This window comes from Streptomyces chattanoogensis (assembly GCF_001294335.1).
GTDB lineage: Bacteria > Actinomycetota > Actinomycetes > Streptomycetales > Streptomycetaceae > Streptomyces > Streptomyces chattanoogensis.
On the sequence record NZ_LGKG01000151.1, the window covers coordinates 57,089 to 106,311 of the forward strand.

Sequence of the window (49,223 nt, forward strand, 5' to 3'; positions counted from 1 at the left end):
GCGCTGGGTGTGCCAGGAGAGGGGATGGGCCTTCACACCGGCGGCGAGGGCCGCGGCGGCGAGGTCGGTGTCGGAGATGTTGGCGTGGGGGACGTCAGCGCCGGAGGCATCGGTGAGGGGGGTGTCCGTCGGGCCCTCGAAGGTGAGCGTCAGGTGCAGCCCCGCCGCCGCTCCGTGCACCACCGCGCCCGGCAGATACCTACGGATCGCGGCGATCATCGCGTCCCGGCGGCGGCGGTGGCGTGTGCGCAGCAGTCGTAGACGGCGTTCCAGTTCGCCCGATTCCATCAGGCCGGCCAGTACGTACTGCGGCAGTGCGGCGTTGCCGAGGTCGGCGAAGCGTTTGGCGTTGACGAAGGCGTCCAGGAAGCGCGGCGGCGGGAGAAGCCATCCGACCCGTAGGGCGGGCGCGAGCAGTTTGGAGACGCTGCCCGCGTAGCAGACGTGCTCGGCGAGCATGGCGCGCAGGGCGGGCACCGGTGGGCGGTCGTAGCGGTGCTCGGCGTCGTAGTCGTCCTCGATGATCAGGCCGTCCTCCGTGGCGGCCCAGTGCAGAAGCTCGCGGCGTCGGCGGCCGCCCAGGACCACCCCGGTCGGAAACTGGTGCGCCGGCGTGAGCATGACCGCACGGGCGCCGCTCGCACGGAGCGCATCCACGCGGATGCCCTGATCGTCGACCGGGACCGGTGGTGTCGCCAGCCCCCAGTACCGCAGATGCTGGCGCGCCCCGAGCGATCCGGGATCCTCCACGGCGATCGCGGAGATGCCGTCGCGTTGCGGGACGTCGCGATGCGGGACGTCCCGTTGTGGGACGTCCCGTTGCAGGACTTGGGCGATCAGGCCGAGTGCCTGTGCGGTTCCGGCGACGATCAGGACCTCGTCCGGGTCCGCCCTGATGCCGCGGTTACGGGCCAGCCAGTTGACGACGGCGCGGCGCAGGGCCGGTGCGCCGCGGGGATCGCCGTAACCGAGGTCGGACGCCGGGGCGTCCCGGAGGACGGCGCGTTCGGCGCGCAGCCATGCCGCACGCGGGAACGCCGCCAGGTCGGGCACGCCGGGCGAGAGGTCGATACGGGCCGGTGCGGTGCGCAGGGCGTCGAAGACGTCCGGGCCGGGAGGGGCGAGGAAGGGTGCGGTGGGGGGCGGCGCCGGCGGTGGGTCGGCGGGTACGGGCGCGGGCGCCGCGAGAGGCGCGGCGACGACGATCGTGCCGGCCCGCCCCCGGCCCACGACCTGCCCGTCCTCGGTCAGCCGCTGATACGCCTCGGTCACCACGCCACGCGAAACCCGCAGGTCAGCGGCGAGCACCCGGGTGGCGGGCAGCTTGCTCCCCACCGGCAGACGGCCGTCGGAGATCGCCAGCCGCAGCTGCCGGACCAGCCAGTCGGAGCGTCCGCCGGCGGGCGCGTCGCCGATGTTCAGCTGGAGGAAGTCGGCCCCGGGGGAGGCGGAGCCCGGCGCGCGTAGGGACCGGTCGGCGGGGTCGTCCGGGGTCCTGTTCACGAGGCCGTGAGGGGGGCGGAGGGGGTGGGGGCAGCCGGTGCGGCGGGGGCGGCCGGGGCGGCGGCGGTAACCGGGGCACCCGAGGCCACCGCGACCAGTTCCGGCAGCTTCCGCGCCGTCTCCGCGTCCGCCGGCATACACGCGAACAGCTTGACGCCGGGTGCGTCCAGCGCCGCCAGCTTCACATAGTCGAAGGTCAGCGCCCCGGCGGCGGGGTGGGTGAACTCCCGGCGGCTGCTGCCGAAGTCGGCGAGGTCATGCGCCTCCCACCAGGTGCGGAACTCCGGGCTCCGCTGCCGTAGTTCGTCCGTCAGCCACTCGAAGCGGGGCATGCCGAACTGCCCGCGGGTGTCCGCCCGGAACTGGGCCACCAGGTCCCGGGCCTGCCCCTGCCAGTCGACGAGCAGGGTGCGCAGGGCCGGATCGGTGAACACCAGCCAGAGCAGATTCCGTTCGGCCGGATCCAGCTGCGCCGGGTCGCCGATCAGCCCGGCCTCGGCGCGGTTCCAGCCGACCAGGTCCCAGTTGGCGTCCAGGAGGTAGGCGGGGTGCGGTTCGAGCGCGTCGACCAGGCGTTGCAGGGCGGGTCCCGGCCCGCCGCCCGGCGGCTGCTCCGGGGGCTGCTCGTCGGCCAGCGCGAACAGATGGCGGCGCTCCACGGAGCTGAGCATCAGGGCGCGGGCCAGACTGGTGAGCACCTGACGGCTCACGGTGATGTCCCGCGCCTGCTCCAGCCACGTGTACCAGGTCACGCTCACCCCGGAGAGCTGCGCAACCTCTTCGCGCCGCAGTCCCGGCGTACGCCTGCGGGGGCCCGCGGGAATGCCCGCCTCGCGGGGGGTGATCCGTTCCCGGCGCGACCGCAGAAATTCCGCCAGGCGGCGCCGTCGCTCCAGGTCAGCCATCACACTCACAGGGGGCGCAGTTGACGTAGATACACGTAAGACACACACGTACACCTACACACACACGTACACCTACGTACACACACGTGCACGTAGCTACACGCAGCTACACGTAGGCACATGTAGGTGCACGTCGGTTGACGTAGGGGGTAGCCGGAACACCAGCATAATCGGTCTCTGTATCTCCGTCCGGGCCTCAACAACGCTTACGGCATGACCCGGACCACCCCATCGGACACCCCCTCGCAACGGACCGCGAGTCCGCACACCGCCCCACTGCAACCCCCGGGACAACGGGCCGCGGAACCGGCCGCATCCCCCTGGCCGGCCCTGGCCGTCGTTCTGGTCGGGGCCTTCATGGCGGTCCTCGACACCTTCATCGTGCTCGTCGCCGCGCCCGCCATCCAGGCCGATCTGCACGCCTCCGCCGCCGATATCCAGCTGATCATGGCCGGTTATCAACTCACCTACGCCATCGCCCTGATCACCGGCGCCCGGCTCGGCGACCGCTACGGCCGTCGGAGGCTGTTCCTGACCGGTATGGGCCTGTTCACCCTGGCCTCCGTGGGCTGTGCCATCGCCCCCGACCCCGGCAGCCTGATCGTCGCGCGACTGGCGCAGGGGCTGACCGCGGCCGCGATGTTCCCGCAGGTCTTCGCGATGATCCAGGTGCTGGTCCCGGCAGAGAAGCGGCCGAAGGCGTTCGGTGCGCTCGGCGCCGTCATCGGCATGGCCACCGTGGTCGGCCAGTTGCTCGGCGGCGTACTGCTCTCCACCGGATTCGCCACCCTCTCCGCCGACCTCTTCGGGTCCTCCTGGCGGTCGGTCTTCTGGGTCAACGTCCCCATCGGGCTGGCCACTCTGGCCCTCGCCCTGCTGCGCGTGCCGGAGTCGCGCGCGCCGGAGGCCCGGCGCCTCGACCTGCCGGGCGCCCTCGTACTGACCGTGGCGCTCTTCCTCCTGGTCGTGCCGCTGGTCGAGGGGCGCTCGTACGGATGGCCGCTGTGGACCTGGCTCAGCCTGGCCGGCAGCGCGCTCGCCTTCGCCGCATTCGCCCTGGTGGAACGGCGGGTGGCCGCATCGGGCGGCGCTCCCCTCGTCCACCTGGGGCTGCTCCGCACGCGTCCCTTCGCCGTGGGCATCACCCTGGTCGTCATTGCCTACGCGGGCATCAACTCCTTCTTCCTCATCCTCTCGCTCACCCTTCAGGACGGCCTGGGGATGGATGCGCTCGGCGCCGGGCTGGTCTATACGCCGCTCGCCGTCGCGTTCTTCGTGGCCAGCGTGAGCGCCGGACGGCTGGCCCGGTTCGGGCGCCGGGTGCTGCAGGCGGGCGCACTGGTCAGCGGTCTGGGATACGCCACCGCGATCGTGCTGGTCGGCAACGCCGGTACGAGCCTGACGGCGTGGGCGCTGACGCCGCCGCTGGTGCTGGTCGGCGTGGGCAACGGGCTGCTGGTCACACCGCTGCTGAACGCCGTCCTGGCCCATGTCAGGCCTCAGGAGATCGGCATGGCCTCCGGTGTGCTCTCCACCTGCCAGCAGGTGGGCGGCGCGGTCGGCGTGGCCATCATCGGCGTCCTCTACTACGGCTCGCTGGGCAACGCCGCACACCACGACACCGGCGCCTACGGGCACGCGCTGACCAGCGCCGTCATCTTCAACCTGGCGCTGGCGGTGGCGATTTCAGCTCTGCTGCCCCTGCTGCCGTCCCCGCCCAAGGCTGCCGCGGCGCGCTCCAACGCGCCCGCCCAGAACTCCAACGCCTCACCTACATCGGGAACTTAACAGCCAGTCACCGAAAACCTCTTGGCAACTGGCCGCCGTTCACTTAACTTGGAATGGACGTTCCAAGATTCGCGGAACGCGCAACGCGCAACGGGCAACGCAGGACGTGGCGCGCGGCTCACGGCTCACGGCTCGCATCACGTAGGGAGGCTCCATGTCGCCGGACATCAAGCACTTCAACCCCGATGTCGTACTCGACGACGCGGTACGCGTCTTCTGGCGCCAGGGCATGCCCGCCACCGGGATACAGGCCCTGGTTTCCGCGACCGGCCTGAGCCGCTCCAGCCTCTACGCCACCTTCGGCAACAAGGACGGTCTCTACGCCGCCGCCCTGGGCCGCTATATAGAGCAGCACTCCACACCCGCCTTCGCCGCGCTCTCCGCCGCCCCCACGGGGCTGACCGCGATCGAGGACTTCTTCACGGGCCTGATCGGGGTGCGCTGTTCCGGCCCGGTCGCCGGGTGGGGCTGCATGGTCACCAATGCCCACGCCGGGCCGGAGAGCGCCGATCCCGCGATACGTGAACTGCTCGACGCGCACCACCAGACCCTTCAGTCGGCGATGCGCTCCGCGCTGCACACGGCCGCCGGGCTCGGCCAGCTCGCCGCGTCCGTCGACCTGGACGCCGCGGCGGCCGTGCTCGCGACCCTGGCGTACGGCGTCAATCTGCGCTCCCGCGCGGGCGCCGCCGCCGACACGCTGCGGGAGGCCGTGGCGGGCGCCCTGGTCCCCCTTCGCGCCCACCCCGCACCCGCCCCCACACCCCAGGAGGTACCGCCGCAATGAGCCTCAACGACGAACTCGCCGCTTTCTACCGGTCCCGGTCCCACGAGATCCCGGCCGCCGCACACGAGGTCATGAAGCGCGCCGACCGCGACTTTGCCGCCTCCGGCCAGGCCGGCCGGGCGCTGAACGTCGGCGGCACGGCCCCCCGCTTCAGTCTCCCCGCCGCGGACGGCACGACGGTGACCCTGGATGCCCTGCTGGCCGACGGCCCCGTCGTCCTCACCTTCTACCGCGGCGCCTGGTGCCCCTTCTTCAACCTCGCCCTCCGCGCCCTCCAGCAGCGGCTCGGCGAGATCACCGCCCGCGGCGCCCGGCTGGTGGCCGTATCACCGCAGATCCCCGACGAGTCCCTCTCCCTCACCGAGAAGCATGAGCTCGGCTTCCCCGTCCTCAGCGACCTCGGCTGCGACACCGCCAAGCAGTACGGCCTCAGCTTCGACCTGCCCGAGGAGCTGGCGGCCGTCTACGAGTCGCTCGGGTTCGACCTCCAGCGCGTGAACGGCGGCCATCCGCACACGCTCCCCATACCCGCCACCTACGTCATCGACCGCGATGCCACCGTCCGCTGGGCCTTCGTCGACACCGACTACAAGACCCGCGCCGAACCCTCCGATCTCCTGGCAGCCCTCGACGATCTGACCTGACCGGAGCCGATTGCGCCCCGACGATAGGCCGGAGATCAGCAGAGCGCTATGGTCGGATTCCAGGAACGTAACGGGGAAGGCAGCCGCCGATGGCGCAGGATGAGGCCGTGATCGGCTGTACGGGAGTGTTGTTGATCGGCACTCGCGGGGTTGCCGGCCCCGGTGAGGTTCTGGTGTCGGTCAGGGGTGGGTCCGAGGCCTTTGTCGCCTGGTCGGCCGAGCCCCTTCCGGTGGGCGCGACGGTGCTCGTGATCGAGTCCCGTGGCGCGCGCCAGGTCGACGTCATTGAGTGGGCTGATCCGTTGGAGGCGTTGACCGGCGATCCCGGCGACGCCGGTTGAGGAGACGAAGGATGTTCGGTTACCGCGTTCCGGCCCCCGATCAAGCCATGCTGATCTCGGGAGGCAAGCGTGGTCAGGGGGGCGCGCCCTTCCGGGTGGTGACCGGCCACGGCAAGTTCGTGCTGCCGGTTTTCCGTAAGGTCCGCTTCCTGACGCTGGCGATGTGCGAGGCCGAGGTCGCCGAGAAGTGCGTCACCCGGCAGGGCATCGCCCTCACGGTGCGTGCCGTGATCGCGTTCAAGGTCGGCAATGACACCGAGAGCGTGGTCAACGCCGGCCAGCGCTTCCTGTCCGACCAGGACCAGATGGCGGTGCTGACCGGCCGGATCTTCGCCGGTCATCTGCGGTCCATCATCGGTTCGATGACGGTCGAGGAGATCGTCACGGAGCGGCAGAAGCTGGCCACCGAGGTGCTGGAGACGTCCAAGACGGAGATGGCGAAGATCGGCCTGATCGTCGACTCGCTGCAGATCCAGTCGATCGACGACGGTGACACCGGCTACATCGCTGCGATGTCGGCCCCGCACAAGGCCGCCATCCAGCAGAAGGCGCAGATCTCCCAGGCCAAGGCCACCCAGGCGTCGGTCGAGGCACAGCAGGAGGCCGCGCGTAATCAGGCCGAGTACCAGCGGCGGACGGCCATCGTCCAGGCCGAGTACAACGCCGAGGTCGAACGCGCCCAGGCCCAGGCCGCGCAGGCCGGTCCGCTGGCGCAGGCGCATGCGCAGCAGGAGGTGCTGGCCGCCCAGACCGAGCTCGCCGAGCGCGCCGCCAAGCTGCGTCAGCAGCAACTGGTCGCCGAGGTCGTCAAGCCCGCCGAGGCGGAGGCCGAGCGCATCCGGCTGCTGGCCCTGGCCGAGGCCGAGCGGATGAAGATCCAGGCCGAGGCGGCGGCCTCGTACGACCGCGTCGCGCTGGACCGGATGGTGATCGACCAGCTCCCGCAGATCGTCAAGGAGGCGTCGGCGGGCCTCCAGGGCGCCAATGTCAACGTCCTCAACGGCGCCGACGGCCTGGGCGAGATCGCCGCCGGCCTGGTCGGCCAGGGCCTGACCATCCTCGACTCGGTCCGCCGCAACCTCGGCGCCCCGGACGACACCAACGACAAGAACGGCAGCACCGGCACCACCGGCGACCGGCCCGGCGGCCGGGTCGAGATCGAGTAGCCAGGCGCATCGGCCGACCACGCACACCGGCCGGCCGCCCGCAACGAGCGACCGAGTGCGGGGGCGGGCCTACGCCCCCCGTCCCCGCTGCCGGTCCTCGTGTGCGTGCTTTTCCCGGGCGTAGGCCACCAGGTGGTTGAGTACGGCGACGGTGGCGGCGATGTCGGCGTCGTCGAAACCGGCCAGGGCGTCGCGGAAGTTGGCCTGACTGATGCGGTTGAGGCGCTCCAGGGTGGCCCTGCCGTGCGGGGTGATCGCCACCTTGCGGGCGCGCCGGTCGAGCTCGTCCGGGGTGCGTTCGACCAGGTCCTGGGATTCCAACTGGCCGATCTGACGCGTGACATGGGGCGGTTCGACCAACAGCTGGGCGGCCAGATCGCCGACCCTGCTCACACCTCCGCTGTCCTCCAGCGCCATCAGCAGCCAGAGATCGGATCTGGCCGCCGTCACCCCCGCCTCGGCCACATGGCGCTCATGCGCCCGGGAGCGGGTGAGCAGGTAGGCGAGCGTCGCCAGCACTTTCTGCAGCGCGGCGGTCGGGTCCTGCCCACCGCCCCGGCCGTCGGCCCGGTCGCGGTCCAGCCCGTCGGCCCGGTCGCGCTCCGGCTCGTCGGCCTGTTCGTCGGCCTGCTCATCGGCCTGGTCTCGTGCGGGGTCCGGCATGGGGGTGACTGTAGCCGCAGGTCGGACGGTCCGTAGCCGTCGTCCGCGATCGCGCGGCGAATCGGCCCGGTGGCGTTCCGTACCCGACGGCGTCCGGTTTGAGCCAACCTCGTACGGATCGTGATCAACCCTTCCCTCCCCTGTTCGACGGGGGTTACCGTGAGTCCGCTTAATTACTTAACTTCGGTAATTAAGTTGCGAGTGTCGGCACATGCACCACCGCGGCAATGGCGCCGCATCCCGATTGTGGAAGGACAGCCGCATGACGACCGCACAACGACCTCAAGAAGCGACCGTGGCGCACCCGGACTCCTTGGCCATCCCGGCCGCGCGGGCCGCCGGCTGCCCCTTCGACCCCGCTCCCGGCGTGGACCGGGCCCGGCGCGAGGAGCCCGTCACCCGGGCCACCCTCTGGGACGACTCCCCCGTCTGGCTGGTCACCCGCCACGAGGACGTCCGCACCGTACTCGGCGACCCCCGCTTCAGCGCCGATGCCACCCGCCCCGGATTCCCGTTCCTGACCGCCGGCGTGCGCGAACTCGCCATCAAGTCCCCCTCCTTCATCCGCCAGGACGACCCGGAACACGCCCGGGTGCGCCGGATGCTCACCGCCGATTTCATGGTGAAGAAGGTGGCGGCGATGCGCCCCGAGGTGCAGCGCATCGCCGACGACCTGCTGGATGCGATGACCGACGGCAAGAACTCGGCCGATCTGGTCACCGAGTTCGCACTTCCGCTGCCGTCCCTGGTGATCTGTCTGCTGCTCGGCGTTCCGTACGACGACCATGCCTTCTTCCAGGAGCACAGCCAGACCCTGCTCAGCCTGCGGTCGAGCACCGAGGAGATTCGCCACTCGTCGGACGAGCTGCTCGCCTTCATGACACGGCTGGCCGAGACCAAGCGGCAGCAGCCGGACGACGGTATCTTCAGCCGGCTGGTGGCGCGCGGTGAGCTCGGCGACGCCGAAATCGCCTCTCTGGGACGGCTGTTGCTGATCGCCGGACATGAGACGACGGCCAACATGACGTCCCTCTCGACGCTCGCCCTGCTGCGCAACCCCGACCAGCTGGCCCGGCTGCGCAAGGACCCGTCGCTGGTCAAGGGCGCCGTGGAGGAGCTGCTGCGCTATCTGACGATCGTGCACATCGGCGTCCCGCGGGTCGCCACCGAGGACATGACCGTCGGCGGCCGCACGATTCCCGCGGGCGAGGGCGTGCTCTGCACGATCAACACCGCCAACCGCGATGAGGACGTCTTCCCCGCGGGCGACACCCTCGACGTCGGCCGCGACGCCCGCCGCCATGTCGCCTTCGGCTACGGCGTCCACCAGTGCCTGGGCCAGCCGCTGGCCCGGCTCGAGCTGGAGATCGCCATCGAGACGCTGCTGCGCCGCCTGCCGGATCTGCGGCTCGACGTCCCCTTCGAGGAGATCCCCTTCCGTCACGACATGGGTATCTACGGGGTCCACGCGCTGCCGGTCGCCTGGTAGCCCGCCCCACTCGCCCCAACCCCCCGTCCATCCGCACCACTTGGGAGTACGACCATGCGCATTCACGCCGACCAGGAGAAGTGCTGCGGTGCCGGAAGCTGTGTGCTGGCGGCGCCGGATGTTTTCGACCAGCGCGACGAGGACGGCATCGTCGTCGTCCTCGACGCCGAGCCACCGGCCGGGCTGCACGACGCGGTCCGTGAGGCCGTCGCCATCTGCCCCGCGGCCGCGATCTCGGTGAGCGACTGACCGTCGGCCACCGCCCGCCCCACCATGCGCCGGCCCCGCACCTTCCGCGAGGCCGGCGCCCCGGCACGTCACGCCACGGCCGCCCGCTACGGCTGCGGTACGAGCCCTTCGGCGACCAGCCCGGCCAGCACCGCCTCGCCCAGCGCATGCACCGCGGACTGCGGCCGCACCATCACCGTGAACTCCTTGATCCGCCCCGCCTCGTCGAACTGCAGCAGATCGATGCCGTGGATCTGCTTGCCGTTCACGGTGGCCCGGAAGATCAGAATCACCGACTCGGCCGCGTCACCCCCCGCCGTCTCCGCACCGCCGGCCAGCTCACCCACGTACCGGAAGTCCTCGAAGGTCCGCAGCAGCACCCCGAACAGCCCGAGCACCATCGGACGGCCTTCGAAGGGCGTGAACTTCACCGGGCTGTAGAACCGGATGTCCTCCGTGAACAGCCCTTCCAGTGCGTCGAGTCGGCGCGCCTCCACCGCCGCCCGGAAGCGGTCCGCGGTGTTCCCGTCCTCAGTCGTCGCCATGCTGCCCTCTCCTCGCCTCATGCGGCCGTCATGATCAAACCCGGAACGCTCGATATCCTCGATACGCCCACACTCAGAGCCATGATTAGTCAGATTCTTGAGTATGGGAAGGGAGCGCGGGACAGAGCGCGGAAGACGGCAGAGGAAGCAGGGGAAGAGGGGTCCGGACATGGCTCTGAAGCATGCGGTGCTGGCGGCGCTGCTCGACGGTGAGTACAGCGGCTACCAGCTGGCCAAGGCGTTCGACGTCGGCGTCGCCAACTTCTGGCATGCGCTGCCCCAGCAGCTCTACGCCGAGCTGACCCGGCTGGAGGCGGACGGGCTGGTCGCCGGCCGGCAGGTGGTCCAGGAGACCCGGCCGAACAAGCGGCTGTTCCAGGTCACCGAGGCGGGCCTGGCGGAGCTGCAACGGTTTGCGGCGGCCGCGTCCAAACCGTCGTTCATCCGGGACGATCTGCTGGTGAAGGTACAGGCGGTGGACCGGATCGAGGCCGCGCCGGTGATCGAGCAGCTGACCGAGCGGGCCCGGATCGCCGACGCCAAGGTGGAGATCTTCGGCAAGCTGCTGGCACGGCTGCGGGGCACCGCGACCGAGGAGGAGTTCCTGGCGCACGGCGCGCCGATCGGCCCGTATCTGACGTGTCTGCGCGGGCTCGGCTTCGAGCAGGAGACGCGCGACTGGTGCGAGCGGATCGCCGGCGTGCTGCGGGAGCGGGCCGCCGGCTCCCCGGAGCTCAGCCGGAGGGGACCGGCGTGAGGTGAGCACAGCGGCCCGGGCCAGGGTGGTCCTGCCGGAACCAGGCAGGCCCTGCCTACGTTCAAGAGGCACTGGTTACCGGCCCGGCGCCGACGCATTCTCGATGCCATGACCACCCACACCTCTGTCGCCGCGTACGCCGCACCCGCCCCGAAGGCTCCGCTGGAGCGGACCACCATCCCGCGCCGCGAGCTGGGTGCCCACGACATCCTGATCGATATCAAGTACGCCGGCATCTGCCACTCCGACATCCACACCGTCCGCGCCGAGTGGGGCGACGGCGGGAACTTCCCGATCGTCCCCGGCCATGAGATCGCCGGCGTGGTCGCCGGGACGGGCTCCGCGGTCACCCGCTACCAGGTGGGCGACCGGGTCGGCGTCGGCTGCTTCGTCGACTCCTGCCGCGAGTGCGAGAACTGCCGGAACGGCCTGCAGCAGTACTGCACCGGCGAGTCCGGCAACATCGGCACGTACAACGCCGTCGGCCGGGACGGACAGCCCACCTACGGTGGCTACTCCACCCACCTGGTCGTCGACGAGAACTACGCGCTGCGCATCCCCGACTCCATCCCGCTGGACGCCGCCGCCCCGCTGCTGTGCGCCGGCATCACGCTCTACTCCCCGCTCGCCCACTGGAAGGCCGGCCCCGGCAAGAAGGTCGCGGTCGTCGGTCTCGGCGGTCTCGGCCACATGGGCGTGAAGATCGCGCATGCGATGGGCGCGGAGGTCACCGTCCTCAGCCAGTCGCTGCGCAAGAAGGACGACGGGCTGCGGCTCGGCGCCGACCACTACTACGCGACGTCCGACCCGGCCACCTTCGAGGCGCTGGCGGGCTCCTTCGACCTGATCCTCAACACCGTCTCGGCCGATCTGGACATCAACGCCTACCTCGGCCTGCTGCGCACCGACGGCACCCTGGTGCAGGTGGGCGCGCCCGAGAAGCCGCTGGCGATCGCGCCGTTCGCGCTGATCCCGGGGCGCAAGTCATTCTCCGGCTCGATGATCGGCGGCATACCGGAGACCCAGGAGATGCTCGACTTCTGCGGTGAGCACGGTCTGGCCGCGGACATCGAGGTCATCAGCGCGGACAAGATCAACGAGGCGTACGAGCGGGTGCTGGCGAGCGATGTCCGCTACCGGTTCGTGATCGACACCGCCACGATCTGAGCCGCCGGAGCCGTGCCGGGGAGGGGCGCACCCCTCCCGGGCACGGGAACCCCGCCATGCAAAACTGCTGAGATGAGCGCCCGAACCGCCCCAACTGCCCCTGTCTCTCGCCGTCGTACGGCCTTCGTTGCGGCAGCCGTCGCGGGCGTACTGGCCCTGAGCGCCTGCGGTTGGGGCGGCTCCGGTGGCGACGCGAGTTCCGGGGCGGGCTTCGGCCGGAGCGCGGACCGTATCGCCACCGTCCCCCCGGCCGACCGCAAGGCGGCACCCGAGCTCTCGGGGACCACCACCCGCGGCACGCGTCTGGACGTCGCCGACTACCGGGGCAAGGTCGTCGTGCTCAACGTCTGGAGCTCGACCTGCGGCCCCTGCATCGCGGAGACGCCCGGCCTCGTCAAGGTCGCCAGGAGCAGCCGGGACAAGGGAGTTCGGTTCGTCGGCATCAACACCCGGGACGCCGAGACCTCGCAGGCCACCGCGTTCGAGGAACAGCACAAGGTGCCGTATCCGAGCCTGTCCGACCCGGCCGGCAGGCTGCTGCTCCGCTTCCCCAAGGGCAGCCTCAACCCGCAGACCATCCCGTCGACGCTCGTCCTCGACCGGCACGGGCGCCTCGCCGCCCGCACCATGGGAGCGGTCGACGAGGACACCCTGCGGAAGATGATCGCTCCCCTGGTCAAGGAGAAGTGAGCCGGTCAGGGACAGGTGAACCGGTCAGCGGGAAGCCAGGGTGCTCACCGGGGAGCTGCCGTCCGTGTCCCTCACCCGCTCCTGTGCCCGCCGCATCCCCCGTGACGGCCACCAGCTCGCCCGGCCCAGCAGCGTCAGCGCCGCCGGCAGGATCATGACCCGGATGACGAAGGCGTCCAGGAGGACCGCCACCGCGAGGCTGAAGCCGATCTGCTTCATCTCGGCGAGGTGGAGCAGCATGAAGGTGGCGAAGACCGTCACCATCACCACGGCCGCGCTGGTCACGACCTTCGCGGAGGTGACGGTGCCCTGCAGGACGGCCTGCCGGGTCGGTACGCCGCCGAGCGCGGCCTCGCGGATCCGGCTGACGACGAAGACCTGGTAGTCCATCGAGAGTCCGAAGAGGATCACGAAGAGGAAGAGCGGCACCCGGGAGCCGATGGCGCAGGTCGCCGCCGGATCGAAGCCGAACAGGGTGCTCGCGAGGCCGTGCTGGAAGAAGACCACGACCAGACCGAACGCGGCCGCGGCGGAGAGCAGGTTGAGCACGACGCCGATCAGCCCGAGGACGAGGGAGCGGAAGGCCACGGCGGTGAGCAGGAAGGTGAGCAGCAGCAGCATCCCCACCACCAGGGGGAGCTTCTCGTCCTGGTGGGCGAGGTAGTCGGTGTCGTGCGGCACGTCCCCGGTGACGGCGAACCGGGCTCCGGCCACCTTGCCCACGGTCGAGGGGAGATAGTCCTTACGGAGACGGTCGAGCGAGGCGAGCGCCTCGGGAGAGCTGAGTCTGTACGGGGCGGACAGATAAAGGGTGCTGGTACGGCGGTCCGTCGAGAACCGGACCCCCGGCGCCACGTTCTCGCCACCCTTCGCACCCTTCGCACCCGCGGCATTCGCAGTGTTCTTGGCATAGAGCGGGTCCCGCTCGGTGCGGCGCACCAACTCCCGCAGTGCGCCTTCGACTTCATCGGCCTCGCCGGGCGCGGACCGGACGACGATCTGGTGCTGGATGCGCAAGTCGGGGAAGGCCGCGGTGAGCCGGTCGTATGCCTGGAGGGCGGGGATCTCACGGGACATGCTGTCCTTGTTGAGGACCCGGAGCTGCATGCCCAGGGCGGGCGCCGCCAGACCCAGCATCAGGAGGACCGACAGGCACAGGGTGATCGCCGGGTGCTTGCTCGCCGGGCGGAGCAGCGCGCTCCAGATCCGGCCGGCCTCGGCGCCGTCCTTGGCAAGGCGCCGGGTGCCGTTCCTGGCCGCACGGCGTGCAGCGCGGCGTTCGGCGCGGCGGCCGATCGTGACCAGCAGGGCGGGCAGCGCGGTCAGCGAGCTGAGCACGGCGGCCAGCACGACGATGATGGTGCAGGTGGCCAGGGACGAGAAGATGATGTCGGTGGCCAGATAGAGGGTGGCCGTGGAGACGATCACGGCGAAGCCGGAGACGACGATCGCCCGGCCCGAGGTGGCGGCGGCCAGCTCCACCAGGGCCTCGGGCCCGAGCCGGCCGCCCGAGCGGCCCCGTTCCTCGCGTTCGCGCTTGAGGTAGAAGAGCGTGTAGTCGACGCCGACGGCCATGCCGATCAGGATGATGATGTTCATGCCCACGCCGGCGTCGGGCAGCACATGCGAGGCGATCATCGACAGGCCGACGGCGGCGGCGATCGAGGTCAGCGCGAGCAGCACCGGGACCGCCACCATCACGGCCGACCCGAAGACGGCCAGCAGCGTCAGCAGCGTGATCGGCAGGGTGATCGCTTCGGAGAGCGCCAGGTCGTCGTCGCGCTGCTGGTCCACGCCGACGCTGATGGACGGGCTGCCGGTCTCCTCGATCCGTAGCGCCTGGTGGCCGCGCTGCGCCGCCGCGGTCTGCGCGGCGAGCGGCGCGACATGCTTCTGGGCGTCCGCGTCGGCGCCGTGCAGGGTCACCTCGACCCGCAGCGTGCCGCCGTCGGCCGAACGGACCGGCGGCGCGACCCGCTTGACCTCGGGCAGCCTGCGCATCCGGTCGGTGATGTCACGTACGGCGGCATCGGCGGCGGCCCGGTCCAGCGGGCCCGAGCGGGCGGAGATCAGCACCTGCTCGACCGGTTCGTGGCCCAGATGTCCCTCGGCCGCCATCGTCTCGGCGCGGCCCGCCTCGCCGGTGCGGTAGTCGTCGGCGGTGGCCTTGTGGGTGCCCATCGCGCTCCCCACACCCAGCGACAGCACCACGAACGCCAGCCATACGGCCACTCCGCGCCAGGGATGGCGGGCGCTCCAGATCGCCATCCGTACGGTGGCCGGCCGTCTGCCGGACCGTCCCCCCGGCCGCTCGGTCGGCGGCTTGTGCACAGCCACGTTCACTTGCCCAGCTCCTTCGACATCACGTCGCGCCCCCCACTGGTACGCATGTAAGTCGAGAATTACAGGTGTCTTGGGAAGCCGTCAACCGTAAGATCGTGGCGGACAGAGCGCGGCGACCTCGCTTGACAGTCCGTCCAGACATGCGAAAACCTCCGCTGACAGGCGTCCGGAACGGCAAGAAGGTGGGCCATGAACAGCGAAGAGCTGCTGGCCCTGCTGTCCGCCGTGGGGCATGCGCAGCGTCTGCGGGTGATCGGCGAACTGGCCGAAGGCCGGCTGTATGTCAGCGAACTGGCCCGCCGGCTCGAAATGTCCCGGCCGCTCCTCTATATGCACCTGGACCGGCTGGAGAAGGCCGGTCTGGTCGTGGGCCGGCTGGAACTGTCCGAGGACGGCAAGGCGCTGAAGTACTTCGAGCTGGCCCCGTTCGAGCTGAAGCTGAACGTGGCCACCGTCCTCGCCGCCCTCCAGGAAGACCGGTCAGGACCGACCGACCCGCACGACCCGAACGACCGTAAGGGGACGCCTACATGAGCGGCAGCACCGTCATCCCGATCGCCATCCTCTTGATCGCCTTCACCTCGGTCGTGGCGATCGTGACCTCGTACTTCAAGCTGCAACGACATCGGGCCGACGCCGCCGCACTGGCGGAATACCGCGAGCTCGCCGCCCAGGTCACGGCCGGTCAGCAGGCCATAGACACGCGGCTGACGGAGCTGGGCGACCGGGTGGCGGCCGTCGAGAAGCTGCTCCGTAGCGTTGGCTAGTTTCTCCCCACGCTTCCGCTGCGCTTTGCCTGGGCCGTACGTTGTTGTCTGCGGCGCCGCGGTGTCTTCTCGCCGTTGCGCCCGGCGGCGGGCGGGGGTTGGTTGTCGGCCGCGGTGCCGGCCCTCCGGACTTCGTCCTGCGGTCCGTCCCCTCCCGACGGTGGGGGTGGAGGAGGCCAGTGGGGGCGCGCACGATCTGCCCACTGCTCGCACGGACGGGACTACGGACACCCCCACCGGTCTTCTCCCACCCCCAACGGGGAGGTGCCGGGCTGTAGCGGCGGAGCCGTGTAAGCCCGGTACCGCTGCCGAACAGCCCCGCGCAGCGGCAACCAGCCCGCCGCAGGCGCACCCTCATCGCGGCCGCCGGGCTGGGCCTCACCGCCTGCCAGGACGGCGGCGGCAGCCGGGCCCACGACAGGCCGCGGCCCTCCGCCGCATCCCGGCTCCCGGCACCGGCGCCGGGAGCCGCCTGCACTCCCGAGATGCTCCGGTTCCATGCCCGTACGGTCCGGCACCGGACCCACCGCCTGCTCCTGAGCGTCACCAACAACTCCGACAGACGGTGTGATTTCGCCGCCCAGCCGTACCCGCTCCTGCGGCTCGGCGTCCGGCAGCGGGCCGTCGCCCCGGCGATCGGGCCCAGTAACCCGGGCACCGTCGTCACCCTCGCCCCAGGCCACACCGCCTTCGCCGGGATCACCACCTCCGACGGCACCCGCGCCCGCCGGGAGCGGATCTCCCAGTTCGGCCTCGCGCTGGCCCGCCACACCGTCCCCTGCCAGGTCGGCCTGGACAGCGGCCCCGCGGTCCGCGTGGATCCGCAGACCGCCAGGGTCACCTACTGGCAGACCCGTCGCGCGGCCGCCCTGAAGTGGTGACCCCACCGAACAATCGCCCGGACACCCGGGCCCGCACTCACCCGATCGTGCCTATTTCCGATGGGCCGAAGAGGGGCCCGCTGCAGGGCCATCACCCATGATCACTCCTGTTTTGCGGCTATTGATCGCCTTTACTCCCGACTCGCATGGCTGCGCCCGCAGTCGCTGGCCCGGTAGGCTTTCCGTGTGATCTTCAAGCGCATCGGAAATGGGCGGCCGTACCCCGACCACGGCCGGGAGAGCACCCGCCAGTGGGCGGACGTCGCCCCGCGCCCGGTACGCCTCGACCAGTTGGTGACGACCAAGCAGCAGCTCGACCTCGAGACGCTGCTCGCCGAGGACTCGACGTTCTACGGCGACCTCTTCGCGCATGTCGTGAAGTGGGACGGCGACCTCTACCTCGAGGACGGGCTGCATCGCGCCGTGCGCGCCGCCCTCCAGCAGCGCCAGGTGCTGCACGCCCGGGTGCTCGAACTGGACGGCAGCCCTGCGGCGGACTGACGCCGCCCCCCCTTGCCGTAGCCCCCGGCCGTACCGTCATGCCGTACCGCAATACCGTACGACCCTGCCCTTATTGACCTGTTCGGGTTGCCTTGTACACCACCGGCTGATCGTTTAGTAGGCATGGACCGCGGCCCGCACTACGCTGCGGGCATGAGCATGCTGACGCCCCCGGGCATGGGCGGTAAGAAGTACCGCATCACGGGCGACAGGTACCCGCGGATGCGCCGTCCCCGACACCGTCGCCGGATCGTCCTCACCCTGCTGGCCGGGGCCTGCGCCCTCGGCCTGGTCGGCTGGGGTTCCCTGCAGCTCATCGATGTTTTCGGCGGCAAGGCCGGTACGGCCCAGGCCGCCCCGGGCAAGAAGAAATGCAAGCCCGAGGAGGCGGCGGAGCAGGCCCGGGCCAAGGCCGCCGCGCGGAAGGCCCTGCCCAAGCCGGGCACGCTGACCGTCAACATCCTCAACGCCACCCCGCGCAGCGGACTGGCCAAGCGCACCGCCGAGGAGCTCGAGAAGCGCGGCTTCAAGATCGGCAAGGTGGGCAATGCCCCGGCCGGCTACGACAAGCAGGTCAAGGGCACCGGGATAGTGCTGGGCCCCAGGGCCGCCGCGCAGGGCCCGCTGAAGGTGCTCGGCACCCAGCTCAAGGGCGCCGAGCAGAAGACCGACAACCGCAAGGGCACCGATATCGACCTGATCATCGGCAGCGGCTTCAAGGAGCTGACCACGGCGAAGGACGCCGAGAAGGCCGTGGCCGAGCTGGCCAGGCCGGCCCCGCGGCCCGCCCACCCCGCCACCTGCTGACGGCTCCGGCAGCACGCACTCGGGCCCCTCGCCGATCGCGGCGAGGGGCCCGAGTGGTGATCGGGGACGGCTGCTAGCCGGCCGTGCCGTACATCCGGTCGCCCGCGTCGCCCAGGCCGGGCACGATGTAGCGGTCCTCGTTGAGCCGCTCGTCGACCGCCGCGGTGACCACCGTCACCGGCGAGCCGGCCAGCTCCTTCTCCATGACCTCGACGCCCTCCGGCGCGGCCAGCAGACAGATCGCGGTGACATCGTCCGCACCGCGCTTGATCAGCTCGCGGATCGCCGCGACCAGCGTGCCGCCGGTGGCCAGCATCGGGTCGACGACATACACCTGGCGGCCCGAGAGGTCGTCGGGCATCCGCGTGGCGTAGGTGTGCGCCTCGTAGGTCTCCTCGTTGCGGACCATGCCCATGAAGCCGACCTCGGCGGTGGGCAGCAGCCGGACCATGCCCTCCAGCATGCCCAGACCGGCCCGCAGGATCGGTACGACCAGGGGGCGCGGGTGCGAGAGCCGTACGCCGGTGGTCGCCGTCACCGGGGTCTCGATGTCGACCTGTTCGGTGCGCACATCACGGGTGGCCTCATAGGCGAGCAGGGTGACCAGCTCGTCGGCGAGCCGCCGGAAGGTGGGGGAGTCGGTGCGCTTGTCGCGCAGAGTGGTGAGTTTGTGCGCCACCAGCGGGTGGTCGACGACGTGGATCCGCATGACAACGACAGTAACCGAGCCGCGGAGCCCCGACGCCCACCGTGCAGGCGCCCGGTAGCGGACCCGGGTCCGGCGGTGCACTGGCGGCGGACCCCCGGATGGGTGGATGGTGGGCAGGTGCCCGACCGTCAGCCGCCCGACGAGGTGCCCGGCGCCGGTCCCGCCCCCGGGGGCCTCGACCCCGAGAGCGAGGCGGCCCGCCGCAGGCGCCGGGCGCAGTTCCTGCGTGAGCTGCATGAGGCCAAGGCGCTGCGGGACCGCGTCCAGCCGCGCCGGGCGCGGGCCGCGCGGATGCGCCAGGCCCTGCGGATGCGCACATTCCGCTGGTAAGTGCCGCTGGTAATTGCCCGCGCTGCCTCGGCCGTCCGCGCCCTGCGCACCCGTTCGCGCTGCGGCACGTGAGCGACATCTCTCACAACCTCCGCACGACGCAGCGCCGAAGACCCCGCGCGAACGCGATGTTTCTGCCACGATTCCGAAGGGGCGGGACCCGCGGCGCGGCAGCGTCGCCCCCGCCCGGCCCGGACGTTATGACAGGTGGGAGAGGCACGGTGTATTTCGCCGCACTGCTCGCGCGCACCGAAGACGGGTGGGAAGCGAGCGATACGGAGCTCGACGAAGTGGAGACGCTGACCGATCTGGCCGACCTGGCCCGGGAGGCGGCGGTCGATGACGACACGGTGGTGGCCTTCATCGAGCAGGAGGGCACCTGGTTCGGCGTCATCAGGGTGGACGGCGAGGACGACCCGCGGGTCTTTGTCTCCAACGCCGCCGTCGCCGCCAGGAGCTCGTACGGAGCGATGCTGACCGACGAGCTCCTCGGCCGCGATGACGACGACGCGGACGACCTCGACGCGCTCAATCTGGACGGCACGGAGGACGGCGAACCGGAAACCGACGACAACGCTGACGACAACGACACCATCGACGCGGTGAACGGCTCGGAGAGCCCGGCCATCGCGCACGGCCCGCTCGGCGATTCCCGGCTCCTGGCCGACCTCGGAGTCGATGAGGAGGAGCTGCTCGCCCTGAACGGCGATGCGCTGGCCACCATCGCCGACTCCCTGGGCTGCACGGAGGTCCTGGAAGCCGTGCGGTGATCCCGGCAGGGCCCGGCGGCCGACGCCGGGCCGACGCCCCGGGTCACGTCCCCGACACTGGTGACATGACCGTCCCCCCGACCACCCCTCCATCCGACCCTCGTCCCTCCCCCGCACCCGACCCGCTGCGCGACCCCTGGATCGCCCCGATGCGGCGGGCGCTGGACGAGGCCGGCCGCGCCCCCGGGACCGGAGACGTCCCGGTGGGCGCCGTTGTGCTGTCCGCCGACGGCACCGTCCTCGGCACCGGCCACAACGAGCGCGAGGCCACCGGCGACCCGACCGCCCATGCGGAGGTCCTGGCGCTGCGGGAGGCGGCGAAGGCCGTCGGGGAATGGCGGCTGACGGGCTGCACCCTGCTCGTCACCCTCGAGCCCTGCACCATGTGCGCGGGCGCGATCGTCCTCTCCCGTGTCGACCGCGTCGTCTACGGCGCCCGCGACGCCAAGGCCGGCGCCGCCGGGTCCCTGTGGGACGTCATCCGTGACCGCCGTCTCAACCACCGCCCCGAGGTCATCACCGGCGTCCTCGAAGCCGACTGCGCCGCCCTGCTCACCGACTTCTTCCGCGCCCGCTGACCCCCGTCGGCGCCCCGGCGCCCCGGGGGCCATCAGTAATCCGATTTCGGCGCACGGCCCCCCTTGGGCTAAGCTCTCTCTCGGTAGCGTGTCCGAGCGGCCGAAGGAGCTCGCCTCGAAAGCGAGTGTGGCGCAAGTCACCGAGGGTTCAAATCCCTCCGCTACCGCTTCTGAACCGCCCCGACCTGCACAGACAGGTCGGGGCGGTTCGTTTTCGTCCGGCCCGGTCGGCCTCGTCAGTTCGTCAGATCCGTGAGGTCGGCGAGGATTTCGGATGCGGTGACCGGATCGAGGGCGCCGAAGGACAGCTCGCGGGTGTCGCTACGCCGGCCGAGTCCGGTGCCGTCGCTGAGCCGGACACCGGCGATGCGCTGCTCGGGCCAGTAGTCGGGGTGGCCGACCGCGATGCCTGGATCGAGGCTCACCACGGCGGCACGGTCTCCGGGCAGCACCCGGGAGATCCAGGACTGGATGCCGTTGTCCTCGGCGGTGCCCCGCTCCCAGCCGCGGCGTTCCATGCCGAGCACCTTGACGGTGGGCACGGTGCGGTCGGCGAAGCGCTTCAGTTCCTTCGCGGTGCGTTCGTCGTCGGTGAGCGGATACGCCGGGCGGGCGAGCTGGTCGAACGGCTGGAGGAGCTCGTAGTCGGCGAACACCTCCATCCAGGCGTCGAGGGTGCCGGCCAGGTGCAGGGGGTGGGCGATGCCGACGCGGGCGGCGTCCGTGAGGGTGAGGGTCTCGTCGTGGACGTCGGCGAGGGTGCGGTCCTCGGCCAGGCGGAAGGAGCGGCCGTCGTCGGTCACCCAGACCAGCCGGCGGGCGATGTGCCACAGCAGCGGATGGCCGACGATCAGCTCCCGGAACTCGGCGGTGGTCCAGCGGCGCTGGGTGACCATGGCCCGCTCCAGGCGGCGGATCTGGTCGGCGGCCACGGGGCGCAGGTCCTTCTTGAGGGCGGCGAAGCGTTTGTGGGCGGCCGGGGCGAGGTCCTGGTCGTCGCGTACGCCGGGCTTGGGAAGGGTCTTGAGGCGCTTGCCGGTCCCGTCGGCGACGCAGGGCCTGAGCTGTTCGTCGAAGCCGACGGTGAAGCGGCGGCGGCCGTAGTCGAGGGTCATGCTGCCGGCCTCGTCCAGATCGAGACCGGGGACGAGGCGGTCGGCCAACTCGTCCGCGGTCAGGCCGCGTTCGCGGGCGAGTTCGGAGATCTTCTGCTGGGCCCGGCGCTGGATGCCGCCGTACTTCGACTTCTGGGCGATGCCGTTCAGATGGGTCAGGGCGACGTCGGTCCCGATGGCGGTGAGCACATTCAGCCCGGCGACCGAGGCGTTGTGGCCGCCGTCACCCGGCCAGGAGCGGATGAGCGGGGTGAGTCCCCGGACCGTCTCGTCGTTGCCGAGCAGGCCGAGTGCGGTGAGGGACCAGTCGTCCGGGGACGGCGGCCTGAGGTTGAGGGCGTACGGGGGCTGGAACAGGGCCCAGCCGAGTCCGGCCAGCGATTCCGGGTCGCAGACCTCCTTGACCACCTCGAGGCCCGCGTACGGCTCGTCGGGCTCGGACATGAGCAGCATGGTGACGAGATGGCCGACCGCGGACACGGGGAGGACGTGCCGACGGTCGCGCAGGAGGACCCGGGGGAGCAGATGGAGGTCCCGGTAGCCGGCGCCGTCGCGGACGCGCGACGGGTCCACGTCCAGGGGGTCGCGGTCCAGGAAGACCTCGAGGGCGGCGGCGGCCTTGTCGCCGTAACCGCGGGCGGCACTGCGGACCGCTTCCGGGCCGCCCTGGGACACGATGAGCCGCAGCGCCGCCTCGGCCTGCCGTCGCGCCTTGCCGGCCTTGCCGAGCGCTGCGGGGACGAGGGCGCGGGCAGCGGCGGCGGCATGGCGGCGGAACCAGGCGTGGACGACCGGACGGACCTTCTTGCGCGTCGCCAGCCAGTCGGCCATCAGCGTCGCCACCTCGGCGCCGGCGAACGGCAGCAGCAGACCGCCGCAGGCCGCCGAGTCCAGCCGGGCGACATGCAGCGCGGCAGGCAGCGCGTCCACGCCGAAACGGGCCACGACCGGCCGCATCCACTGCGCGGCGTCCCACCGCGCTTCCGGCTGCCAGCCCGCCAGCAGCGGGCGTACGAGCTCCTCGGGCGCGCCCAGGAAGAGTGCCGGGTGCCTGTCGCTGCGCAGCGTCAGATTCCGGAAGCGGCCGACCTGCTTGTGCCAGTCCGTGTTCTCGTCCCACTCCGCGTAGTACGTCGTGGTCCCGGCCCACTCCTGCCGCTCGCCGGGAGCCCAGGCGACGGCCGGGTCGGCGGGCGCCACCAGACCCTTGACGACCGCGGGCTTCACCTTCGGGCGCGGTCGCGTCCACGGCGGGTCGGCCAGCAGCCGCGGCAGGGCTTCCGCCGGTGCGTCGTCGATCCACCCGGTGCCGCGCGCCGCCCGGTCGATCTCGGCCTGCGCGGCGGCCGGGAGCGTGGGGGGCACGGCGGCGGTGAGCTCCGGGTGCGCCAGCGCGTGCCGGCGCAGCAGGGCGGCGGCGTACGCGGCGACGTCCGGGCCGCCGTCGGAGGCCGCGGTGGCGAGAAGGCGCAGCGCGCGGACGGGGTACCGCTCCATCGCCTCGATCACCGCGGCGTGGGCATTGCGCCGGTCCAGCCGCGCCACCAGGAAGCCGAGGGCCTCGTCGGTGGGCAGCGCGCCGAGTGCCGCGTACAGGAGCTCGCTGCGGTAGCTCTTGGTGTCGGCGATGTCCGTCAGTGCCGGCACGATGGCGGGACCGATGCGGGCGATGGCGGTACGGACGGATTCATCCGATCCGTAGTCGTGCCAGCGGTTGTCGTGGGCGCGGAATGCGTCGAGCTGCTCCATCGAACTCAACGAGCTCAGGACCATGTCCACATATTCGTCCTGCTCGGAGCGCGCGGCGGCGGTGAACAGCTCGTCCACCCACTCCGCCTGAGTCGGCACCAGATAGCAGGCGACCGCGCGCTGGAACGGGCCGCGGCGGCGGTCCGCAAGCGCCTCGACCGCCTCCCGGTAGGTCGCCTCGCCGGCCGCGGCGAGCAGGGCGCGCACCCGCTTGGCTATGCGCTCGCCCGCGTGCCACGAGGCATACCGGAGGTCGTCGTCGCGCCGGTACCGCACCGCGTGCGGGACGTCCTTGGTGCGGTCCTGGCGCTTCACCTCGACGAACACCCCGCCGAGCTCCGCGGTCGCCTCGGCGGCGAACACCAGGCCGTGCTCCGCGGCCCAGGCATCGGCGAACAGCCCCGCCTTCTCCCGCTCCCGCCATGGCATGTCCTCCGTGACCACGGCGGCGACAACGGCCGCACCGAGCGGACTCGGCTCACCCCGTACCTGCGCCTGCGCCGCCTCGAGCAGCTCCGGATCCCCGGACAGCCCCGCCACCCAGGACAGCCGTTCCTCCGTCATGCGCCGCGCCGCGTCCACCGCACCGGCATCGACCCCGGCGGCCGGCACGGTGGGCCCGCCGCGCCAGGGGTGGAGGCCGGGCAGCCAGGCCTCGGGAACGGTGAAGGTGTTCTCGTCGGGGAGGCCGCTCTTCGTGGCCGAGGGATGGGGGGTGTGCGGGGAGCCGGGGGTGTGCGGGGTGTCCAACGCCTTGCCTCCTGGTCGTGTGCGTGTACGACACCGTAGGCGGGGGGTCTGACATCAACTCGGCGCGGCGGGCGCGGAGTTGGCTTGCCGCGGGCGGCCGGTAAACACCGCGCGGCGGCGCCCCGGATCGGGGCGCCGCCGCGGGAGAAGCACCTGGCGGGCTGGTCCGCCGTCAGGCGTTGTTGCGGCCCAGTGCGCGGCGGATGAAGTGGACGATCAGCCAGATCACCACGACGGCGATGATCAGGAACACCACGAACAGCACGATCGCGATGATGCCGAGCTTCTTGAAGAAGCCCTTCGACTTCTTCTTGATCTTCTTCTTCCACTTCGAGGTCTTCTTCTCCTTGGAGACCGTCTGGAAGTGGCCCGAGTGCGACGAGTGCGACGAGTGGTGCGAGAACGAGCTGTGGCTGCCGTGGTGCCCGAACTCCGGCGCGGACGCGGGCGCGGCGGCGACCGAGGTGCGGGACACCGCCGCGCTCTCCGCGGCCACGGCCGGGCCGGCGCTCATGGCCAGCAGGCCGAACAGCAGGGCCAGGACGGCGGCCGGCCGGCGGCGCTTCTGCGCAGGTGTACGGGTATGCGGAGTATGCGTGGTGTCGGACATGGCGGGATTCCCCCTGGGGTCGTCGTCGTGGGCGTCAGCCATTATGGGCGGCGGCGGGCACCCCCGCCGAGGTCTCCACCTCCATGAGGGAGGCGCTCTGCCGTTCCTCGTCGAAGGCCTTGCGGCCGCCCCGTAGCCCGAACAGCCGCTTGGTGGCCGCGATGTAGAGCACCGCGAGGATGTTGATCACCAGCGTGGCGATCTTGAGCCAGCTGACCTTCTCCGTCAGCTCGTAGATCTCCAGCGGCAGGAAGGCCGCCGTCGCCACCACGGTCAGGTACTCCGCCCACCGCTTGGCGCGCCACAGGCCCACGCCCTCGATGATCTCGATCAGGGCGTAGACGAGCAGCGCCCCGGCCACCAGCATCAGGGTGGAGTGCTGATAGCCGAAGGTCTTCTGGATGGTGCCGACGACCGGCGAGTGGTCCAGGTCGTAGTGGAAGTGCCGGGCCACCGGGCGGAACACGGCGATGTACTCGTCGAAGAACCGCCGGACCGCATCCTTGCGGTTGCTGAACTGCCACACCCCGACCGCGGCCAGCACGATGAAGACGCCGCGGATCGCCCGCTCGACCGCCAGGAACCGCAGGATGAACAGATCGCGCAGGACCTTGCCGCGCGGCACCAGCGGGGCCTCGGCGGCCGGGCCGGAGCCGTGCGGGGCGCCGAGGGCGAAGTCGCCGCAGCGCAGACAGCGCCATGCCTCGCCGAGGGCGGTGGCCGCGTGCAGCTTCTCGCGCAGGTCCTGCTCGTGCGGGAGGTAGGTGATGTGCCCGCGGCGCGCGCAGGTACGCCGGTCCCAGTCGATCTTCATCGTCGGTGCCCCGTGGTCCGTTCCTTGTCCCGCGCAACCCACGCCACGCCCGCGGCGCGCCGCCACGCCGGGCGTACGGGGTGAGGGACGCGGATCGCCCGGCGGGCGGTTGCACACGGGAAGGGATACGGAGAGATACGAGGAGGGAAGAGGAGGTTCCAGCAGGTTTGCGGTGATACGCGGGGAACCGGGGGGGAACGGCGGGACTGACAGCCGGTCAGGGGAAGCGGCTGCATCGGGGGGACAGCCGCTCCCCCCGTTGGGGCCGGACCCCACAGCCCGCGCCGCAGTCAGGGGGAACCGCGCGGCGCGGACCCCGCAGAGGGGTCCCGACCCGGCCCCGCGGGTTCCTGCCAGATCCGCCGGGCCACCCCCATCCTGCCTCCGCACTCCGCCCCGGCCACCGGGCAAACGGCCTCCATCGGCGGGTCTTTGGTCCTTAAAAGCCAGATCAGCAACGCCCCGACCGCGACACGCCCGCGCGCCGAGCGCTCCCTCCCGGCTGCCCGGCTCGAACACCTGTGGTTACACTCACCCGACTGCACCCGCCCCGGGAGCGCCCGGACCAGAGTGCAGCGGAAAAGCAGGGGAATCCAGGGACTGCCGCAGGGGACAGGGGAGACGGGACCGATGGCGCAGGCAAAAAAGATCGCGTTGTATCTGGTCATCGTCTTCGTGCTCTACACGATCATCACGTCCCCGGCGCGGGCCGCCTCGCTCGTCCAGATAGGCTTCGAGGGCATCTCGTCCGCAGCTCAGGGCGTCGGCGAGTTCATGACCCAGCTGATCAAGTAGCCCGCCCGGGCGCACCGGCCGGTCGCCCGACCGGCCGCACCTCGTCCGCCGCACGGAGGTCCCAGTGATCCGCCACCTGGTCCTGTTCAAGCTCAACGAAGGCGTCTCCCGCGACGAGGAGCGGGTGCGGGCCGGCGTCCGCGCGTTCGAGGCGCTGGAGGACGAGATCCCCGAGCTGGAGTTCTGGGAGTGCGGCTGGAACATCACCGACCGCCCCATCGCGTACGACTTCGCGATCAACTCCGCCGTGGCCGACACCGACGCCCTCAAGCGCTACCTCGAGCACCCGGCCCACCAGGCGGCCGCCGGACAGTGGCGCGAATTCGCCACCTGGGTGATCGCCGACTACGAATTCTGAGGCCCGGCACGCCGCTCTCCGGCCCTCCTCCCAGCCCCTCGCCCGTACGGGTGGGGGGCTTCGCCGTACCCCGCTCCCTGCCGGTCCCCACACCGGTCCCCGTACGGGAAATCCCCCGCTCCCGCACCTCCCGCCAGCGGCCAACTCTCCCCCCAACACGGCGTTATGGGGTGCTTGCGCACAGTGGACATGTCTTGTGATGCTATGACCGCTTTTGCCGGATACATGCACTGGAAAGGGTGGCGTGACCGTGACGGCCCGTACTGCGCCCAAGGCTCCATCGCGCGAGAGCCGTAGCGCTGACACGCGGGCACTCACGCAAGTGCTCTTCGCGGAACTGGCGGGCCTGGAGCCCGGCACCCCGGAGCACACCAGGGTCCGCGCCGCCCTCATCGAGGCCAACCTTCCGCTGGTCAGATATGCCGCGGCCCGTTTCCGCAGCCGTAACGAGCCGATGGAGGACGTCGTCCAGGTCGGCACCATCGGGCTGATCAATGCGATCGACCGGTTCGATCCGGACCGCGGCGTCCAGTTCCCGACCTTTGCGATGCCGACCGTCGTCGGCGAAATCAAACGCTACTTTCGGGACAATGTCCGGACGGTGCATGTCCCGCGCCGCCTGCACGAGCTGTGGGTGCAGGTCAACGGCGCGACCGAGGATCTGACGGTGCTGCACGGCCGCTCCCCCACGACCGCCGAGATCGCCGAACGCCTCAAGATCGGCGAGGACGAGGTGCTCGCCTGCCTGGAGGCCGGCCGCTCGTACCACGCCACGTCCCTGGAGGCCGCCCAGGAGGGCGACGGCCTGCCCGGCCTCCTGGACCGCCTCGGCTACGAGGACCCCGAGCTGGCCGGCGTCGAGCACCGCGACCTCGTACGGCATCTGCTCGTCCAGCTCCCCGAACGCGAGCAGCGCATCCTCCTCCTCCGCTACTACAGCAACCTGACGCAGTCACAGATCAGTGCGGAGCTGGGGGTGTCGCAGATGCATGTCTCCCGGCTACTCTCTCGGAGCTTTGCCCGCTTGCGGTCCGCAAACCGGATCGACGCGTAACGGACCGCCGCCGCGGGCCGGCATCCGACAGGCCGTCAGCCATCGGACCGTCACCCGACAGGCCGTCACCCAACCGTGGAACGAAGGCCACCCGGAAACAGAATCGATCACTAACCGGGACGAGCGACCCGTTCCTGCACAGATATGTCGACAAGGCGCTACAGCGTGTTGCCGACATGTGACATTCTGCAGAAACCGCGTTTGCCGTGGCGCTGCCTCCGGTATTCAGGTGGAGGCATAACTCCTCGATCCGCTTGGACCGAGGCCCCGCAGCGACACCTCAAGGGGGTGGCATGTCCGTAGAACTGGGCAGCTCGAAGGTGCTTCCCGCGATTCCCGCGCCCGCGCCGCACCTGCACGACCAGGTGCACGACGACGAAGCCATCAACACCCGCACGCTCTCCCGCTCCCTGTTCCTGCGGCTGGCCACGCTCGACAAGGACTGCGCGGAGCGCACCTACGTCCGCGACACCCTCATCGAGCTGAACCTCCCGCTCGTCCGCTACGCCGCGGCCCGCTTCCGCAGCCGCAACGAGCCCATGGAGGACATCGTCCAGGTCGGCACCATCGGGCTGATCAAGGCCATCGACCGTTTCGACTGCGAACGCGGAGTGGAATTCCCGACGTTCGCGATGCCGACGGTCGTGGGGGAGATCAAGCGCTTCTTCCGCGACACATCGTGGTCGGTACGGGTCCCGCGCCGCCTCCAGGAGCTGCGCCTCGCACTCACCAAGGCCAGCGACGAGCTCGCCCAGAAGCTCGACCGGTCCCCGACGGTCCCCGAACTCGCCCTGTGCCTGGGCGTGTCGGAGGAGGACGTCGTCGACGGCCTGGCGGTCGGCAACGCCTACACCGCCTCCTCGCTGGACTCCCCGTCCCCCGAGGACGAGGGCGGCGAGGGCTCCCTCGCGGACCGTCTCGGCTACGAGGACAGCGCGCTGGAGGGCGTGGAATACCGCGAGTCCCTCAAGCCCCTGCTGGCCAAACTCCCGCCCCGGGAGCGCCAGATCATCATGTTGCGCTTCTTCGCCAACATGACGCAGTCCCAGATCGGCGAGGAGGTCGGCATCTCCCAGATGCACGTCTCCCGGCTGCTCACCCGCACCCTGGCGCAGCTGCGCGAGGGTCTCATCGCCGACTGAGGTCCGGTCCGCCGAGGGGCCTGCGCACCGATGGACGTGCCGCTCGGCGGACAGCTGCAGAACCGGGAACCGCACCGTACGGTTTCGAGCCCCGTATCCGACCCCAGCGGCCCCGACAGCCTGCATCGTGATGCCCGCATGAATCTCCGCGCGCCGCCCGTCGACCAGCGTCTCGGTCCGGGCCTTGGCTCCCCGCCACCGCGCTCAGGCTTCCGCCCGTGTGAGCCCCCGCGACGCCGGAACCTTCGGCAGCCTTGAGGTCGAGCCTCGGCCGCCGCCCCCTGTACTCCTGATGCTCCGTCAGCAACACTGGCCCCCAGCTACCGCTGGGAGGTGCCCCACGATGCGACGGACCACGACAGTTGCCTCCGCCTCGGCGGCCATGGCGTGCCTGGGCGTCCTGCTCACCGGCTGCGGCAGTGCGGCCCACGAGGGCTATGTCGCGGTGGGCGCGGCAGGCCCCGCCGACGGCCGGGCCCCCGCGAAGGCCGTACCGCCGGAGGACGGGGTGGAGTTGACCCCCACGGACGGCAGCGGCGCGGGCCGCCACGGCGCCGGTACGGGCCCTTCCGGCCGCCCCTCACCGGGCTCCGCGCCCCGACCGAGGGACGATGACACGGCCCCCGAAGCCCCGAAGGGGAAAGCGGGCGACGCAAGCGGGACAACCCCCAACTCCCCGCCCGCTCCCGGCCGTTCCTCTCCCTCCCTTCCCGCACCCCCCTCCGGCTCCCCCACACCCCGGTCCCCCTCCCCCATCGTCCCCGCCGGCCCCGGCGCTCCCGCCGGCCTCCTGATCGGCAGGCCCGGCCTCGCCGACACCGACGTCCGCTGGTGCGAAAAGGTCACCCTCGACTTCCTCAACACCGGCAAGCACGCGGTCACCGACGGCACCGTCACCTTCGGCACCCACGTGATCGGCGCGCTCGGCGTCGACTGGTCCACCGTCGACTCCACCCACAAGCTCCCGCTGCCGCTCGCCCCCGGCGAGAAGAGGACCGGCACCTGGCGGGTGTGCGTGGACGGCTGGCGGGTGCCGTTGGGGATGCATATCGACACCCGGGACGTCACGTTCCACTGGAAGTAGGGGTGGCGGAGGCCGCTGCCCGGCCCCGCGTGCGGCGTTTTCCTCCCGATGGCCGATGAGTTCCGCCCGGCCCGCCGGTCAGTACTGCTACAGGAGCAACCGCGAGCCTGAACCGGTCATCACAGGAGGACCCCATGCCGCAGATCACCCCCAACCTCTGGTTCGACACCCAGAGCGTGGAGGCCGCCGAGTTCTACTGCTCGGTCTTCCCGAACTCGAAGATCAAGAACATCTCCTACTACACCGAAGCCGGTCCCCGGCCCGCAGGCACCGTGCTGACCGTTGACTTCTCCCTCGACGGCCAGGACTACGTCGCGATCAACGGCGGCCCCGAGTTCACGTTCAGTGAGGCCATCTCGCTGATGATCACCTGCAAGGACCAGGAGGAGATCGACTACTACTGGAACAAGCTCACCGAGGGCGGCGAGGAGGGCCCCTGCGGCTGGCTGAAGGACAGGTACGGCCTGTCCTGGCAGGTCGCCCCCGCCGGCATGGCCGAGCTGATGAGCGACCCGGATCAGTCCCGCGCCACCCGCGCCATGCAGGCCATGCTGGGCATGAAGAAGATCGACATGGCGGCGCTGCAGGCGGCGGCCGATCAGGGCTGACGGACACGGCCGGGGCGGCGCCGGCGGCGCCGCCGGGTTCGCCGCGCCAGCCAGGTGCACGGTGCACGGTGCTCCAACGGTGAGCCCACCGACCACTTCGACGCCGGGTCCGGACGCGGTGCGAGCCACCTGACCGTCGTTCAACTCGCATCTGCGCCCGGCGACTTCGGCGCTGGCCTACCTCGACAAGGCCGAGCAGCGGCATGCCCGTGCGGCGCCGTCCACACGACGGCAATCCTTGTTGCCGTTTCCGGGAAGAGCGGGTGCAATGGACGGCGTGGAGCATTCACCTGACATCGCCCGAGCCCTGACCGAGGTCGGCCCCCGCCTCAAGCGCCTGCGTACGGAGCGGGGCGTGACCCTGGCGGCGCTGTCCGAGGCCACCGGTATCTCCAAGAGCACCCTGTCCCGCCTGGAGTCCGGCGGGCGCCGCCCCAGCCTGGAGCTGCTGCTCCCCATCGCCCAGGCCCACCAGGTCCCGCTGGACGAGCTGGTCGGCGCCCCCGAGGTCGGCGACCCCCGCATCCGCCTCACGCCCAAGCACGTGAACGGCAATGTCGTGCTGCCGCTGACCCGGCAGACCGGCCCGCTGCAGACCTTCAAGATGGTGCTGCCGGCCTCGCGGAACACGCCGGAGCCCTGTACCCACGAGGGTTACGAGTGGCTGTACGTCCTCTCGGGACGCCTGCGTCTGATCCTGGCCGACCACGACCTGGTCCTGGAAGCGGGCGAGGCGGCCGAGTTCGACACCCGGCTGCCGCACTGGTTCGGCAGCACCGGCGACGGCCCGGTCGAGCTGCTCAGCCTCTTCGGCCGCCAGGGCGAGCGCATGCACGTACGCGCCAAGCCCCGCGCCCGCAGCAAGCCCCAGGACTGACCGCCGAACGCCGCGGCCCGCTGCCTGACGGCAGCGGGCCGGAAGATCTCTCCGCAGGGGCCGGCCCCGGAAGGGGACGCGGGGAGCAGCCCGCCTACTTCAGCGCCAGCCAAGCGGCCCCCGCCACCACCAGGACCGCGACGATCACGCCGAGGATCACGCCCACGCGCGCCCCGCCGCTGCTCTCCTGCGCCACCGCGCGACGGCTGCCGGGGCCCTGAGGGGCGCCGCCCTCGTCCACAAACGCGCGGAACATCTGGGTGCTGCCCGCCGGGTCGTAGTTGCCGCCGGCCTGGTTCTGGGGGTTGGTCGCCATGGGCAAGGACCCTAGCGAACTGCGCGTCCGAGGGGCACCCCTGGGGCGTGTACCCACATGACCTGCACCTTTACCCCACCAGGCGGGGCCGCTGACGGCCGCCCGGCCCAGACTTTTGACTCGCTTTACCCCCGGACGCCCCAAAACAGTTTGCCTTCGGCAACCAACCTCATCTATGGTTGCCTCAAGCAACAAAGCTGAAGACGTGATGCCCGGACATGACGCGCAGCAAAGACACGAAGCACGACACCACGACATGCCGTGCACAGACATGACGTGCAGACGCGTGGAGGAGCCCGTGGCCGCTCACAGTCAGTACGAAGAGCTGGCCAGGCAACTCAGCGCCATCGGCGCCGTCAAGCGCGAGATGGGCCGGATCCTGCCCCAGTGCTGCCCGCCCGCATCGGCCGGCGTGCTCACCCTCCTCGACCGGCACGGCGAGATGCGGATGAGCCAGCTGGCCGAGCTGCTCGCCATCGACATGTCGGTGACCAGCCGGCATGTCGCCCATGTCGCCGAGCGCGGCTGGATCGAGCGCCGGCCCGATCCGGCGGACAAGCGGTCGCGGCTGCTGCGCCTGACCCCGAGCGGCCGGGAGCTCCTCGCGGAGCTCTCCGAGCGTTACACCCAGACCCTCGCCCGGTACCTGCACGACTGGACCGACACCGACGTCGGGCACCTCGTCGAGCTGCTCGCCAGGCTCCGTACGAGCTTCGGCGACTGCCGCACCCGGGCCCCGTACGACCCCCTCGACTCCCCGACCTCCCCCGCCCGTACACCCACGGGATGACAAGGAACCAAAGGAACCACATGGCTACGACCACACCAGCCGGTGTGCGGGGCGGCCACGCCAAGCACGGAGGCGGCGGACACCACGCCTCCGACGGGGCCCCCATGACGCACCGTCAGATCATGGAGGCGCTGTCCGGGCTGCTGCTCGGCATGTTCGTCGCCATCCTCTCGTCGACGATCGTCTCGAACGCGCTGCCCGAGATCATTCACGATCTGGACGGCGGGCAGAGCGCCTACACCTGGGTCGTCACCGCCGCGCTGCTGGCGATGACGGCGTCCACCCCGCTCTGGGGCAAGCTCTCCGACCTCTTCAGCAAGAAGCTGCTGGTCCAGTTCGCGCTCGTCATCTACGTCGCGGGCTCGGTCGTCGCCGGGCTGTCGCAGAACACCGGCATGCTGATCGCCTGCCGTGTGGTGCAGGGCATAGGCGTGGGCGGCCTGTCCGCCCTGGCCCAGATCGTCATGGCCGCCATGATCTCGCCGCGGGAGCGCGGCCGGTACAGCGGCTACCTCGGCGCCACCTTCGCCGTCGCCACCGTCGGCGGCCCGCTGCTCGGCGGTGTCATCACCGACACCAGCTGGCTCGGCTGGCGCTGGTGCTTCTACGTGGGTGTGCCGTTCGCCGTCATCGCCCTGATCGTTCTCCAGAAGACCCTGAAGCTGCCGGTCGTCAAGCGCGAGGGCGTCAAGGTCGACTGGGCGGGCGCGTTCTTCATCACCGCGGCGGTCTCGCTGCTGCTGGTGTGGGTGACGCTGGCCGGCGACAAGTACGACTGGATGTCGTGGCAGACCGCCGCGATGGTCGGCGGCGCGGTCGTGCTCGGCGCGGTCTTCGTCCTCGTCGAGTCCAAGGCCAAGGAGCCGATCATCCCGTTGCGGCTGTTCCGCAACAAGACGATCACCCTGGCCTCGATGGCCTCGCTGTTCGTCGGTATCGCGATGTTCACCGGCACCGTCTTCTTCAGCCAGTACTTCCAGCTGGCGCGCGACAAGTCGCCCACCATGTCCGGCATCATGACCATCCCGATGATCGGCGGGCTGTTCGTCTCCTCGACGGTCTCGGGCCAGGTCATCACCAAGACCGGCCGCTGGAAGGCCTGGCTGGTCACCGGTGGCGTGCTGCTGACCGCCGGCCTCGGCCTGCTGGGCACCATCCGCTACGACACCGAGTACTGGCACATCGCGATCTTCATGGCCCTGATGGGCCTGGGCATCGGCATGATGATGCAGAACCTGGTCCTGGCGACCCAGAACCAGGTCGCCCCCGAGGACCTCGGAGCCGCCTCGTCCGTCGTGACGTTCTTCCGCTCCCTCGGCGGCGCGGTGGGTGTCTCGGCCCTCGGTGCGGTCCTCGCCAACCGCGTCACCCACTACGTCAAGGACGGGCTGGCCGAACTCGGCCCCAAGGCCGCCAAGGCCGCCGCACACGCCACCGGCAACAGCGGCGGCATCCCGGACCTGGACGCCCTCCCGGCGCCGCTGCGCACCGTCATGGAGAGCGCCTACGGCCACGGCGTCGCCGATGTGTTCCTCTACGCGGCGCCCTGCGCGCTGCTCGCCTTCCTCGTCACCCTGTTCATCAAGGAGGTCGCGTTGAAGACGCGTGGCGGACTGGCCCAGAGCTCGGAGACGGCCGAGACCACCCCCTCGACCGCCCCTGCCGACTCCGCCTCCGCGCCCGTCGCCGAGGAGCGGGAGCCGGCCCTGGTGGGCGCCCCGGTCACCGGCGACGACAACGGGCACGGCCACACCCCGTCCTGGGCCCAGCCCGCCGCCGCGGCCCAGCCCCTGGCGGCGTACGCCTCCGTCGGCGGCGACACCCCGCCCGGCCCCGCGATCCACGGCTTCGTCCGCAACGCGGAGGGCAATCCGGTCCCCCGCTCCGCCGTCACGCTGATCTCGCTCAGCGGCCGGCAGCTGGGCCGCTCCGTCGCCCAGGCCAATGGCTCGTACGTGCTGAACGCCCCCGGCGCCGGGTCGTACGTCCTGATCGCCGCGGCCGACGGCCACCAGCCGCAGGCCTCCACGGTCGTCGTCGGCGACCAGCCCCACGGCTACGACATCCTGCTCAGCGGCACCAGCGGCCTGACCGGCCAGGTCCGCAGCGCGGCCACCGGCGCACCGGTCGACGGTGCGATGGTCGTCGTCACGGACGTCCGCGGCGAGGTGCTGGCCACCGGAAAGACCAACGCCGAGGGCTACTTCGCCTTCGACGAGCTGGCGCCCGGCACCTTCACCGTCGCCGTGAACGCCGCCGACCACCGCCCGGCCGCGCTGCCGGTCGAGGTCGGCGGCCAGGGCACCACCCGTATCGAGGTCGAGCTGCTGTCCGGCGCGCGGGTGCAGGGCCTCGTACGGGCCGGAGCCGACCGCGCCCCGCTGGCCGACGCCCGCGTCACGCTGGTGGACGCGGCGGGCAACGTCGTGGCGACCTCCACCACCGGGGCGGACGGCGCCTACGCCTTCACCGACCTGGACGCCGGCGACTACACGGTCATCGCGAGCGGCTACCCGCCGGTCGCCACCGGCCTGACGGTCGACGCCCGCGGGATCGACGGCCACGACGTCGAGCTCGCACACCCGGGGGAGTAACCCCTCAATACCCCGGACCGGGGCGCGCTTTGAGCGGAGGAGCGCCCCGGTCCGGCCCCCAGGGCTCCGGCGGCGGCGCTGCGCACAGGCAGGGGACGGCCTGCACGCCGCCGTCCGGAGCCCGATTTTTTTTCGTACCAGGCAAAAAACGGGAGAGGCAATGACTTCGAGCGGCGCGGGAGCTGCCGGACTGCGGGCCCAGGTCCGCACGCGGGACGGCTGGGCCGTCCAGCACGCCGTACTGACCGTCACCGATATGACGGGTGCACAGGTGCTGCGCGCGGCGGCCGACGAGGAGGGCGCGGTCCGCAGCGAACAGCCGCTGCCGGCCGGTCCGTACACGGTCATCGCGACGGCGGTCGGCTACGCCCCGGCCGCCTCCAGCGCCATCGTGACGGCGAGCGGCCGCATGGACGTGGGCACCGTCGTCCTCGCCCGCCAGGGCGGCGCGGAACTGCCGCCCCCCGGCCCCTGGACCATCGACCCCATGCACTCCACCGTGGCCGCGGTCGCCCAGCACCTGGGCATCTCCAGCGTGCACGGCCGGTTCACCGAGTTCGGCGGCCGGATCGAGATCGCCGAGGACCTGGCGAAGTCGCGCGTCGAGGCGTCCATCAAGGCCGCCTCCATCGACACCGGGAACGGCATGCGCGACGGCCACCTGCGCTCGGAGGACTTCCTGAACGTGGCGGAGTTCCCGGAGCTCACCTACCGCAGCGAAGGCCTCTCCCCGGCCGGCCCCGACCGCTGGACCGTCCACGGCGAGCTCTCCCTGCACGGCGTCGTCCGCCCCGTCGACCTCAGCCTGAGCTACCTCGGCACCGGCCCCGACCCGTGGGGCGGCGTCCGCGCGGCCTTCCGCGCCACCGCCGAACTGCGCCGCGAGGACTTCAAGATGAACTACAACCAGGTCGTGGCGGCCGGCATCGCGGCGATCGGGACGACGCTCAAGGTCGAGCTCGACATCCAGGCGGTGCAGGGGGAGAGCCTGCCGATGGGGTGACCGGTGACGCGCCGCGGCGGCGGCCCCGCGGCCCGGGGCGAGCCGCCGCCAGGAGTGCACCTCTCCGGCGTAACCGCTGCCGTGGTCCCAGCCGTCCGGATCCTCCGCCCACGGCCCGTCCTCGTCCCCGAGCTCACACGAGTCGAATCCGTCGGCCGCGGCCTGGTTCTCCGGGTCTTCCCCGGTGCCGTTTCCCCTGCTCACCACCGTGTTAGCCAGACATTAGCGGAGCGGCAGCCTCCCGACAGCGGCCCCGGTCAGAGTGGATGACGTACCAAGGAGACAACGACACCAACCGCCCCCGGGGGACCCGAAATGAGCTCCAGCACCACTCGCACCGCTCGCCGCCGCACCCTGCGCATCGCCGTCGCGGCCCTGACCGCAGCCGCCGGCCTCACCCTGACCGCCTGCTCCGGCTCGGACGCCACCGACGCGAAGCCCGCGGGCCGGACGGACACGAGCGCGGCCGCCCCCGGGTCGAGCGGCGCGGACTCCTCCGCCGGATCGCAGGGCTCCGGCGCCAAGACGGACCCCGGTGCCCACCCCGACAAGGCGGGCTCCGCGGGCAACCAGTCGGGCAAGCAGTCGGGCGGTGGCCAGGCCGCCAACGGCGGCAAGGCGGGCTCGGGCGTCCAGCGCTGCCACACCTCCGGCCTGAAGGCGTCGTTCGCCACGGGCGGCGATGCGGCCCCGGACCCGAACGCGAGCGGCTCGACGACCACCAGCGTCGTGCTGACCAACAAGGGCAGCAGCACCTGCGTGATCGGCGGCTTCGCCGGCGTGGACCTCAAGTCCGAGAACGGCGGCGAGCGCTGGTCGCTGGCCCGCTCGTCGGCCAAGCACGGCTCGATCACCCTGAAGCCCGGCGACAGCACCGACTTCACGATCAACGTCGTCATGACCAAGGAGGACAAGGGCTTCTACCAGCCCGCCTTCGCGGACGTCACCCCGCCCAACGAGACCAAGTCGATCACCATCAAGTGGCCCTGGGGCACGCTCGTCGACCAGCGCGGCGCCACCCACCCGGGCACCTTCGTCAACCCCATCGGCTGACCACCTGGAACGGCCTGCCGCCGTAGGTCCGCCGGTCAGGAAAATTGCGTCGAATGCCGAGCGGACCTCTGAAAAGCTGCGGGGCGCCCCTGTGTATGACGCGAAAGGGAAAGCCCGTGCCCCGTGCCGTTACGTTGATCCGCTCCGCCTCCCTGTCCGGCGTCGCCGAGTACGCCTACGCGGCCACGGCACCGGCTGAGTCCCGGCTGATCTTTCTCGCCGGTGCGTGTCCGCTGAACCAGGACGGCTCGACCGCAGCGGTCGGGGACTTCGCCGGCCAGGCGGCCAAGGCCCTGGAGAACATGCGGACCGCGCTCGCGGACGCCGGCGCGGAGCTGGCGGACGTCATCAGCACCCGCGTCCTGGTCGCCTCCCAGCGGCAGCCGGACCTGGTGACCGCGTGGGAGGTCGTCCGGGACGCGTTCGGCGCCCACGATGTCCCGTCCACATTGATGGGCGTCACCGTGCTCGGCTACCACGACCAGCTCGTGGAGATCGAAGCCGTGGCAGCCGTCCTTGATTCCTGAGCCGGCAGAACGTCTGCGGCGGCGCGACGTCGTGCGAACCCCGGTACAGGCCGGCGGCCCCTAGCACACACCCCGCTCCCCCGCCCCCGATTTCGGTCCAGATCGAATAGATGGTGCGACCCCGGCTACTCGGGCAAACTGCCTGTCGCGACGGCGAGTACGGCCCCCTCGTGCCGCGGCCGCGGCAGGGTGCCGTACGTCACGTCGCGCGAAAGGACCACGAACCACAGGGGGAACAACCATGCGCAAGATCACCAGGGCCGCCGCGGCACTCGCACTGGCCGTCGGTGCCACCACCATGGTCACCGCGACCAACGCCAGCGCCGCCCCGGCGGAGGGCACCGTGCACGGCTGTCAGGCCGGGGCCTTCTGCATCTACCCGCAGGACGCCGGCTGGAACAACGACCGCCCGTCGCACCAGTTCTTCAGCTACGGGGCCCACAACCTGTCGAACCAGGTCGGCAACCACATGATCTTCAACAACCAGACCGGCGGCGCCTGGGCCCGCACCTGCACCGGCTACAACGGCACCGGCGACTGCCAGGGCTGGATGGCCGCCGGCCAGTACTTCGTCAAGGACCTGACGCCGATCAACTCGGTTCTGCTGATCCGGCAGTAGCCGTTGACCCGCTAACCGTCGACCCGTTCGGGCCGGGCCTCCGTTGTGGGGCCCGGCCCGATCCGTCGCGGCTGTCGCGTGACACCGCCCCCGCGGCCGCTCTTCGCTATGCGAACTGGCCGGGCCGGTAGTCGCCGGCGGGCTGCTGGACGATGACGTTCAGGCGGTTGAAGGTGTTGATGAGGGCGATGGTCGACACCAGGGCGGCGAGCTGCTCCTCGTCGAAGTGCTTGGCGGCGTTCGCCCAGGCATCCTCCGTGACCCCGCCGGCCGCGTCGGCGATGCGGGTCCCCTGCTCCGTCAGCTCCAGAGCGGCGCGCTCGGCATCGGTGAACACCGTGGCCTCCCGCCAGGCCGCGACCAGGTTGAGGCGGGTCGAGGTCTCCCCTGCGTGCGCGGCGTCCTTGGCGTGCATGTCGGTGCAGAAACCGCAGCCGTTGATCTGACTGGCCCGGAGCTTCACCAGCTCCTGCGTCGCAAGCGGCAGCGTCGAGTCCGCGAGCACCTTGCCCGCGGCGACGATGTGCTTCCCGAACTTGGCTGCGACCGGGCTGGTGAAAAGGTTCAGACGGGCTTCCATGGTGCACTCCTTGCCGTTGCTGGCGGATACACCTCTATGACGGGGCAGCGCGGCGAGGTGTGACACGGCCGAAGGTGACGCGCGTCTCATCCCCACTTACGCTTCGGGGAAGCCGCCTCTTCGCACAGTGCCGACGAAGGCGGTCCAGGCGTGTGGAGAGAAGCGGAGTTCCGGGCCGGGGTTCTTGGAGTCGCGGACGGGGACCGTGCCTGCGGCGACGGCAGCGGGAACCCATTCGAGGCAGTCGCTACCGTGCTCGGCCCCGCTGTAGCTGGACTTCGCCCACTCGCGAGCGGCAGGGTTTGTGGTCACGTCAGCGCCTCCATCTGTCCCCTGATCAGGCGTGCGCTCTCCCGGGTTGAAAGCGCCTCCCCTGTCAGGCCATCGTAGGCACGCATCGCTTCCCGCACCTGCTCCGGGTCGTCAATAATCGCCACCGTACGGTATGCCTCAACGCAGACAAGCGTCAGATGATTTGGCCCGGTGAGGAACCTGGCCCCTCCGTCAATGAACAGATGAGCCTCTGCATCCAACGGCAGGACCTGAATCCGGATAGCGGCTTTGGCGCCATGGGCCAATAGCGCGGCGAGTTGACCCCGCATGATGTCGCGACTGCCGATCTGTCGGCGGATCACGGACTCGCAGAGTACGACGCGTACGTCTGGAGGGGCGTCCCGCTTCAGGATGTCTTGTCGAGCCAGCTGGGCGGCGACCTTCGCTTTGATCTCCTCCTCACTCGCACGTGGTGCCCCGCCACGGAGCAAGGTGCGTGCATAGTCCGCGGTTTGCAGAAGGCCGGGCACGACCGTCGGGGACCACTGCCGTACGACTATTGCCTCCCGCTCCAATGCCACCCCCCGTCGGTATTGCGCCGGGAAGGACTGCGCCACGATCTCCTCGTACAGCCGCTTGAAGAGACCGTCCGTCGAGAACACCTGGTCCAGCAGGGGCGGGAGATTCGACGGGATCGGGCCCGCGCACGTCTCCACACGGCCGATCGTGGACTTCGAGGTCCGGAGCATGCGGGCTAACTGGTCCTGGCTCAGCCGCATTTCCGGGTAGAGCTCGCGGCTACTGCGGCACTCCTCCGCGAAGCGTCGACGGGGGTCATCTGCGTTGACACCCTCTGATTCCTTCATCACTTCCCCTGCCCACGGAACTGGTCGCATGGAGCGAAAACGACGTCGCCGCAGCTCAGGCAGGCACGCATATGCCCCACGGCCCAATCGTTTGGTTGGTCACCAAAGCCCTTCCACAGTACCCACCCCTGACCCATCCTTGTAACCAACCAGCCACATTCAGTGAGGAGTTGGGATGGCCGACCAACGGCACAGCGAGCCCCCATGCCCCGATTGCGACACGCTCAAGGTCCAGTTGGAGACCGCCTTGCACTTCGGCGACCTCTCCGAAGCCGTCGACCTCCGGGTGCTTTTGCGACGCCACCCGCGCCACGACGACACACCCGTCGCCTCAGAGAGGAAGCACGCATGAACACGGTCCTGCGCCAGAACGACGGCGGCGACAAACTGCCCGGCGAGCCCTACCCCGGCCCCCACCCGCAGCCGACCCCCGACGGCGGCCCCGGCGTCCCCAACCCTCCGAAGGCCTCCTGACAAGTGACCACCACCCACACACCCAACGAGCGCCCCGGCCACGCCGAGCTGGGGCGTGTCCTGGCGGCCGCCGGTGCCCTGTCCCCGGACTGGGCGCCCGCCTTTGCCGCCGTGCCCCGGTCCGCCTTCCTCCCGGACCTGATGTGGCCCTTCGACATGGCGACCGGGCAGAGCGGGGCCGTATCCAGGCCGGACGCGCCGGACATCTGGCATGCGTACGCGGACGACGCCGACGTACCGATCGTCACCCAGTGGGACGACGGCCAGCACACCGGCCTCGAGCCGGGCACGGCTCCCACCAGCTCCGCGTCCATGCCCTCCGTCGTCTTCCGGATGCTGCAGGACCTCGACCTGCGGCCCGGCCACAAGGCGCTGGAGATCGGCACCGCCACCGGCTGGAACGCGGCGCTGATGGCGCACCGTGCGGGCCCGCACCACGTCGTCACGGTGGAGGTGGACGAGGCCGTGGCCGCCGCCGCCCGTGCGACGGCGGAGCGGCTGGGGCTGCCCGTACGGGTCGTGCAGGGAGACGGGTCCCACGGGTGTCCCGAGGCCGCGCCGTACGACCGGATCATCGCCACCTGCGGGCTCCGGTCCGCCCCGTACGCCTGGGTGGAACAGTGCCGGCCCGGCGGCGTCATCGTGGCCCCGTGGGGGACGGACTACGGGAATGGCGACGCGGTGGCACGGCTGGTCGTGTCGCCGGACGGGCGCAGCGCCTGCGGGCGGTTCACCGGGCCCGTGGAGTTCATGAAGCTGCGGGCACAGCGGGCGGCGCATCCGCTCCACTCCGCGTACGTCACGGGCGGCGTGGCCGACGGGGACGAGACGTCCACGACGGTCACGGAGGCGGAGTTCGTGGGGGATCGGTTCACGCCCCAGCGGTTCGTGCTCGGGCTGCGGGTGCCGCGGTGTCGGCAGGTCATCGCGGAGAAGAGCGACGGGGGCCGTCCGGTGTGGCTCTACGGGACGGACGATCGGTCGTGGGCCTGTGTCTGGTTCCGGGACGGAGGGGCCGCGCGGGTCTGGCAGGCGGGGCCGCGGCGGCTGTGGGACGAGGCGGCGGCCGCGTACCGGTGGTGGGAGGAGAACGGCAGGCCGGGGCCGGAGCGGTTCGGGCTCACCGTCACGGCGGAGGGGCAGTCCGTCTGGCTTGATGAGCCGGGCTGCTCCTGGAGCGTGTGAGAGCCGTCCCGCCGAGCGAAGGAAGACCCCCGCGACCTGGCCGGGTCCGGGGGCATGGCCAACAGCTTTCCAGAGGAGCTGAAGACATGCGTGACCTTAGCGTGGTCCTGTTAGCGCGTCTCGTAGTTGCCCTTATCTCCGTAGCGCGGCCGCATCCGGCCCTGATCCGCTGGGCCGAGCGGCTGTTCCCGGCGAACGGGCGGCACCGCGCCGCTGCCCCCGCTCCGGCACCCGGCCGTTCGTACGCGCGGCCTCGCCCCATCTGCCTGCCGTCCCACAAGAGCCCCTACGCCCAGGAGGCGGCCGCCGACGCGCCCTTCGAGGAGCTGCCCCTTCCCGTTCGGCCCTACGTCCTCGCACCCCGCGCCCCGGAGCCCGCCGACCCCGAGCACCTCGCGCAGGCGGAACGGCGCTGGGCCCTCGACATGGCTCTCCGCGGTATCGACGTCGGCCCGAGCCGCATCCACGGCGTCGAGGTTTCGCCGGACCGGGGGACCGTCGCCGAGGCGGTGGGCTGACATGCCCGAGCCGCCGTCTCCGTCACCTCACGCGCCCCCGCAGCCCCGGCTGTGCGGCGCCGTCCGGCCCGTGGAGCGCAACAATCCCCGGCCGTGTGCGCGGGCCGAGCACTGCGAGGGAGACCATGTGGACCGGCAGGGGGTCGCGTGGACCGGCCACACGTCCGGGGACCAGGTCGCTTCCTCGCTTCGGGACTGATGGATGCATACGGCCGGGGCGGCGCCACGGTGCCGCCCCGGCCATGGGGTCCCGGTTCTTCAGGACGAGGTCGGTGTGTCAGGTGAAGACGGCCGTGGCCACGCCCGTGAGATCTTGCAGGCCCTGTGAGGTCTGGCACTTGGTGGTGTCCGAGGCCGTCGCGGTGACCTGGATGGTCGCCTTCTGGCCCGTGAAGCGGCCTGACTGGACGTCTCCTCCGATGATGATGAGCTTGCTGCCCGAGGAGGGGCCGTTGCTGATCCCGAACGAAGCGACCTTGATGGTGCTGGTCTTGTCGCCCTGCGCATGAGCTTGCGGCCAGTTCAGCACGATCGTCCCGTCGGGGTCACGGCTGGTGACGCAGGAAGCGAAGACGTCGATGCTGACGGATGTGACCGTCATCGACTCGCCCAGCGGCAGGGGGCAGGAGTACGTGCCGCCATCGGTCGAGACCTTGACCTTCGGGAGTTGGCTGTTCGGCGGCTCGACGGGCTGGAGTTTCAGACCCGGCTGGAAGTGCAGATGCTGATTGCCGGAGCAGTTGGCTGCGGCGTGGGCCGAGACCGCTCCGGGGCCGACCAGAAACCCCATCATCAGTGCTGCTACGAAGAGCGGAGACAGGACCCTCCGCACAGTGACTCTTGCCACGATGTGTTCCTCCCTGGGAACGCGAGCTGGTGTCGCCCGTCCCGGGCACAGCGCCCGGCTCACCGGCTCACCGACATCGTTCAGAGTGCGGGCGGAGGGATTGGCTGAAAAGGCCGGTGCGGGAGGCAGGCAGGAGTGCATAGGGGGCGCAGGGAGCGAACTTCGGGCGCGGCTTCGCGCCGCAGCTAGCCCCGCCCCCGCATCGCCTCGATCCCCGCGATCTGGAGGTCGAGCGCGACCCCGAAATCCCGGTCGAGCATCTCCACCACGCTTGCGCCCTCGCTGACGGAGGCGGCCCGGGAGGACAGCTCGACGATTTCGGCGAACTCCTGGCGGTTCGAGAGGACCGTCATGACCTGCGTGAAGTAGTCGTCGAGGCTCATGCCGACGGCACGGCAGCGGGCTTCGTGCATGGCCCGGATCGTGGAGAAGCCGTAGACGAAGTGGAAGAGCGACGCCAGGGCGCCCGAGGTGGTCTCCGGGTCCAGGCCGGTGCGGCGCATCACCCGCATGGTGGCGTTGGAGAAGGCCACCGAATGCGGGCCGATGTTGATGAACTCGCCCAGGAGCCGGGCCGCCCACGGGTGGCGGAGCAGCATGTCGCGGTAGCCGGTGGCGAGGAGGCGCAGCTGGTCGCGCCAGTCGGCGGTGGCGTCCGATTCGTCGGGGAGGGCCATTTCACCGGCCACCGCGTCCACGGCCAGCTCGAGCAGGTCGTCCTTGGTGTCGACGTACCAGTAGACGGACATCGCGGTGACGCCCAGCTCGGCGGCGAGCCGGCGCATGGAGAACTTCGCCAGGCCCTCGGCGTCCAGCAGCCGGACCGTCGCCGCGACGATCTTGTCGAGGTCGAGTCCGGCCGGCTGGTCCGCCTTGCGGGTGAGCGGGGGGCGCTCGGTCAGCCAGACGCTGTTCGGGCGCGTCGGCCGCTTCCTGGCACGGCCGTCCGTCGCTGCCATGGGCGCCCCCTTGGTCGTCGTTGGTCGTCGTTGGTCGTTGCTGGTCGTTGCTGGTGTCGATCACTGTGCATTGATCACTGGGCACTGATCACTGCGCATCGATCACGTACATGGTCGATGCTATTCCGCCGGGGCGGTGGACGGTGCCGGTACGGACGGCGTTCCGGCTTCCCGGCCAGTGGGTTCCGCCTCCTGACCAGTGGGTTCCGCCTCCTGGCCGGACCGTTCGGCGCGGCGCAGGAGCAGTGCGGCGAGCAGTCCGCCGAGGAACACGGCGGCCGCGCCGACCAGCTGGCTGGTGCCGATGCCGGTGGCGAAGGCGTCCTGGACGGCGGAGCGTTCGGCGTCCGTACGGGTGTGGGCGAGGGCCGCGGGGAGTGAACCGGCGCCCGCCGCCACCACCGGGAGCAGCGCCACGAAGCGGGAGTTGAGGACCGCGCCGAGGACCGCGACGCCCAGCCCCTGTCCGAACTCCATCAGCGTGCCGTTGACACCCGCGCCCACGCCGGCCTTGGCGGGCGGGATGGCGGACATGATGGCGTTGGCCATGGCGGGCATGGCGAGTGCGACGCCGAGGCCCATCACGATCAGGCCGGTCAGCATGCCGCCGTAGCCGTGCCCGCCGAGCAGGGATATCGCGGCGAGGCCGGCGGCGAGCAGCGACATCCCCGAGACGATCATTCCGGGGGTGCCGAGCCTGGGCATCAGGCGGGCGCCCAGACCGGTGAAGTTGATCAGGATGACGGTGACGGCGAGCGGCGCCATGCGCAGTCCGGCCTCCAACGGGCCGTAGCCGAGCACGAATTGGAGGTGCTGGGTGAGGAGGAAGATGGAGCCGCCCATGCCGAAGGCGACGAGGATGCCGCCGGAGACCGCGCCGATGAAGCGGCGGTTGCGGAAGAAGTGCATGTCCAGCATGGGGTAGGGGACGTGCAGCTCCCAGAGGGCGAAGGCGGCGAGGCCGGCGGCTCCGACGGCGGCGGAGAGCAGCACCTGGGTCGACGTCCAGCCGGTCACCGGACCGGTGATGATCGCGTAAACGACGCCGACCATGCCGATCATGGACAGCAGTGCGCCGAGGAGGTCGGGCCGGTCGCCGCTGGGGTTCTTGGATTCGGGGACGAGGCTGAGCACGGCCAGCAGCGCGATCACCGCGACGGGGAGATTGACCAGGAAGAGCGACCCCCACCAGAAGTGGTCGAGGAGCGCGCCGCCGATCAGCGGGCCGGCGGCGAAGCCGAGGGAGTTGACCGAGCTCCAGATGCCTATGGCCTTGGGGCGCTCGGCGTCGTCAAAGATCTGCATGACGACGGCGAGGGTGGTGGTCACCAGGAGCGCGCCCCCGATGCCCATACCGGCGCGGGCGGCGATCAGCTGGGCGGGCGACTGGGCGAGGGCGGCGCCGAGTGAGGCGACGCCGAACAGCGCCAGGCCGATGGCCAGCATCTTCTTACGGCCGTAGCGGTCGGCGGCGTTGCCCGCGGTGAGCAGCAGACCGGACTGGACGAGCGAATAGGCGCTGATCGTCCACTGGACGTCGGCGGTGGTCGCGCCCAACTCCTTGGTGAGGGAGGGGATGGCGACGTTGAGGACGGTGTTGTCGAGGATGACGGTGAGCTGGGCGAGACAGATGACCCCGAGTATCAGCCACCGGGCGGCGTTGCGGCCGGGTGGCTGGAGGGGGGCGGTGGAGGTCACGGGGGACGTTCGGGCTCCGGGCATAGGGGCTCCCTGTACGGTGCGGCGGCGTGAGCGGATGCCATACACCGTACAGGGAGTCTTATACGCCGTACATTTGATTTTTGGTGGGGGCGAAAGGGCTGGTCAGCGCCGCTGTGTCAGGTCGTAGAAGGGGGCGCCGCCGACGGTGATCTTCTTGAAGGTCTTCTCGACCCAGGAGGTGATCCCTGACGAGCCTCCCTTGCCGCTGCCGGGGCCGCCGCGGCCGCCACCAGTGCCGCCCTCGGGGCCGCCCGGACCGCGGAAGCCGCTCCGTCCGCCGGCGATGAAGTAGTGGATCTTCCCGTCCGCGACGTACTTCTTGAACCGCGCGAGGGTCGGCGACGGGTCGCTGCCGTTGAAGCCGCCGATCGCCATCACCGGTTTCCGGGTGGCGAGTTGATAGCTCGCGGCGTTCTGGGAGGCGATCGTCGCGGCGGCCCAGGTGTAGTCCCCGGCGTTCTTCTCGAGCAGCGCCTGCGCCTCGGCGCCGACCTTGGCGCCGTTGAGCAGGCCGCCCATGCCGCCCGTACGGCCGCCCGCCTTGCCGCCGGTTCCGCCCGGCATACGGCCGGGCCTTCCGCCGCCCATTCCGCCGGGCATTCCGCCGGGAAATACGCGCGGGCCGCCCTTGAACCGGCCCGTACCACCGGGGAACCTGCCGCCGCCCGGCCCGCCGAAAGCGCCCTTGACCTGGGGTCCGGCCGTGATGATCGACCCTCCCTTGGCGGTCTCGACCGTGTCCAGGACGTAGGCGAGAGGCCCGGCCAGCGCGGTCACCACGGCGAGCCCGGCCGCGGCGGCGGCGAGGCGGGACGGCGTACGAGAAGGCGTACCTGCCGCCGCCCGGCCCCATAGCGCCGCCAGCAGCCCCAGCGCCGCCAGCAGACCGAGCACCAGCACCGTCCACCGCAGCCACGGCAGCCAGTTGGGCGAACGGTTCAGCAGGACGTACGACCAGCCGACGGTCACCGCGGCCGTACCGGCGAGGACGGCGGACGCGAGCGGGCCGCCGCGCCGCCACAGCACCGTGGCACCCATGCCGACCAGCGCCGCGACATAAGGCGCCAGCGCGATGTTGTAGTACTGGTGGAAGATCCCGGACATGAAGCTGAAAGTCACGAACGTCATCAGCAGCGCACCGCCCCAGACCAGGAACTCCGCCCGCTGACCGGCCTGTTCGGCTTGCATGGCCTGTGCGGCCTGTTCGGCCTGTTCGGTCCCTACGGCCTGCTCGGCGGCCACCGTGCGCCGCGCACGCCACAGCACGCACACCGCCGCGACCAGCAGAATCAGCGCGGCGGGCAGCAGCCAGGAGATCTGACCTCCCATGTCGGACGAGAACAGCCGGGTGATCCCGGTCTCCCCCCAGCCGCCACCGCCGCCACCGCCGAGACGGCCGCCCCCGCCGACGCTCCCCGTCTCATCGCCGGTGATCCGCCCGAAGCCGTTGTAGCCGAAGGTCAGCTCCAGAAAGCTGTTGTGCTGCGAACCGCCGATGTACGGCCGCGAGGACGCCGGCCACAGCTCGACGGCCGCCACCCACCAGCCGCCGGAGACCACCATCGCCAGCCCGCCCAGCAGCAGCTGACCGAACCGGCGGCGCAGTGCGACCGGCGCACAGCAGGCGTAGACCACGGCCAGCGGCGGCAGGATCAGCCATGCCTGCAGCGTCTTGGTGAGAAAGCCGAGCCCGAAGCAGAGCCCGGCCAGCACCAGCCACTTCGTCCGGCCGTCCGCCAGCGCGCGCAGTACGGCCGCGACCGCGCACACCATCAGCAGGCACAGCAGCGCATCGGGGTTGTTGAAACGGAACATCAGCGCGGCCACCGGCGTCAGCGCCAGCACCCCGCCCGCCAGCAGCCCCGCCGCCGCGCCGAACCGCCGCCGCACGGCCGCGTACAGCACACCGACCGTCGCGACGCCCATCAGCGCCTCGGGCACCAGGATCGCCCAGGAGCCGAGCCCGAAGAGCCGTACGGACAACGCCATCGGCCACAGGGCGGCCGGGGGTTTGTCGACGGTGATGGCGTTGGCCGCGTCGGAGGAGCCGAAGAAGAACGCCTTCCAGCTCTCGCTGCCGGCCTGTACGGCTGCCGAGTAGAACTGGTTGGCGTAGCCGTTGGCGCTCAGGTTCCAGAGGTAGAGCACGGCGGTGGCCAGCAGGAGCGCCACCAGGGCGGGGCGCGCCCAGCGGGGGTCCTGGGCTCCGGCCGGTGCCTCGGGGTGGTGCGGGGTCATCAAACGCTCCTGGCGAGGTCGTCGCGGTCGGTCCGGTCGGTCCGGTCGGATGCGGGGTCCGGCTGCGGGAACACCCACGCCCGGAAGAGCAGGAACCGCAGCACCGTCGCCGCGAGGTTGGCGGCCACCAGCACGGCGAGTTCGGTGCCGTGCGAGGGGTTCCCGGTGGCGGTGTCCAGGGCGGCGAGGGAGCCGCTGGTCAGGGCCAGTCCGATGGCGAACACGACCAGCCCCTGGGCCTGGTGGCGGACCGCCCGTTCGCGGCCCCGCACCCCGAAGGTGAGCCTCCGGTTGGCGGCCGTGTTGCCGATGGCGGACACCAGCAGGGCGGCGGCATTGGACAGTTGGGGACCCAGGCCGAGCCGGAAGAAGGAGTACAGGCCCAGATAGAGGAGGGTGCTCAGCACCCCGACGACACAGAAGCCGACCAGCTGACGGGCCAGTCCGCCCGGTACGCCGCTCAGCTCGCGGTCGCGCGGATCGTCGCCGAAGGGCCGCGCGAGCCGGTCCAGCGGCAGGCGTCCGGTGGCCAGCGCCCGCCCCACCCGCCATACGCCCTTGAGGTCATCGGCCGCCGTCCGCACGATGTGCACGGTGCTGTCGGGGTCATCGACCCAGTCCACCGGCACCTCGTGGATCCGCAGCCCGGCCCGCTCCGCGAGCACCAGCATCTCGGTGTCGAAGAACCACCCGGTGTCCTCCACCATCGGCAGCAGCCGCTCGGCGACATCGCCCCGTACGGCCTTGAACCCGCACTGCGCATCGGAGAACCGCGCGGCGAGCGAGCCCCGCAGGATGAGGTTGTACGTGCGCGAGATGAACTCCCGCTTAGGGCCGCGCACCACCCGCGCGCTCCGGCTCAGCCGCGAGCCGATCGCCAGATCCGAGTGGCCGGATATCAGGGGCGCGACCAGCGGCAACAGGGCGTTGAGGTCCGTGGACAGATCGACGTCCATATAGGCCAGCACCGGCGCCTCGGACAGTGTCCATACGGTGCGCAGCGCCCGGCCCCGGCCCTTCTGCTCCAGCCGTACGGCGGTGACCTCGTCGATCGCGTCATCGAGCCGGGCGGCGACCTCGGGGGTGCGGTCGGTGCTCGCGTTGTCGGCGATGGTGATCCGGAAGCCGTACGGGAAGGTCCGGGCGAGGTGGCTGTGGAGGCGCCGTACGCAGGGTTCGAGGTCGGTCTCCTCGTTGTGGACGGGGATCACGACGTCGAGGACCGTCTCGGTCCGGCCGGGGCGCAGATGCTCGCGGGGCGGGAGGGAGTCGAGGGGTGGGCGGGCCGATGGCGGATGGGTCGAGGGCGGGTGGGTGGTTGGCGGGTGGGTGGTTGGCGGGTGG

Annotated in this window: 52 protein-coding genes and 1 tRNA gene (1 of these 53 cut by a window edge); 35 read left to right on the top strand and 18 right to left on the bottom strand. The window is 71.0% G+C overall.

Annotated elements, in window-relative coordinates; all coding sequences use genetic code 11:
* Both pdxR and ADL29_RS25625 read right to left on the bottom strand, forming a co-directional pair.
* Positions 1–1,503, bottom strand: partial view of a MocR-like pyridoxine biosynthesis transcription factor PdxR gene (gene pdxR / locus ADL29_RS25620; protein WP_053925949.1) — the 5' portion only. Its footprint begins 99 nt before the window's first position; the window shows 1,503 of its 1,602 coding nt (coding positions 1–1,503); its start codon is at positions 1,501–1,503; its stop codon lies off the left edge, out of view.
* Complete coding sequence (locus tag ADL29_RS25625; RefSeq protein WP_053925950.1) at positions 1,500–2,408, bottom strand: helix-turn-helix transcriptional regulator; 909 nt, start codon at positions 2,406–2,408, stop codon at positions 1,500–1,502. The genes pdxR and ADL29_RS25625 overlap by 4 nt, the downstream gene beginning before the upstream one ends.
* Positions 2,409–2,621: 213 nt before the next feature.
* Between ADL29_RS25625 and ADL29_RS25630 the strand changes: the two genes are divergently transcribed.
* The 5 genes from ADL29_RS25630 (at position 2,622) to ADL29_RS25650 (ending at position 7,134) form a co-directional block, all read left to right on the top strand.
* On the top strand, positions 2,622–4,196 hold the full coding sequence (locus tag ADL29_RS25630; protein WP_053925951.1) for an MFS transporter: 1,575 nt from the start codon (positions 2,622–2,624) through the stop codon (positions 4,194–4,196).
* A gap of 154 nt (positions 4,197–4,350) precedes the next feature.
* Positions 4,351–4,983 carry a TetR/AcrR family transcriptional regulator gene (locus ADL29_RS25635; RefSeq protein ID WP_053925952.1) on the top strand — a complete coding sequence of 211 codons (633 nt, stop codon included), beginning with the start codon at positions 4,351–4,353 and terminating at the stop codon, positions 4,981–4,983.
* The gene (locus ADL29_RS25640; RefSeq protein ID WP_053925953.1) at positions 4,980–5,627 is read left to right on the top strand and encodes a peroxiredoxin-like family protein; all 648 of its coding nucleotides are present in this window, start codon (positions 4,980–4,982) and stop codon (positions 5,625–5,627) included. Before ADL29_RS25635 ends, ADL29_RS25640 begins: the two co-directional genes overlap by 4 nt.
* A gap of 89 nt (positions 5,628–5,716) precedes the next feature.
* The gene (locus ADL29_RS25645) at positions 5,717–5,968 is read left to right on the top strand and encodes a hypothetical protein (RefSeq protein WP_053925954.1); all 252 of its coding nucleotides are present in this window, start codon (positions 5,717–5,719) and stop codon (positions 5,966–5,968) included.
* Between the two features lie 11 nt (positions 5,969–5,979).
* Entirely contained in the window at positions 5,980–7,134 is a 1,155-nt protein-coding gene (locus ADL29_RS25650) for a flotillin family protein (protein WP_053925955.1), read from the top strand.
* 69 nt (positions 7,135–7,203) lie between these two features.
* Here ADL29_RS25650 and ADL29_RS25655 read toward each other — a convergent pair whose 3' ends face one another.
* Complete coding sequence (locus ADL29_RS25655) at positions 7,204–7,797, bottom strand: MarR family winged helix-turn-helix transcriptional regulator (RefSeq protein WP_078971281.1); 594 nt, start codon at positions 7,795–7,797, stop codon at positions 7,204–7,206.
* 262 nt (positions 7,798–8,059) lie between these two features.
* Between ADL29_RS25655 and ADL29_RS25660 the strand changes: the two genes are divergently transcribed.
* Both ADL29_RS25660 and ADL29_RS25665 read left to right on the top strand, forming a co-directional pair.
* A complete protein-coding gene (locus ADL29_RS25660) occupies positions 8,060–9,286 on the top strand; it encodes a cytochrome P450 (protein WP_053925956.1) in 1,227 nt (408 codons plus the stop codon).
* A 54-nt stretch (positions 9,287–9,340) separates the two neighbouring features.
* The gene (locus ADL29_RS25665) at positions 9,341–9,535 is read left to right on the top strand and encodes a ferredoxin (RefSeq protein ID WP_046926886.1); all 195 of its coding nucleotides are present in this window, start codon (positions 9,341–9,343) and stop codon (positions 9,533–9,535) included.
* Between the two features lie 86 nt (positions 9,536–9,621).
* On the opposite strand, the gene ADL29_RS25670 is transcribed toward ADL29_RS25665, so the two are convergent.
* Positions 9,622–10,059 carry a nuclear transport factor 2 family protein gene (locus tag ADL29_RS25670; protein WP_046926887.1) on the bottom strand — a complete coding sequence of 146 codons (438 nt, stop codon included), beginning with the start codon at positions 10,057–10,059 and terminating at the stop codon, positions 9,622–9,624.
* Positions 10,060–10,228: 169 nt separating this feature from the next.
* On the opposite strand from ADL29_RS25670, the gene ADL29_RS25675 reads away from it, so the two are divergent.
* The 3 genes from ADL29_RS25675 (at position 10,229) to ADL29_RS25685 (ending at position 12,673) form a co-directional block, all read left to right on the top strand.
* Positions 10,229–10,816, top strand: a complete 588-nt coding sequence (locus ADL29_RS25675; protein ID WP_053925957.1) for a PadR family transcriptional regulator — start codon at positions 10,229–10,231, stop codon at positions 10,814–10,816.
* A gap of 108 nt (positions 10,817–10,924) precedes the next feature.
* A complete protein-coding gene (locus tag ADL29_RS25680; RefSeq protein WP_053925958.1) occupies positions 10,925–11,983 on the top strand; it encodes an NAD(P)-dependent alcohol dehydrogenase in 1,059 nt (352 codons plus the stop codon).
* Positions 11,984–12,055: 72 nt separating this feature from the next.
* Positions 12,056–12,673: a TlpA family protein disulfide reductase gene (locus ADL29_RS25685; protein WP_053925959.1), complete on the top strand. Its 618-nt coding sequence runs from the start codon at positions 12,056–12,058 to the stop codon at positions 12,671–12,673.
* Positions 12,674–12,697: 24 nt separating this feature from the next.
* Here ADL29_RS25685 and ADL29_RS25690 read toward each other — a convergent pair whose 3' ends face one another.
* Positions 12,698–14,941 (bottom strand): MMPL family transporter, encoded by a 2,244-nt coding sequence (locus ADL29_RS25690; RefSeq protein ID WP_053925994.1) that lies wholly within the window; start codon positions 14,939–14,941, stop codon positions 12,698–12,700.
* Positions 14,942–15,205: 264 nt separating this feature from the next.
* Between ADL29_RS25690 and ADL29_RS25695 the strand changes: the two genes are divergently transcribed.
* From ADL29_RS25695 to ADL29_RS25715, 5 genes are all read left to right on the top strand, one after another.
* Positions 15,206–15,550, top strand: a complete 345-nt coding sequence (locus ADL29_RS25695) for an ArsR/SmtB family transcription factor (RefSeq protein WP_053925960.1) — start codon at positions 15,206–15,208, stop codon at positions 15,548–15,550.
* Complete coding sequence (locus ADL29_RS25700; protein WP_053925961.1) at positions 15,547–15,783, top strand: hypothetical protein; 237 nt, start codon at positions 15,547–15,549, stop codon at positions 15,781–15,783. Before ADL29_RS25695 ends, ADL29_RS25700 begins: the two co-directional genes overlap by 4 nt.
* 485 nt (positions 15,784–16,268) lie before the next feature.
* On the top strand, positions 16,269–16,664 hold the full coding sequence (locus tag ADL29_RS25705; protein ID WP_245689632.1) for a DUF4232 domain-containing protein: 396 nt from the start codon (positions 16,269–16,271) through the stop codon (positions 16,662–16,664).
* Between the two features lie 186 nt (positions 16,665–16,850).
* The gene (locus ADL29_RS25710) at positions 16,851–17,165 is read left to right on the top strand and encodes a type II toxin-antitoxin system VapB family antitoxin (protein WP_046926894.1); all 315 of its coding nucleotides are present in this window, start codon (positions 16,851–16,853) and stop codon (positions 17,163–17,165) included.
* Between the two features lie 153 nt (positions 17,166–17,318).
* Positions 17,319–17,972 (top strand): LytR C-terminal domain-containing protein, encoded by a 654-nt coding sequence (locus ADL29_RS25715; protein WP_053925995.1) that lies wholly within the window; start codon positions 17,319–17,321, stop codon positions 17,970–17,972.
* 73 nt (positions 17,973–18,045) lie between these two features.
* Here ADL29_RS25715 and upp read toward each other — a convergent pair whose 3' ends face one another.
* Entirely contained in the window at positions 18,046–18,681 is a 636-nt protein-coding gene (gene upp, locus ADL29_RS25720; protein WP_053925963.1) for a uracil phosphoribosyltransferase, read from the bottom strand.
* 117 nt (positions 18,682–18,798) lie between these two features.
* Between upp and ADL29_RS25725 the strand changes: the two genes are divergently transcribed.
* From ADL29_RS25725 to ADL29_RS25740, 4 genes are all read left to right on the top strand, one after another.
* The gene (locus ADL29_RS25725) at positions 18,799–19,011 is read left to right on the top strand and encodes a hypothetical protein (RefSeq protein ID WP_425424282.1); all 213 of its coding nucleotides are present in this window, start codon (positions 18,799–18,801) and stop codon (positions 19,009–19,011) included.
* Between the two features lie 221 nt (positions 19,012–19,232).
* A complete protein-coding gene (locus tag ADL29_RS25730) occupies positions 19,233–19,781 on the top strand; it encodes a tRNA adenosine deaminase-associated protein (RefSeq protein ID WP_053925964.1) in 549 nt (182 codons plus the stop codon).
* A 65-nt stretch (positions 19,782–19,846) separates the two neighbouring features.
* Positions 19,847–20,359, top strand: a complete 513-nt coding sequence (gene tadA, locus ADL29_RS25735; RefSeq protein ID WP_078971282.1) for a tRNA adenosine(34) deaminase TadA — start codon at positions 19,847–19,849, stop codon at positions 20,357–20,359.
* A gap of 82 nt (positions 20,360–20,441) precedes the next feature.
* Positions 20,442–20,526 (top strand) — tRNA-Ser (locus ADL29_RS25740).
* 69 nt (positions 20,527–20,595) lie between these two features.
* On the opposite strand, the gene ADL29_RS25745 is transcribed toward ADL29_RS25740, so the two are convergent.
* The 3 genes from ADL29_RS25745 to ADL29_RS25755 form a co-directional block, all read right to left on the bottom strand.
* Positions 20,596–23,973: a DUF4132 domain-containing protein gene (locus ADL29_RS25745; RefSeq protein WP_053925965.1), complete on the bottom strand. Its 3,378-nt coding sequence runs from the start codon at positions 23,971–23,973 to the stop codon at positions 20,596–20,598.
* 172 nt (positions 23,974–24,145) lie between these two features.
* Positions 24,146–24,583, bottom strand: a complete 438-nt coding sequence (locus ADL29_RS25750) for a hypothetical protein (RefSeq protein ID WP_053925966.1) — start codon at positions 24,581–24,583, stop codon at positions 24,146–24,148.
* Between the two features lie 34 nt (positions 24,584–24,617).
* Positions 24,618–25,397 carry a DUF2127 domain-containing protein gene (locus ADL29_RS25755; RefSeq protein ID WP_053925967.1) on the bottom strand — a complete coding sequence of 260 codons (780 nt, stop codon included), beginning with the start codon at positions 25,395–25,397 and terminating at the stop codon, positions 24,618–24,620.
* Positions 25,398–26,027: 630 nt separating this feature from the next.
* Between ADL29_RS25755 and ADL29_RS44210 the strand changes: the two genes are divergently transcribed.
* From ADL29_RS44210 to ADL29_RS25785, 7 genes are all read left to right on the top strand, one after another.
* Positions 26,028–26,192: a hypothetical protein gene (locus tag ADL29_RS44210; RefSeq protein WP_169795264.1), complete on the top strand. Its 165-nt coding sequence runs from the start codon at positions 26,028–26,030 to the stop codon at positions 26,190–26,192.
* Positions 26,193–26,256: 64 nt separating this feature from the next.
* Positions 26,257–26,550, top strand: coding sequence for a Dabb family protein (locus tag ADL29_RS25760; protein ID WP_046926903.1), 294 nt, complete (start codon positions 26,257–26,259; stop codon positions 26,548–26,550).
* Positions 26,551–26,794: 244 nt separating this feature from the next.
* Entirely contained in the window at positions 26,795–27,604 is an 810-nt protein-coding gene (locus ADL29_RS25765; protein WP_046926904.1) for an RNA polymerase sigma factor SigF, read from the top strand.
* A 293-nt stretch (positions 27,605–27,897) separates the two neighbouring features.
* Positions 27,898–28,746 carry an RNA polymerase sigma factor SigF gene (locus ADL29_RS25770; RefSeq protein ID WP_053925968.1) on the top strand — a complete coding sequence of 283 codons (849 nt, stop codon included), beginning with the start codon at positions 27,898–27,900 and terminating at the stop codon, positions 28,744–28,746.
* A gap of 343 nt (positions 28,747–29,089) precedes the next feature.
* Positions 29,090–29,830: a hypothetical protein gene (locus ADL29_RS25775; protein ID WP_063788537.1), complete on the top strand. Its 741-nt coding sequence runs from the start codon at positions 29,090–29,092 to the stop codon at positions 29,828–29,830.
* A gap of 134 nt (positions 29,831–29,964) precedes the next feature.
* Positions 29,965–30,438, top strand: coding sequence for a VOC family protein (locus ADL29_RS25780; RefSeq protein WP_053925970.1), 474 nt, complete (start codon positions 29,965–29,967; stop codon positions 30,436–30,438).
* 268 nt (positions 30,439–30,706) lie between these two features.
* Complete coding sequence (locus tag ADL29_RS25785; protein WP_211274389.1) at positions 30,707–31,315, top strand: helix-turn-helix domain-containing protein; 609 nt, start codon at positions 30,707–30,709, stop codon at positions 31,313–31,315.
* 94 nt (positions 31,316–31,409) lie between these two features.
* Here the strand turns inward: ADL29_RS25785 and ADL29_RS25790 are convergent, their stop codons facing one another.
* Positions 31,410–31,631, bottom strand: a complete 222-nt coding sequence (locus ADL29_RS25790) for a hypothetical protein (RefSeq protein WP_053925971.1) — start codon at positions 31,629–31,631, stop codon at positions 31,410–31,412.
* A gap of 298 nt (positions 31,632–31,929) precedes the next feature.
* On the opposite strand from ADL29_RS25790, the gene ADL29_RS25795 reads away from it, so the two are divergent.
* From ADL29_RS25795 to ADL29_RS25820, 6 genes are all read left to right on the top strand, one after another.
* Positions 31,930–32,421, top strand: a complete 492-nt coding sequence (locus ADL29_RS25795) for a MarR family winged helix-turn-helix transcriptional regulator (RefSeq protein WP_053925998.1) — start codon at positions 31,930–31,932, stop codon at positions 32,419–32,421.
* A gap of 104 nt (positions 32,422–32,525) precedes the next feature.
* On the top strand, positions 32,526–35,015 hold the full coding sequence (locus ADL29_RS25800; RefSeq protein ID WP_470621429.1) for an MFS transporter: 2,490 nt from the start codon (positions 32,526–32,528) through the stop codon (positions 35,013–35,015).
* 160 nt (positions 35,016–35,175) lie between these two features.
* Positions 35,176–36,018, top strand: coding sequence for a YceI family protein (locus tag ADL29_RS25805; protein ID WP_053925973.1), 843 nt, complete (start codon positions 35,176–35,178; stop codon positions 36,016–36,018).
* Between the two features lie 315 nt (positions 36,019–36,333).
* The gene (locus ADL29_RS25810; protein WP_053925974.1) at positions 36,334–37,071 is read left to right on the top strand and encodes a DUF4232 domain-containing protein; all 738 of its coding nucleotides are present in this window, start codon (positions 36,334–36,336) and stop codon (positions 37,069–37,071) included.
* 116 nt (positions 37,072–37,187) lie between these two features.
* Positions 37,188–37,598, top strand: coding sequence for a RidA family protein (locus tag ADL29_RS25815; RefSeq protein WP_053925975.1), 411 nt, complete (start codon positions 37,188–37,190; stop codon positions 37,596–37,598).
* Between the two features lie 241 nt (positions 37,599–37,839).
* Positions 37,840–38,217: a hypothetical protein gene (locus ADL29_RS25820; RefSeq protein WP_053925976.1), complete on the top strand. Its 378-nt coding sequence runs from the start codon at positions 37,840–37,842 to the stop codon at positions 38,215–38,217.
* A 106-nt stretch (positions 38,218–38,323) separates the two neighbouring features.
* Here ADL29_RS25820 and ADL29_RS25825 read toward each other — a convergent pair whose 3' ends face one another.
* The 3 genes from ADL29_RS25825 to ADL29_RS25830 all read right to left on the bottom strand — a co-directional run bounded on the left by ADL29_RS25825 (position 38,324) and on the right by ADL29_RS25830 (position 39,936).
* The gene (locus ADL29_RS25825; RefSeq protein WP_053925977.1) at positions 38,324–38,797 is read right to left on the bottom strand and encodes a carboxymuconolactone decarboxylase family protein; all 474 of its coding nucleotides are present in this window, start codon (positions 38,795–38,797) and stop codon (positions 38,324–38,326) included.
* A gap of 96 nt (positions 38,798–38,893) precedes the next feature.
* The gene (locus tag ADL29_RS41550) at positions 38,894–39,109 is read right to left on the bottom strand and encodes a DUF397 domain-containing protein (RefSeq protein WP_078971283.1); all 216 of its coding nucleotides are present in this window, start codon (positions 39,107–39,109) and stop codon (positions 38,894–38,896) included.
* A complete protein-coding gene (locus tag ADL29_RS25830) occupies positions 39,106–39,936 on the bottom strand; it encodes a DUF5753 domain-containing protein (protein WP_053925978.1) in 831 nt (276 codons plus the stop codon). Before ADL29_RS25830 ends, ADL29_RS41550 begins: the two co-directional genes overlap by 4 nt.
* Before the next feature lie 348 nt (positions 39,937–40,284).
* Here ADL29_RS25830 and ADL29_RS46105 point away from each other — a divergent pair, with 348 nt between their 5' ends.
* The 3 genes from ADL29_RS46105 (at position 40,285) to ADL29_RS45480 (ending at position 42,113) form a co-directional block, all read left to right on the top strand.
* Positions 40,285–40,410 (top strand): hypothetical protein, encoded by a 126-nt coding sequence (locus ADL29_RS46105; RefSeq protein ID WP_281181956.1) that lies wholly within the window; start codon positions 40,285–40,287, stop codon positions 40,408–40,410.
* A 3-nt stretch (positions 40,411–40,413) separates the two neighbouring features.
* Complete coding sequence (locus ADL29_RS25835; RefSeq protein ID WP_053925979.1) at positions 40,414–41,595, top strand: methyltransferase domain-containing protein; 1,182 nt, start codon at positions 40,414–40,416, stop codon at positions 41,593–41,595.
* Positions 41,596–41,681: 86 nt separating this feature from the next.
* Complete coding sequence (locus ADL29_RS45480; protein WP_053925980.1) at positions 41,682–42,113, top strand: hypothetical protein; 432 nt, start codon at positions 41,682–41,684, stop codon at positions 42,111–42,113.
* A 277-nt stretch (positions 42,114–42,390) separates the two neighbouring features.
* On the opposite strand, the gene ADL29_RS25845 is transcribed toward ADL29_RS45480, so the two are convergent.
* From ADL29_RS25845 to ADL29_RS25865, 5 genes are all read right to left on the bottom strand, one after another.
* Positions 42,391–42,960, bottom strand: a complete 570-nt coding sequence (locus tag ADL29_RS25845; protein WP_157878580.1) for a hypothetical protein — start codon at positions 42,958–42,960, stop codon at positions 42,391–42,393.
* A gap of 185 nt (positions 42,961–43,145) precedes the next feature.
* Positions 43,146–43,919, bottom strand: a complete 774-nt coding sequence (locus ADL29_RS25850; protein WP_053925982.1) for a TetR/AcrR family transcriptional regulator — start codon at positions 43,917–43,919, stop codon at positions 43,146–43,148.
* Between the two features lie 120 nt (positions 43,920–44,039).
* Positions 44,040–45,641, bottom strand: coding sequence for an MFS transporter (locus ADL29_RS25855; RefSeq protein ID WP_053925983.1), 1,602 nt, complete (start codon positions 45,639–45,641; stop codon positions 44,040–44,042).
* 102 nt (positions 45,642–45,743) lie between these two features.
* Positions 45,744–47,879: an ArnT family glycosyltransferase gene (locus ADL29_RS25860; protein ID WP_078971284.1), complete on the bottom strand. Its 2,136-nt coding sequence runs from the start codon at positions 47,877–47,879 to the stop codon at positions 45,744–45,746.
* Positions 47,879–49,126 (bottom strand): bifunctional glycosyltransferase family 2/GtrA family protein, encoded by a 1,248-nt coding sequence (locus tag ADL29_RS25865; RefSeq protein ID WP_053925984.1) that lies wholly within the window; start codon positions 49,124–49,126, stop codon positions 47,879–47,881. Before ADL29_RS25865 ends, ADL29_RS25860 begins: the two co-directional genes overlap by 1 nt.
* Between the last annotated feature and the right edge of the window lie 97 nt (positions 49,127–49,223).

What these genes read in the sequence shown, in the direction of transcription:
- ADL29_RS25645 (WP_053925954.1), top strand. Translation starts at nt 5,717, where the DNA reads ATGGCGCAGGATGAGGCCGTGATCGGCTGTACGGGAGTGTTGTTGATC.
- ADL29_RS25670 (WP_046926887.1), bottom strand. Translation starts at nt 10,059, where the DNA reads ATGGCGACGACTGAGGACGGGAACACCGCGGACCGCTTCCGGGCGGCG.
- upp (WP_053925963.1), bottom strand. Translation starts at nt 18,681, where the DNA reads ATGCGGATCCACGTCGTCGACCACCCGCTGGTGGCGCACAAACTCACC.
- ADL29_RS25750 (WP_053925966.1), bottom strand. Translation starts at nt 24,583, where the DNA reads ATGTCCGACACCACGCATACTCCGCATACCCGTACACCTGCGCAGAAG.
- ADL29_RS25625 (WP_053925950.1), bottom strand. Translation starts at nt 2,408, where the DNA reads ATGGCTGACCTGGAGCGACGGCGCCGCCTGGCGGAATTTCTGCGGTCG.
- ADL29_RS25695 (WP_053925960.1), top strand. Translation starts at nt 15,206, where the DNA reads ATGAACAGCGAAGAGCTGCTGGCCCTGCTGTCCGCCGTGGGGCATGCG.
- ADL29_RS25655 (WP_078971281.1), bottom strand. Translation starts at nt 7,797, where the DNA reads ATGCCGGACCCCGCACGAGACCAGGCCGATGAGCAGGCCGACGAACAG.
- ADL29_RS25715 (WP_053925995.1), top strand. Translation starts at nt 17,319, where the DNA reads ATGAGCATGCTGACGCCCCCGGGCATGGGCGGTAAGAAGTACCGCATC.
- ADL29_RS45480 (WP_053925980.1), top strand. Translation starts at nt 41,682, where the DNA reads ATGCGTGACCTTAGCGTGGTCCTGTTAGCGCGTCTCGTAGTTGCCCTT.
- ADL29_RS25755 (WP_053925967.1), bottom strand. Translation starts at nt 25,397, where the DNA reads ATGAAGATCGACTGGGACCGGCGTACCTGCGCGCGCCGCGGGCACATC.
- ADL29_RS25650 (WP_053925955.1), top strand. Translation starts at nt 5,980, where the DNA reads ATGTTCGGTTACCGCGTTCCGGCCCCCGATCAAGCCATGCTGATCTCG.
- ADL29_RS25830 (WP_053925978.1), bottom strand. Translation starts at nt 39,936, where the DNA reads ATGAAGGAATCAGAGGGTGTCAACGCAGATGACCCCCGTCGACGCTTC.
- ADL29_RS25635 (WP_053925952.1), top strand. Translation starts at nt 4,351, where the DNA reads ATGTCGCCGGACATCAAGCACTTCAACCCCGATGTCGTACTCGACGAC.
- ADL29_RS25855 (WP_053925983.1), bottom strand. Translation starts at nt 45,641, where the DNA reads ATGCCCGGAGCCCGAACGTCCCCCGTGACCTCCACCGCCCCCCTCCAG.
- ADL29_RS25860 (WP_078971284.1), bottom strand. Translation starts at nt 47,879, where the DNA reads ATGACCCCGCACCACCCCGAGGCACCGGCCGGAGCCCAGGACCCCCGC.
- ADL29_RS25630 (WP_053925951.1), top strand. Translation starts at nt 2,622, where the DNA reads ATGACCCGGACCACCCCATCGGACACCCCCTCGCAACGGACCGCGAGT.
- tadA (WP_078971282.1), top strand. Translation starts at nt 19,847, where the DNA reads ATGACCGTCCCCCCGACCACCCCTCCATCCGACCCTCGTCCCTCCCCC.
- ADL29_RS25820 (WP_053925976.1), top strand. Translation starts at nt 37,840, where the DNA reads ATGCGCAAGATCACCAGGGCCGCCGCGGCACTCGCACTGGCCGTCGGT.
- ADL29_RS25665 (WP_046926886.1), top strand. Translation starts at nt 9,341, where the DNA reads ATGCGCATTCACGCCGACCAGGAGAAGTGCTGCGGTGCCGGAAGCTGT.
- ADL29_RS25805 (WP_053925973.1), top strand. Translation starts at nt 35,176, where the DNA reads ATGACTTCGAGCGGCGCGGGAGCTGCCGGACTGCGGGCCCAGGTCCGC.
- ADL29_RS25690 (WP_053925994.1), bottom strand. Translation starts at nt 14,941, where the DNA reads ATGGCGATCTGGAGCGCCCGCCATCCCTGGCGCGGAGTGGCCGTATGG.
- ADL29_RS25675 (WP_053925957.1), top strand. Translation starts at nt 10,229, where the DNA reads ATGGCTCTGAAGCATGCGGTGCTGGCGGCGCTGCTCGACGGTGAGTAC.
- ADL29_RS25780 (WP_053925970.1), top strand. Translation starts at nt 29,965, where the DNA reads ATGCCGCAGATCACCCCCAACCTCTGGTTCGACACCCAGAGCGTGGAG.
- ADL29_RS25770 (WP_053925968.1), top strand. Translation starts at nt 27,898, where the DNA reads ATGTCCGTAGAACTGGGCAGCTCGAAGGTGCTTCCCGCGATTCCCGCG.
- ADL29_RS25800 (WP_470621429.1), top strand. Translation starts at nt 32,526, where the DNA reads ATGACGCACCGTCAGATCATGGAGGCGCTGTCCGGGCTGCTGCTCGGC.
- ADL29_RS25685 (WP_053925959.1), top strand. Translation starts at nt 12,056, where the DNA reads ATGAGCGCCCGAACCGCCCCAACTGCCCCTGTCTCTCGCCGTCGTACG.
- ADL29_RS25825 (WP_053925977.1), bottom strand. Translation starts at nt 38,797, where the DNA reads ATGGAAGCCCGTCTGAACCTTTTCACCAGCCCGGTCGCAGCCAAGTTC.
- ADL29_RS25640 (WP_053925953.1), top strand. Translation starts at nt 4,980, where the DNA reads ATGAGCCTCAACGACGAACTCGCCGCTTTCTACCGGTCCCGGTCCCAC.
- ADL29_RS46105 (WP_281181956.1), top strand. Translation starts at nt 40,285, where the DNA reads ATGAACACGGTCCTGCGCCAGAACGACGGCGGCGACAAACTGCCCGGC.
- ADL29_RS25705 (WP_245689632.1), top strand. Translation starts at nt 16,269, where the DNA reads ATGCTCCGGTTCCATGCCCGTACGGTCCGGCACCGGACCCACCGCCTG.
- ADL29_RS25680 (WP_053925958.1), top strand. Translation starts at nt 10,925, where the DNA reads ATGACCACCCACACCTCTGTCGCCGCGTACGCCGCACCCGCCCCGAAG.
- ADL29_RS25790 (WP_053925971.1), bottom strand. Translation starts at nt 31,631, where the DNA reads ATGGCGACCAACCCCCAGAACCAGGCCGGCGGCAACTACGACCCGGCG.
- ADL29_RS25660 (WP_053925956.1), top strand. Translation starts at nt 8,060, where the DNA reads ATGACGACCGCACAACGACCTCAAGAAGCGACCGTGGCGCACCCGGAC.
- ADL29_RS25785 (WP_211274389.1), top strand. Translation starts at nt 30,707, where the DNA reads ATGGACGGCGTGGAGCATTCACCTGACATCGCCCGAGCCCTGACCGAG.
- ADL29_RS25850 (WP_053925982.1), bottom strand. Translation starts at nt 43,919, where the DNA reads ATGGCAGCGACGGACGGCCGTGCCAGGAAGCGGCCGACGCGCCCGAAC.
- ADL29_RS25775 (WP_063788537.1), top strand. Translation starts at nt 29,090, where the DNA reads ATGCGACGGACCACGACAGTTGCCTCCGCCTCGGCGGCCATGGCGTGC.
- ADL29_RS44210 (WP_169795264.1), top strand. Translation starts at nt 26,028, where the DNA reads ATGGCGCAGGCAAAAAAGATCGCGTTGTATCTGGTCATCGTCTTCGTG.
- ADL29_RS25810 (WP_053925974.1), top strand. Translation starts at nt 36,334, where the DNA reads ATGAGCTCCAGCACCACTCGCACCGCTCGCCGCCGCACCCTGCGCATC.
- ADL29_RS25700 (WP_053925961.1), top strand. Translation starts at nt 15,547, where the DNA reads ATGAGCGGCAGCACCGTCATCCCGATCGCCATCCTCTTGATCGCCTTC.